Source organism: Microbulbifer maximicatervae (SeqCode) (assembly GCF_056231245.1).
The window spans coordinates 2,902,040-2,959,710 of the sequence record NZ_CP174334.1 but is presented as its reverse complement, the minus strand read 5'-3'; the positions used below and the strand labels follow the sequence as shown (position 1 = coordinate 2,959,710).

The following is a 57,671-nucleotide window of genomic DNA, read 5'->3' as shown; positions in this document are numbered from 1 at the left end:
ATAGCCGTCCATTCCATTGGGCAGATATGGATTGAAGTTGAGTTCATTGCCGTGCAGCCGCATGCCAGCAAATCCCTGGACCATACACATCCAGGTGCCCCCCATACAGGCAGTGTGTATACCGTGCTGGGTATTGTTGTGGTGGTTATCCAGATCCATTCGCGCAACTTGCTGGAAGTAGTTCAGCGCTTTATCCGGATACCCAACTTCACTGGCAATAATGCTGTGAATACAAGCGGATAAAGTGGAATCGTGCGTGGTGAGCGGTTCATAGAAGTCGAAATCCCGACGCTTCTGCTCAATTGAAAACTCTGAACTTTCCAGTAACAGGCCAAGAACGACATCCGCCTGCTTACAAACTTGGTGTCGATAGATCACCAGGGGATGATAGTGAAGTAACAGCGGGAATTGATCGGCTGGCGTTTCGGCAATATTCCAGCGGGGTTTGTTTAGAAAACTATCGTCCTGAGAATGTATACCCTGCTTTTCATCGTAGGGCAGATACATGCTTTCTGCGGCCTTGGCCCAGTTATCAATTTCCTGTTTGCCGAGTTGAATACGCTGGGTTAACTCATCGCACGCTGCAGGATCGAATGATTTTAACCACTGTAATACTTCAACAGCATATTCAAGATGGGCCTTGGCCATCAGGTTTGTGTAGAAATTATTGTCAACCAGGGCGGTGTATTCGTCTGGTCCGGTAACCTCATTGATACAGAACTGGTTGTCGCGAAGTGCGTTGAAGTGGCCAATCTCCAACCACATACGAGCGCCTTCTATCACGACTTCTGCGCCCTTGTTGCGCAGAAAATCGACATCACCGGTAACCCGGCAGTAATGTCGTACGGCGTAGGCAATATCCGCATTGATATGGTATTGCGCAGTGCCTGCCGGGTAATAGGCTGAGCACTCCTCACCGCCGATGGTGCGCCAGGGAAACAGTGCTCCCTTTTGAATCGACATCTCCCTCGCTCTTTTTCGTGCGGCATCGAGGATTGAGTAGCGGTATTCCAGTAGGCCGCGCGCTAATTCGGGTTGGGTGTAGAGGAAAAACGGTAGTACATAGATTTCTGTATCCCAGAAATAGTGGCCGTCATAGCCGTCACCGGAAAGTCCTTTGGCTGCAATATTGGTATTGCCATCCCGACCTAGGGATTGGAACAAGTGGTACTGGTTGAAACGTATTCCCTGCTGCAGGGCATCATTTCCACTGACCTGAATATCGGACTCAAGCCAGAAATTGTCCATTTGTATACGCTGGGTTTCGATATGGTCCGCAAAACTTTTAGCCGCACAGCGCTCCAGGTAATGATGCAATTCGCCTGCTGATATCGGCTCAGCATTTTGCTGTGCAAAGTAAGCGACGTACTTGGTTAGGCGAATAGGGGTGTTGCGGCGGGCAGCAAAGCGATAGTCAACCGAGACGCAGTCTTCACTGCGGAGGTTATTGGACGTGTAATCGCTGTCACTCTCACAAAGGTGCAGGGCTGCGCATCGTATAGAGAAGCCACTGCTCTTAACGGATAGAGGCAGGGCTAAATAACCATCTTCAGCTGTATTTTCCAGCCATTCGATATCTCCCCGGTCAATAGGGGAGGCTAGGCGTGGGTCCTCACTGCGTTCTGCTTGGGCAAGGTCACCATCAAGGCAGGATTGCAGGTGTACCTCTCCGTCAAAATTGATGGGTGTGAGTTCCAGTTGCAGAGCTAACAGGTTTTTCTCACTGAGGGAAACCAGGCGCTGCACTTTGAGTTCAATGGTTTTTCCTTTTGGGGAGCGCCAAGTGAGTTTTCTCTCGCTGATCCCCGCGGCCATGTCCAGGCGACGCTCGTAGTTGAGCAGCTCGCCTTGGGCGAGACTAAAGCGTTCTCCATCCAAGCTGATATAAATGGTCTTGCCGTCGGGAACCGTCAACATCCTCTGGTTGTTGCGCGCGTAGCCATAAGCAGACTCACCATAGGTGATAGGTTCGCTGGCGTAGACTCCATTCAGGTAACAACCATCCGTGAAGGGTTCTGGATCGAAACCCTCCTCAAAGGTACCGCGTAAGCCGATATAGCCATTACCGAGGGAGAATAGGGTGGCATTGAGGCTGTAATCTTCGGGCTGGAAGGTGTCCTCCACCAAGTCCCAGGGGTGGATCTTGTGTTTGATTTGTTGTTTTTGCTTCATACCACTTTCACTGGATTGGAGATTGGGTCCTAGGGCCGGGCCTGCTGGGCCTTCGGCAACTGGCATTCAGTCTATCCGTAGTTGATGTCTTTTTGCAATCGATTGCAAGTCTGGGGTTAAGCCTGACTGATACTAGAAGATAGACCTGATTTTCATCTCCGAAAAGTCTGTAAGCTACTGAAAAATAATGGTTATTTTCTTTTCCTGGGTCAATTGCCAGTTGTTTTGTGACTGATCGGCATAAGGCATTCCCAAATTTTTATTGGTTTTTATGCAAACGATTGCAAATTTTTGTCTGACTGATACATACTGGGTATCTTCAGGCATTGGGGAGAAGTCGCCTTTCTCCACAAAGTCTGGGTAAAAAATGTACAATAACAGGTTGGTACGGCTGACTGCCTAAACCACAGAGCCAGATAGAATCCACTATGAAGAATCAGCGCATACTCCTATCTCTATTCACTATCTACTTTGTCTTTGCCATTTTGTTGAACAGCGTGGGTACTGTGATCCTGCAGGTAATCAATACCTATGGGGTGAGTAAATCTGCTGCGAGTGTGCTGGAGGGGTTCAAGGATATCCCCATCGGTATAGTGTCTTTCCTGATTGCTTCCCAGCTTCCCCGATTGGGGTTTAAGCGGGCGATGCTGGCGGGGTTGGCAATCGTCACCCTGGCTTGTACAGCTATGCCCCTGTTACCCGGGTTTTGGACGGCGAAGTTACTGTTCTTGTCCGTGGGTGTTGCGTTCGCATTGGTAAAGGTTGCCGCATACTCCACCGTGGGATTGTTAGCGCAGGGCCGCAGCGCACATGCGAGCCTTCTAAACACCCTGGAGGGGGTGTTTATGGTGGGAGTTCTCAGTGGCTACTGGCTGTTTAGCGCTTTTATTGATTCATCGAACCAAGGGTCGACTGCCTGGCTCAATGTGTATTGGGTGCTGGCGGTGGTCTGTGTGATTGCATTTGTATTGCTCTGGTGCACAGAGCTTGATGAATCCGGGGCGCGAATCGAAGAGGCTAGCCCGAAACAGGACTTTATCGCGATGATAAAGTTGATGGCCAAACCTCTGGTATACATCTACGTGATCTCCGTATTTTTCTATGTATTGATTGAGCAGGGGATAGGAAGTTGGTTGCCGACCTTTAATAATGAAATTCTTAAGCTGCCGGCTGCAATGAGTGTTCAGGCTGCAAGTATCTTTGCCGCAGGGCTGGCGTTGGGGCGACTTGGTGCCGGTGTGATGATGCGCAAAGTACACTGGTACCCGATGCTGAATGTGTGCTTAGTTGCGATGGGATTACTGGTGGTCGTTAGCCTGCCCCTGGCGAGTAATATTGTGGCGAATCCCGATGTAAACTGGCTCAGTGCTCCAGTGGCGGCTTTTGTTTTACCGCTGATTGGCTTGTTTATGGCACCTGTGTATCCAGCTATCAATTCTGTGATGCTCAGTTCCTTGCCCACCCACCAGCACTCTGCAATGACAGGTTTACTGGTGATTTTTTCTGCGCTGGGCGGTACAACTGGCTCACTGATTACCGGGTCGGTTTTCGAGGCCTTTGATGGCCAGGTGGCTTTCTACTTATCCTTGGTACCCATCACAGTGATTCTGATTACCCTGTTCTTTTTCCGTCGCGCCGTAGAGCGGGGGGATGAGACGCTTGAGGCCTCAGCCCCCCTGGCTGGGTAGCAGGGTGGTTTTACAAACTTGGGCGACGGGCCTAAGATGGCATTTTTCCCGCGAACAAGGTGAAGTACGCCATGCCCAAGGGGTCCTCCTCTCCCGTTTCCATGTCCGATATTGCTCGGTTGGCGGGAGTTTCTGAATCTACTGTTTCGCGAGCGCTGAACGATAATCCATTGATTAACGAAAAGACTCGCGAGCGTATTCAAAAAATCGCGAGCTCCATGAATTACAAAATCAATGAGAGCGCGCGAAACTTACGCCTGCAACGCAGCCATACAATTTCGGTTGTGATTAATACGGGGCGCAGTGGCGGCCAGACATTTTCTGATCCATTTATGATCGATATGATCGGTTCAATTGCTGATCGCCTTGCGGTGCATAAATACGATTTACTGTTTTCCAGCAGTATCGCCAGCCGCTCGGATTGGCATTCTTATCTGATGAGTTCCAGGCGGGCTGATGGCGTTATTGTGATTGGCCAGGGGGTGGATGATACCCCACTTCGTGATCTGCAGCAGCAGGGGGACCCTCTTGTTGTCTGGGGAGGGACCTCAACGCAGGGGGCCGAATATTGCATCGTTAGTAGTGACAATCAAATGGGCGGGCGTCAGGCCACAGAGCACTTAATGAGCTTGGGGCGGCGGCGAATACTCTTTCTCGGCGACACAGCTCACCCGGAGGTCAATGGGCGCTTTGAAGGTTACTGTGCCGCGCTCAATGAAGCTGATCTGTCTGGCACTACCAGGCAGTTGACCGCCGGTTTCTCCAGTGAAAGTGGTTATCAATCCATTATCGATCTGGTTGCGCAGGAAGGGCTTAGTTTTGATGGCATTTTCGCCGCCAGTGACAGTATCGCTATGGGGGCGATAAAAGCGCTACAGGCCCGTGGCTATAAGGTGCCGGAAGATGTCGGTATCGTTGGCTTTGACGATATTCCAATCGCCCCGTTTTTTACCCCCCCTCTGACAACCGTTCGTCAGAACATCCACCGAGGTGGTGAATTGATGGTGGAGAAAATGATGGAACTCCTCTCTGGAAAATCGGCGATGCCAGATGTACTACCTACCGAGCTGGTAGTGCGGGGTTCTTGTGGTGCCAATCCGGATTACCAGCCTGTAGAAGAGTTCTTTCAAGACACTTCAGGTGAGTGTTAGTCGCAGGCCCTCACCATTTTGTTTGCCAGCAGGGGCGTAGTTAGTGTCCCTGCCGTTTCCCGAGTTTGAGCCACACTTGTAAAATCGAACTCTGTGGCTGGACTCGAAACATGGCAGATGAGAAAACTAAACTGACCAGAATTCAGGTACTGGGACTGTTTGCCCTAAGCTTGGCAATTTTTCTGATCGGAAATGACCTCACTGCGTTTTCCGTAGCAATTCCAGCTATCGAAAAAGACTTCAACTCCAATATCACCACCACCCAATGGATTATCAACGGCTATACATTGGCTTTTGGGGTGCTGCTGATCTCGGGTGGGCGTTTGGCGGATATGTTTGGCCGGCGCAAAATCTTTTTCATCGGCATGGCCGCCTTTGCATTTTTCTCCCTCCTCGGTGGCATAGCTACCAATATTCCAATGCTGTTGGCGGCGCGGGGATTGATGGGGATCGGTAGTGCCCTTATGTGGCCGGCAATCCTGGGGCTGATCTACGGGATGTTGCCGGAGGATCGCTCGGGCTTTGCCGGGGGCTTGGTGATGGGCATGTGTGCCGCTGCGAATGCAATTGGTCCGGTATTGGGGGGCATTCTTACAGACTTACTGAGCTGGCGCTGGATTTTCTTTATTAACTTACCGGTGGCTGCATTGGCATTTTGGGTCTGCTGGAAGGTTATCCCGGATGACACACCGGAAAATGTCACTGAGCGTATTGATTACGGTGGTGTAATCACCCTGACCACATCGCTATTTTGCCTTCTGCTGGCGCTGGATTTAGTCGTGGATATCGGCTTTAAGAGCCCGGTGATTATTGTCTTGGCACTAGCCACCTTACTGTTTATGGGGGCGTTTATCCTGGTTGAGCGCCATGTGGGCAGAGATGCGTTAATTCCCGTAGATGTAGTAACGAATCACGGTTTCTTTGCCGCAGGTATAGCTACCTTGTTGCTGTCTGTGGTGTTCTTTGCCGCCCTTGTATACGTTCCCCAATACTTGAGTAAGGTCCATAATCACTCGGCGATGTATTCGGGAATGGGGCTACTTCCTATGATGGTCTCATTTGGTTTGGTGTCTTTTATTGCCGGTGGGCTCTACGAAACGCTCGGTGCAAAAACGATTGTCTCAGCGGGCACCATTGCCATGTGTATCGGTATGTTTATGCTTTCTCATTTGCATAAAGAAACAACTTTTTTGCAAATGGTACCGGGACAGGTGGTTCTTGGGGCGGGTATTGGCCTGTTTTATTCTGCTATCACTACTGCCGCAATTACGGTTGTAGCGCCGGAGCGAGCGAGCTTGGCGGGAGCAATTCTCTATATGTTTCAGATTGGTGGGGGAGCAATAGGCTTGGGTATGAATACCACAATTGTGGCAATGGCTCCTGATATCTCTACGGGGATTGATCGCGCTTTTACGGTTAATGCCTATCTGGCGATGGTGGGGCTGGTAGTGTGCCTTTTGTTTGTTTCAGGGAAGCCAGTAGATAAGGCTCCCCTGTCTGAGAAATGATTTATTGCTCGCTTAAATTTCTATTGCCTAATTCTGCAAAATTTACGTTCGTGATGATGCCATCAGTATTGTAACTGAGAATCAATACTTTTTGATAAGAGGCCGGTTGGAAAATAGCCTTATTGGTTTGGCTATACATATACACTTTGGCTTTCTCGGATTTATTGCTAATCAGTGGGTACTGATATTCGCCGGAGGGTTTGCCCAATAAATCCAGAGCTTCGAGAATACTGGTTTGGCCTTCGCTGATAAGTGGTACTTTTGACTCATCAAAATCGGTGGAATCTTCAGCGAGAGAGCTGACAAAATCCTGCCCAACCAATTTATCGTTATAAAAGTAGAAACCCTGGTTACGGGTACCGCTAATATTTTCGCTAACCGCCTTTTTGCCAGTAGTGGGGTAAGCATAAGCGAGTGTTAAAATTTGTTGGTTGTTTTTTACAAACATGCCTTTTTCATAAGGCTTACCGAGCTTCTCTTTAATGGATTGCTCAGTATCTACACCTAACGCTATCTCTTTTTCTCCCAGGGGTTTTGTGCCGATGCCGGTACATCCGGATAGCACAAATAGGGAAAAAATAACCGTTACCAGTCCTTTCACTACAACCTCCTGCACTGTATCTTCCAGGTTCCCTGTGGCCTGAAATATTCGGCGCATCCTACAATTCGCATGTTTTAATTGCCAGTGATTTATAAAGATGATCGATGACCCGAGATTACACTGCTGTAGCATGAATTGAGTGGGTATAGAGAAGTGCACGAATTTAGGCATATCGTGCGCTTTTAGAAAATACAGCGTAGTGAATGACAGCAGAAGAAGAACTCAGTTCCTGATACTGCCCCATCATTCCATTATTTTTTTAAATAAAATTGATAGGCATTTTTTACCAGGACATTTTCTGCTTGTGCTTCATCGAGGGTGTCGCGAATTAACAAAATATCTTCAGGTTTGAAGGGGCGCGGTGCCCTGGTAGAGGGAAGATCGGAGCCAAACATTAGGCAATTAGGGTTGGCCTGGTAGAGGTCGACAATTGCCGCTGCGGGGTCGAAATCCAGGCGGCCAAAGCCGCTCGCTTTTACCTTTACCCCTTTTTCTGCCAGTTTGAGCAAGATGGGAAAACCCTGCTTGGTGATTCCCATGTGATCAATGGAGGCGGCTGGTAACGCGATCAATTTATTATAGAGAGGGGTCAATGCAGAGGCTTCAACGTATAGTTCGACATGCCAGCCTGCCAAGTCAAAAACTCGCCGGGCAAGGGTATCGATAAAACCGATCTGTTCCGAGCCGCCCCGTACCAAATTAAAGCGCAGGGCTCTGACTCCATGTTTGTGGAGTGACAAAATGGTGTTGTCGGGAGTGTCGGCGGATAGTTGTGTGACCCCAACATAGTTTTTGCCCAGCTTTTCCAGGGCATCAATAAGGTAGGTTTGATTCAGCTTCTGGAATGAGCCGGAAACTACAGCGCCCCCCACTAGCTGGTAGTTTTGTAACTTGAGTTGATAGTCGTCCACGGTAAATTTTGGCGGCAAATAGCCGTGATTTGGGAATAGGGGGAACTTGGGACTTATGATGTGGAAGTGACTATCAAATAGTCTCTGTTTTTGCTGTTCCATAGTCAGGTGCACCGTGCTCGCTTAGATTTCCTGGATGACTCTCACTCGATCTGCAAGAGCGCGCTGTGAAACGGGAATGTCCGGGGCGAATAGCTCCCAAGAGTGAATCACGCCAGGTCGAACGTGGAGCTCCGTGCTAACACCGGCATCGGTGAGTAATTGGGCGTATTGCATATCCTCATCGCGAAAAATATCTAGTTCGCCAACATCGATAAATGCTGGCGGTAGACCCTTGGCATCTTGCAGGCGGGCAGGGGCAGCATGAGGACTGACCGCAGGGCTGCCCACTTGATTACCCAGGTAAGCGGTCCAGCCGGTGAGATTATCTTCATAGGTCCAGATAATAAATGGCAATAACTCGGGATCGGGAGTAACCGTCCTGTCGTCCAGCATTGGGTATAACAATATCTGCCGTGCCAGGGACGGGCCTTTTTTGTCGCGAGCGACAATTGTCAGGGCTGCAGCGAGCCCCCCTCCGGCACTATCTCCCATGATGCCAATTCGCGTGGGGTCAATGGAGAGTTCCTGTGAGTGCTGTACCAGCCAAATGAATGCCCGATAGCAATCATCAATCGGTATAGGGTAGGGGAACTCCGGAGCCTTTCGGTAATTTACTGATAAAAATGGCACGCCGCTGGCAGCTACATATTTGGCGATGACCAAGTCGTACCGTGAGATATCGTGGCAGATGAGCCCACCGCCATGAATGTAGAGAATGGCGGAGCCTGGTTTGCTATTCTCCTTTTGGTACCAGCGTAACTGGATCTCCTCTTGGTCTGAACTCTTTAGGGTAAAGTCCCGAAAAGAAACATCTGATGGAAAACTGCGACCCTGAAATAGTGCTTGAGTGACCACGGCTCCATTCTTACGGCGAGTATCCACATCCCCAATAGGCGCTTCTGCCAAGGTATCCAGCAAGTCGCCAAACTTGCTAAGGGCGCTTGAAAAGTCCGGGTCCAGGGAAAAACTCATTGACGAGATCCTTATCGGAGTTCCTATCATCTAGTGGTCCATTGCTAGTGGACCTTTGCTAAATGTGGACCTTCGGCAGCGAAATGCCAGTACTTTTAGCTGGGTTCTGCGACACCGCTTTCAGCCACCAAGGTCTGAATAGATGTTGTCGAAGCTGACTGCACCTCTGATTTGTTCTCGCTGTACCGCTCGGTCAGATAGTTACCCTGGCCACGCAACAAAATGGTGGTTTTTACCAGCTCTTCCAGAACGTCAATCACCCGGTCCCGGAATGGGGAATCCTTGAGGTGCCCATGTTCATCGAATTCCTGCCAGGCCTTGGCAATAGAGGATTGGTTGGGAATCGTAAACATGCGCATCCAGCGGCCGAGAACCCTCAAATTGTTGACGGTATTGAATGACTGTGAGCCACCGGAAATCTGCATGACCGCCAGGGTTTTTCCCTGGGTTGCCCGGCTTGCAGATTGGTCCAGTGGTAGCCAGTCGATCTGATTCTTGAAAACAGCCGAGACATTTCCGTGTATCTCCGGGCTAATCCACACTTGACCCTGGCTCCAGGCAGACCACTCGCGCAGTTGCTGCACCTTGGGGTGATCCTGGCTGGTGCCGTCGTAAAGAGGGAGGTCGACAGGGTCAAACAAGCGAACCTCAGCACCAAAATGCTGCAATATTTCAACAACCTGGTTGGCCAATAGACGCGAAAAGGAGTTGGGTCTCAGGGATCCGTACAACACCAGAATCCTGGTAGGGTCACCACTGGGAGGGGAGTCCACCAGGCGATTAAGAATATTGATGGGGGTGTGGTTCGGTAGCATCATGAGTTACCTCAAAATTTCTATATTTCTATAATAATAGAAATATGAGGCAAAGCAAAGGTACATCAGCCTCAGTCGGGCCTTTCTGAATCCGCTTGGAACCGGCTAGTCGAATTACGGGTGCACAGGGACTCAAAATACTGGGCCAGCATCGAGGCTTAGGCTTCCTGTAGTTTCTCCAACACTGGAGGAGATAGCGCAAACGGAAAGAGAGTCCAGCAGAGGTTGCTCCCAATTGTTAGGGGGAGTGGGTACGTTTAAATGCCTCCCTGATTGACTACTTCAATATTGAATCCCTCTGATTGGCTAGGTTCTTCAAAGTACTTATTAACTTGTTTGAAGGTCTCAGGAGTATCAAAGGCGGCTCGTTCGGGGTGTGATTTTTGCCTTTGGGCAATTTGCTGTAAACATAAATTATCATCGGCTTTAAGATAGATTAATTGATGGGGAAAGAGGTTATCCAGAAATATCTCTTTGAACCAAGATCTTTGTTTTCTTGTATTGCCGGGAAAATCCAGTACTACCGAGATGCCACTCCTTAAGATATTCTGAGTATGTGACTTGATCATTGGTTTTAATCTTGCAGAATACTCTATGTAAGTGGAGAGTGAGCAGATCTCATGGGGATATAAATTAGACAGCCACTCATCTTCGGAAATAAGAATAGCTCCTGTAGTTTGTGCTATCTCCGCAGCTTTTGTACTTTTTCCTGCGCCCATCTTTCCACAAAATAAAAAGAGCATTCCGTTTTCTTTCACAGTTCTTCCCATTAATCCGATTAGAGAAAATTTCGGCTATGGGAAAATCATGCCTGAAACTTTGCGCTTGGTAAATAGTAGCAAAGGGAGCTCTTGAAGTGGCGATTTAGCCAAGTGTCAGGGAAATACCAGACTTGCGGTGGCCGAATATGCTTGAGGCCATCTAGATGGCTAGTATTTAAGACGTGGGAATCTTTACTGCCTTAGATACTTATATTCAGCCCAAAGGTGAGCCTGATATAGGTATTTCGTCTCTATACAACAAGATACCGATTAACTGCGGCATTTGACAAACACCATTGAGTTTAACCAGCTTTGATCGGCATCAAAATCTTTTATCAGGGGGGCTTCAGTAACGCCTGTAAATTTTCTTAACCCATGAGAAATCATATAGCTTGGTATATAGGATGGCGGCTTTGCAGCTGTCAAATAGTTACAAACTTCCAGCTTCCTTGCGCCGCCCTGATCAAGAGAGTTAATGCTGGCGAATAGTTTTTTTCGATCTCCCTCTGGCATCGAATTAAATTTTTTATTGAAAATCACTCTTAATACATTGTGCCCGGTTTTGTCGCTAACCCTCTGTGTGTCGAAATAAGCAAAGGCACTGGCAACCATTAACAACTCAGCTGCCTCATCAAATTTGGATTGTTCGGTACATGTTTTGGCGGCAGCAGTAATATCTGTCGGTGTATGGGTAGATAGTACTGATGTGGCACTGATACATCCGAGAGGCGAAGTGGCTTGACTATCCTTACTGACATAGTTGTTGGCTTGCGCGCCCAAAACAAATGCGGCGAGTAGAAGAGCAAGAATTGGAGGCAGGATTTTGCTCATGATTCGAATTTCCTTTCCTTAGTGCCTCCTTAATCATAGACGTCGAAGTGCCAGTATTATCTCAACCACCTGAGAAATTTATTAGCCAGTTAGTGTAGATTTTAGTGAGATTTGTTTAAAAATCTGAATTGGAGATGTCCAGGGCTAATCTCCTGCCAATGGGGGAAGAAGTGTGCTTTCATGCCGTTGAAGTACAGGAGGCTTCAGTTAAAGCGTGCCGCTTGCAATTCTCTGGTGCTAAGCGGCACCTAGTAGCCATCAGCTCTTACAGAGTCGGATTTGTCGCAATTGCTATTAAGTTAGTTGAGAAATTACTCTGTGTTGGGTTGCGATTCTTGAGAAGCTTGGAATAGTGATTTTATCAGATTCTTGGTGATTTCTTTTTGGTGTTCAGCTCTCAGGTTCTTCATGTACGCAGACTCGTCGGGAACAACTATTTCAGGCAGTATTTCTTTCACTGCTGATTCGCCATTCCATTCTACGGTCGCTCTGCTGTCGAAGCTGGTTCTGAACTTTATATATTTATCCTTATCGACAAATACATAGCTATTTGAGAAGTATTCAGCATCGTTTCTGTTGGTAAGTGTGAAAGATGACTTTTTTCCAGAATATAGCTTTTCACCGATTTTAAAGCTGAAATTTTCAATAGTCTCTGGTGATCTTGACTTGTAATGCCCTTGCTCTATAGCAAAGTCAACTTCATCTATGATATCGCCCATTTCAATGGAGATGATTTCATCTGTATTTTCCCATGTGATGCTATCGATAGGGTATACATAGACATTGATAATATCGGTAGGATACCGCTTATTATCGTACTTTAGGGCAATTCCCAGCATGGGTTCATCGAAGGTGCTGCTTTCGGTGAGTACAAAGTTATCTGTTTCTTCTGGGGTGATCAGGTCTTGCTGATAATTGCTTGCATTTTGCGGTCGCATAGATCCACATGAGGCGATAAGAATACTACTCAGTATGATAAGTGCCTTGCTTTTCATTCTCTCTCCTTGATAAGGCTGCTTTCCTGGGACGGAAATTATAAGTTTCTATTTGTTCTATGAATGTAATATTTCAATAAGCCTACCACTCCTTGGGTGCTCAATTCATTGTTTGGTAAGTATAAATATCTAAGTTGTATTCTTCTTATATCTGAATCCGGCTTAGCTTTAAATCAACTCTACGCTTTAAGGAGAAGATTTCTTGTCGTCTATTTTTTTATCGATGTTAGCTGATGAGTGTGATGCTGACTCTTTTAAGGTTTGTCCCAATTATATTTTGAAACTATCAATAATCTGAAAAGATGAATTAGATGCCCAAACTCTGCTCCTAAACCAGAAGATTTAACGTGCGTGATATTACTTCCAAGGTTGTGATTGAACCCTAAATACTGGAGGGACATTTGGTCTGTCATTTATGTTGGCCCTGTTACAAATGGGCAGATATTTACATAACTGCCTTAAGCTCGTAACTGATTGGTCATGCTCTGTAGCTACTATTTGCGCCCCCCGCTAGCGGGTAGTTTTATGAATGTTTAATTCGGAGATGGATGTTTGTCAGTACTGAAAAGTGCGCAAATTATGAAAATGTAAAGTAGGGTAAATGACTAAAATTGACCAGTCAGTACTGTTGTAATTTAGCGGTTCACGACAGGCGTGTACGCTTGTTCCAATTAGTCAATTCAACTGAGGGGAAATACTTACTGGGATTTTTATTTTAGCGGTAACTATCAAGATACTTATCAGGAAAAGAATAATGCATAAAACAATTGGTTTGGTATCAAGTTTGCTTTTGAGTTTTTCGATGTCTGTTGTCGGCGAAATTGATGCTAGCGATGATAAAGTGAAGCGCCTGGATTTACAGGGGCAGATTGATACAAAGGCTCCCTTATCAAAGACCTTGTGGGCGGGAGCGCATAATGCCTATGCATCCTATCAGTGGGATCAGGGTGTATATACCGATGTAAACCAGTGGTACGCGCCGGAGAAATTATTCAGTCGGGGAATACGTCTGGTCGAATATGATACTTACCCTGCTTCCAGTTTCAGCTCAACACCGCACCTGTGTCATATGGGCCTGGAAGAGGCCACTATGTGTATTTATATGTTTGGTACAGCTGCAACGCTGGGGGATGGGCTGGATGAGATTAAGGATTTTCTTGAAGATAATAACGATGAAGTCATATTCCTAAAGTTTGAGGCTTACGATTCTGATTACCACCAGAACTTCCGCAATAAGATTGGTGAGAAAATTGAAAGCAGGTTGGGGGATCTGGTATTTAAGCCTACCGACTGGGGCTATACAGAAGATGATTGCGCCTCCCTACCGGCGCAAACACTGACTAAGCAGGATGTGTTGGATGCGGGACGCAACGTTATCCTATTTATTCAGGTGCCCAGAGAGTATCCGCACACTGGTGATAACAATCTGTGTGATTACCATGACGAGTCAAACACATCGAAATTCAGACGCAATGTCTGGATCGGTGTGGATGAGATGGATGCATCTGGAAACCTCACTTCCAATGAGCCACTTGCACAAAATTCCAGCCAGTTAACAGCAGATATCGACGGTAATGCCAGCGCAACCAGCCACTACAACAATGGGAATTTAAGTGTCGCCTTGGATGCAACAACCGAATATAGCAAGGATGACATCAAGTATTCCGGCAGTGAGATCCTGGAGAAAGCAGTATCTGGGTATAACATGCTTGAGTTGGCGCTGGTGGAGGCCAATGCGACCACTATAGGTGCTTCTAAAGCTCCCCAGATTGAAGATTTTACGTGGTCTTGGCGGAATGACTCTCCCAGTGGCAGCAATAGTTGCGCCTGGTTAAGTAATGACGGAGAAATTCGCGACTATAGCTGTAGTACGGAGCGAGTGTTTGCCTGTGTGGACGACGAGCGAAACTGGCACATTAGCAGTACATCGGGAACCTGGAGTGAAGGTTACTCCGTCTGTGAAGCCGATGGCTATCGCTATGGAATGCCTTATAACGCTTTGGAAAATGCCGCTCTCTATGCCAAGAGGAATTCGGAAGGTGTAACTACCTCGGTGTGGGTGAATTACTACGAACCATTTGATGGGTTCTGGATCGCCAACCAAGACAGCTACTCGGATTTTGGTTATATCAAAAAAGATGTTGTGGGTGGTACCGGAGGTGATGCGTTTGATTCAATCGACCTGGTAAAACGTAAGCTACTCGGCAGCGGTACTATGAATCTGAAATCTGTCCAGATTCGTTCCGGTGGTCGAATTGACGGTTTTAAAGCTTGCTATGAATTTAAGCAATCCCTAAGCCATGCCACAGCCAGTGATCATGAATACTGTATTGAATACGGTGATGGAGACGGTGGCTCGATGGGGAGTGTGCTGAGTTTTAACTCCGCCAGCAGCGAGTATCTGGATGACGTTAAGATTTGTGTCGACGATGAAAAACATGAAACGGGCAGTGTTTACTACCTTAAATTGACGTCGAGCAATGGCTCATCTATTTCCGGGGGGACTCAGCAGGGGACTTGTACAACTTATTCTTCCACTTCATCCCAGCAAATTTTTGCTTTCCACGGGCGCCACGGTGATGAAATCAATGCTTTGGGCGTGCACAAGTTGTCCAACAGCTTGGTAAATCCAGGGTACTACGCAACCGAGTGGCTGGACCTGGATGATCCCTCCTCAGGTGGCATTGATTATGAGAGCTTTAACGAACACAAGTCAGCGGGAAATATAAGCAATAGCTGTGCTGTCAGTGATGTTGCTGGTATTGAGGCAAGGGTTGTTGATACGAAGTTGGATTATTCCTTAACCGGCGAAAGCATGCATATAGGCGATATCGGCACTAATTACCGCTTCTTTTGTGCAACAGAGGATTGTAGTGACTACGAAGTAAAGTATTTCTTCTCTAACGCAGCCTGCCTACCTTAACGACTCACAATATCCCGGCGGTGAATATGCTGCCGGGATTCCTCTTACTACTCGCTCACTAAAGGAAGCTCTCTCGGCTGAATACGGGGATTTCGCCTATAGTCGAACTCAAGCAATGTGCGGTATCAATCGGCAGAGCGAAGCCCATGAAATATGACGAGATACATGAGGATCATGCTGATCCCCTGATCAACCAATTACATCGAGCAATAAAATATGCCGTTAAATTTCTCGCCATTCTTATGGTGTTGGTCATATTCTGGACCATTGCGGATGTCGTCTATGTACTTTATGAAAGGCTAATGGAGACGCCATTCCTATTGCTGGATATGGAAGATATCCTCGAGACTTTTGGGGCCTTTCTCGCAGTTCTTATTGCCATTGAAATTTTCACTAATATCCGACTCTACCTGGGTACAAATGTGATACCGGTGCAATTGGTATTGGCTACAGCCTTAATGGCTGTAGCTCGGAAGGTTATTGTGCTCGACTTAAAATTTGTTAACGCGGAGCAAATAGTCGGTATTGCCCTGGTGACTATCGCCCTGGGAGTTTCCTACTGGCTGGTGAGGGAAAAAAGTAATAAACCTGGTTAGTACTTGTGAGTTTTTGTCCTTGATAATGCTCACTTTATGATTTTATTTTTTGTATTTATACAGTTGGCTAAAATAGAATCATATCGTTAACTGCATTAATAGCTACTTACAATAGTTAGCCCGAACTAAGAGAGCCGGGTATTTGGCTGAGTGCCAAATCCACGATAAACCTTATTAATGAATAGGTCTTTCTGCTTCAACCGAACGAGGTGGTTGCAGGTTGTTACTGCGAAAGGTAACTGTACTAATCCTTGCTTCTGGCCAATGGGAACTAGTGCCATTAGTGGGTTTCGTTTATAGCTTTTGGTACTTTTTCCTTTTCTATTTCTGGCGATGGCCTTTGCCAGGTATTCACCTTGCTGAGAGGCGAGGTAGCCCAGTTTGGCCTCACCAATATCTGCAATGTCTCCGAGTGCATACAAGCTAGGTTCGTCAATAACTTGAAGTCTGTTATCGACTTTCACAAATCCCCGCTCATTAAGGATATGCGCTAAGTGCGGTTTAAGGTAATCATTGTTGGGTAGCACACCAGTCGCTTCAAAAACCAGGTCTGCATCGCTGGCTTGGCCGCTGTTGAGATCGATATAGCAGCCATTCTGATATTGGTAGCGGCTGTTAAACTGAATTTCTACACCTAAATTCTCTAATTGTCTCTGGGCTTTGATTTGTGCTTTAGGCTTGAAGTTGTCCAATAAGACCTCTTTATTGTGTGCCAGAATTACTTGAGTTCTCGGCATAGCGTGTGCGATCTCTCCTGCCAATTCGACACCAACGACCCCTCCACCTATCACCATGACTTTCCTTGCTTGTTTCAGTCGCTGATGCTCGTTCAACAGTTCTTGGTTTCTGGATTGAATATCCATTGCGCAAAGGGATTTGGCCATTGGCATACTCGGATATCGGGTGCCGGAAGCGAGTATGGCACTGTTGAAATGTAACTCTGTTCCATCTGCCAAACGCGCTGATTTCGCAGACATTTCCATTACATCCCCCTGAATGAAGCGGCCATAGAAAAAGTCCCTGTAGTACTTGCGCGCTTGATTCCCGGTGCTGGATGGATCGGTTACATTGCGCAAGGTGGCAAAAGTGACTTCGAAATAATCTTTTTTGTCTACCAGAATGGTATGGACGCCATTTCTTTCCAGTGCTTGTGCGACAGACACACCGGCGAAACCACCGCCTACTATCAATACTTCCGCTTCAATTACCATATTTTTCAACCATTAGAGGGTGTACAGGTCATTTGAATCCATTTTATGGTGTAGCGAATATGCTGTTAATGTGTGATTATGAGACTCTGATGTGCATATTTGCACATGCTGAGCATGGGGGGCTTGAGGTAAATAATGGATAAATGGACTGAGTTAAGGACCGCTTACAAGCTGGCCAAGCTTGGCACTCTGAGTGCAACGGCCCAGGAGATTGGTATCCACAGGTCCACCGTGATGCGCCATATTAATGTATTGGAGGAGAGCCTTGGGGTTGTACTATTTCAGCGCAATGACAAAGGCTATATTCCAACGGAGGCGGGGCTGGAGGTTATGCGACTGGGAGCGGTCACGGACAGCCATTTTTCTCAGTTGTCCTCGCGGTTGCAAAGCAAAGAGCAGAATTTGCAAGGCAACCTCACCATCACCTCTGTCGGCGAATTGGTAGACCTGTTGATGCCGCTCATTAGGCAGTACCAGGCCCAGCACCCAGGTATGCTTGTCAATTTAATCGGGGACCTGCGCAATTTTAACCTGGAGTACGGTGAAGCTGATATTGCAATTCGTGTCGGTGAGAAACCAACGACACCCGATAATATCGTGCTGCCATTTTTCACTACAGAGTTCGTTTTCTATGCTCACAAATCCTATATTGAAGAGTATGGGCTTCCCGATAAAAGTAATCTTCAAGAGCACAGGTTTTTGGCTCTAGGTGATCGCCCGTTACACTTTGACTGGAATGAATGGATTTATAATCATATTCCCGATCAAAATATTGTGCTGACTGCTTCCAGTCAGCAAATTCTTAACCCGGCAGTGCTTTCAGGCTGCGGTATTGGCGCCATGCCGAGAATCCTGGCTAAAAAATTTGAAGATATTATTGAGATTCCTACGCCTGAAAGCTGGCAAGTCTCAACTTGGATACTTGTTCATCGCGATATGTTTAACATGCCAAAAATCCGTGAGTTTCTTAGCATCTTAAAGCTCTGGCGAAAATGAACAATACCAAGCGCCAGCCCAGAGAAAATCATAATAGCGGCCATTAACTTTTCTGAACCAATCGATTCGCCAGTTAATAACCAACTGAAAAAGAGTCCAAAAACGGGGCAGAGTAAACCTAAAGGCGCAACAGTAGACAGCGGGTACTTAACGATTAACCGGTTCCAGAACCAGTATCCCAGCAGAGTGGTTGGGTAGGCCTGAAACAATATGGAGAAAATCAACTTTCCATTAAGGCTGTTTTGAATTTCATAAAATATTTCCGCGCCATTTTTAATATAGGTAGCAGCGAACAGTGGTAACGGTGCAAAAAATAGCCCCCAGACAATAAAGCTAAACACTTGCTGTGTGCCACTGGCCTTTACAATGAGCCCACTGATGCTCCAGCTGGTAGCCGCTATTAGGATAAGTGCAATACTGATAAGGGGCACAGTGCCATCTTCAACCATCAAACTTAGCAACAGCCCTCCCAAGGCAAGTAGAGCCCCAAGAGCTTTCTGCGGGATAATCTTTTCTTTCAGGAATACCCAGCCGAATAGTAAGCTAATCGCAACATTTACTTGCAAAAGAAGTGAGGCCATTCCCGCAGAGAGTCCGCTAGAAATTGCCCAGGTGGCCATCCCCCAAACCCCACAGCCAAAAGTCAGGCTGTAGGCCAGAACGTACTTCCAGCTGACTGTCGGCCTGGAAACGAAAAGCACTGCCGGAAAGGCTGCCAAAGAAAAGCGTAAAGCCACCAGAAGGAGTGGGTCCAGATCTTCCGTTCCCATCTGAATAACAATGAAGTTGAATCCCCACATTGCCATTAGTAGCACACCAAGTAATAAATCCGAGTACCGCATCAGCCCCTCCAATTTGTCTCGGGGCTAACTATCCAAGAAATGAAAAAAGGTATACAGATGCAATTTTTGTATAAAATAGGTATACAGTTTGGGCGGAGACGGAATCGGAGAGGGGATAGGTGCGGTATAAAGAGCTTGCCGAACGCTGTATAGAGGATATTCAGTCAGGGAGAATACCAAGCGGTCATAAACTACCGTCCCTCAGGCGGTTCGCTGCACAAAACGAAGTGAGCCTGACAACAGCCCAAAGCACCTACTACTTGTTGGAGGAACTCGGCTGGGCGAAGGTTCGACCGCAATCTGGATTCTTTGCCTCAGTTCCTCCCAGCAGTAACCCGCCTCCCATAATGCCCGCATTCACCTGCCGAACAACAGATCCAGTAAATCACGATTGCTATTTCCGTGGGTTGGGAACAGGGCCATTGGGTGTTGCGTCTTTATCCCCAGAGCTATTGCCGTTAGATTCCCTGGAGCGCAGTATGCGGCGGGCAACCCGAGAGGCTGGCGCCAGGATGCATGGCTATCCGGTTTCCTCTGGGGAGCCGCTTTTGCGCAGTGCGCTTAGTGCACACTTTGCCAGCTATGATTTGCATTTCTCTGCCAATGAATTAGTAGTGACGAATGGTTGTATGGATGCCGTCCGCACGGCGATTGCCATTACGACTAAGCCCGGTGATGCGGTTGCGATCAGTTCTCCTTGTTACAACGGTCTTCTTAATCTGTTGGCGTTGATGGGACGAAAAGTCGTTGAGATACCGACTGTTGAAAACGGCTTAGACCTCGCACAGCTAGAGCGCTATATGCAGCAGGGATTGGTCCAAGCGGGTCTTTTTAGCAGCAGTCATATGAATCCTACGGGTGTGTCCCTGAGCTCGGAGCAGAAAGAGAACCTGGCCGCACTGGCTGGTAAATATCGGGTTCCAATTGTCGAGGATGATGTGTATTTGGAACTCGGATTTCAAAGAAGTCTGCCCATGCCCGTGCGCTACTGGGACCGGAGCGGGTATGTGCTTTGGTGTGGCTCTATCTCCAAGACACTGAGCGCAGGCTATCGACTGGGGTGGTGCTTACCAGGAAGGTATCGAAAACAATATGAACGCTATCGATTTACCGAAAGTTTCGGTGTGAACTTGCCCGTCCAATTAGCGGTAGCTGATTTCATCGGTACCAACCAATACTCCCGTCATCTGCAGGGGCTCAGGCAAAAACTTTCCTTCCAGGTCGCATCCTATCGCAACTACTTAAGTTCATCCTTGCCCGATGAATCGCGTATCAGTGACCCCCATGGAGGAATGGTGATTTGGTTGCAGATCCCAGGGTTGGACAGCTGGAGTCTTTGCCGTATGGCTTCCGAAGAAAATATAGCCTTGTTGGGCGGTGCAGATTTCAGCACGCTTGATCTCTACGGTGATTGTGTGCGGGTGAATTGTGGTTGGCCGCTTGAAAGTAAAGATGGAGGGAAGACTGAGGCCGGATTTCAGCTGGAACGTTTTATCGAGTTAACTCACTCATGCCGATAATTAATATTATTCAGATATTCACAACCTTGGAAGAAGGTACCTGAACTTTCATATCGTTACACTGCTTTTGATAGTTTTTTTTCCTCTGCTAGAATCCGCGTCCCTTTTAGGATGATTGTTCACGGAGGACATCTAATGAAAACTCTTGCCACTTTTACAGCAGCGATTGCTATTGCCGGTGCGGTTCCCGCTCAAGCAGAACAGACTTTTGAACTGCCTAAGTTTAGTCAGTGTTCTGTAGCAGCTTCTGCAAGCAATACTAATGATCGCGAGGTTTATCGCATCTTTTCAGACTTCTATTATGAAATAGAAGACTCTCGAGAGTATGCAGTTAAGGCTGTGCAATACTGGGCTGAAAGCTTTGCAGAAGACTGTGCCGGGGAGACAACTCAAGTCAGCCTGGATATGGTTCAGTGTGATAATTTTATTGGCGGTGCGCCGGTTTGCAGAATAGAAAGTGATGAAGGTGATTACGTCATTGTGAAAGACTATGTTGATTCAACCAACGTAGTACTCTCTCAGCATGATCAACAGAATTGGCCAGGAATACATTCTTCGAATGATCAGGAAACCCTGTGGATGGCCAGACCTGAACTCTGCTATAGCGAGCTTCTGGAAGGCGGCGGTGACTCTCAAGCATATTACTTGGACACCTACAGCTATCGCTACTTTGGTGATTACCGCTATGTATTGGCAAGGGGCAGCCGAGACTTGGTGCAAACTCTTGAAAGCCAATACAGTCAGTGTGAATACGACACTTCGGGAATCGAAGCCTATAAAATGCAGTGTTCTGAGACTTCCCAGGGGACGAAGGTGTGCGCAACTGCACATACTGGCGCCGGCTATTTCGTATTCGTGAGTGACGATCATCACGGCATGCACGTTATTTTCAACCGCTGGGACTGATTACACTATTAGTCCACTTATACAGCGCCTCCCTGTAAGGGGAGGCTCCTGATTGCGAACCCTAATTAGCTTGCTCTATACAGTGCGCAGAGCTTATTGCCAGCAGGGTCTCGTAAGTAGGCGAGGTAGATTGGGCCTACGGCGCTATCCCGTACGCCTGGGGGCTCTTCGCAGCTGGTACCACCGTTGGCAATACCTGCAGCATGCCAGGCATCAACCTCTTCAGAACTGTTTACTGTAAAGCCAATAGTGCTGCCGTTGCCATGGCTTGCGGGCTCCCCATTGATGGGTTTGGTGATGGCAAAAATACCGTTGTCATTAAAATAGAAGCAGCGGCCACGATCATCAATAGTGCCGGGTTTGTAACCCAATATTCCGAAAGTGGAATCGTAAAATACCTTTGATTCCTCGATATCGTTGGCCCCGACCATAATATGACTAAACATTGATGTCACCTTAAATTAATTTTAGGGTAGTTGTGCGTGAAAGATTGTATACCAATACTATTAAACATCAATGAATAATCATTCACTCATTGCCTGATAGAATTGTTCGTATATCCGTTACCTCCAGGCTGTACCTCTCAGGGTGTGTGGACTGGTGCAGCTTTCTATCTATTGCGGTTTATATATGAGATGCCTCACAGATATATTAAATATTGTGCGATTCAATGATCATTAATATTTATTTTAAATTCTGTTGTTGATAATAATGTGGTGGCTAATTCGGGTGATATCGGATTTCTTATCGATATTTTTTTGTTTGACTGACTGGTGTTTGTTTTTTGTTCTGCTTGATAGATTGTATTTTCTGGTTTGGTTTATTTTTATTGTGGTATATAGGTTGATAGTGTGAATTTTAAGGGGTTAAAATTCTGGAGGTTTGATTTGATAAAAAATAATAAATGGTTTTCGCTTAAAGGTTTACTTTGGGTGTAAATTGCGCCAATTATTTCATTAAAAAATTTAATTTTATGGTCAGGTTAAGCTGTCGGCCGTATTTTTTAGGGATAAAAAATGAAGCGTCGAGATCTATTAAAGGCTGCAGGTGTAATGTCTGCATCACCGCTTATGGGAGTGGCATCAGCTAAGGCTGGAACAAGTAATGCTTTGGATGGCTCTAGTTTCCCAGAGTCAATAATGGTTGGTGATCTATCAGATTCCTCCGGAGTGCTCAGTGTAATACAGGGAATCTTACCCGATGATGTTATTGGCCATCTTCTTATGGCTGAGGGTATTCCACTGGCGTCCAACCATCTTACACCTAATGGAAAGGGAGCTTTGACCCGGCTCGACTTTACTGGGCGGAGCAATAACAGTGAAGTTCCCTATACCCGAAAAATGATACGTACCGCGTCTGCGATAATGCAGGAGCAGGATTTAACAGGCTTTGATAAATTCAATTTGTTAGGTGGGACAATATACTCAAGCCCGAATCTGGGATTTATGAACTACTGCAATACGGCCCCCAACTATATGGGAGATAACCGTTTTGCAATGAGTTATGAAGGGGGTATGCCCTATGAGTTTGATGCTACAACTCTAGAGATGGTAACCCCTATTGGAGAAGTGAATGAATGGAAGTCGAGCTTACCTCCGCTGCTTGAAAATCTAACCCCAGAAAAGTGGCTATTTCCCCAGGTTCGGACCACCGGTCACCCTTTCTTTGATCTGGAAACAGGTAACTGTATCACCATCAACTATGGTGGAAATATTGGTGATTCTGGTAGCTCAGGATTTATTCGATTAATTCGCTGGGATCGAGAGGGTGCATTTGAAAGTTGGAAAATTCGGGATCGCCAGGGTAACAACGCCTATATTGCTGCAAGCTCACACTCTCTTGGAGTAACGCGAAATCATATCATTGTCTTTGAAACTGCAGCGAGAGTTGAATCTACCCGAATTATTGGAACACGAATTGTTCTGCCTCAAGAACACCGGACCCGGTGTTGGGTTATTCGGAAGGCCGATATGGTGCCGGGTGCTGATACTATTATCGCAGATTACCTGGAGCTCGGCTTTGATACTTCGGACATTGTCTGCAACTACGATGACAATGCGGGTGAGATTACCCTGTATGGCCAATATATGGGGGCAATGGATAAATCTGAGCAGTTATTCCGCTTTGAAATCCTGCAGAAGGGAGGTTTGGTACCCAAGTGGTTGTCCGGATACCCTGCAGCACCGCTGGATGTTGGAGGTTTGGTACGTGCCCGGATTCGAGTTAACTCAAATTCAGCTATTGAGATAAAAGAAGATTACCGGGTTATTCGGGATGATGCGCTTTCCTGGGATATGAATGATCCGGCTTACCGTGGGCACTTCCAGTTCCCTGAAACCTTTGAGCACCTTTATTGGGCTGCTGTGGGTTACAGGCCTGACCATATATCTATGCGGGTTTCCTGGGCATATCGCGATTATCCTGAGCGCCACTACGGCTATTGGAATATGCCTGAAGAAAGTCGTCCCTCTGCCTTGATTCATATGGACTGCGTCAATATGAAAATTGCGGATGCCTTTCAGTTCCCAGAAGATTGCGTAATGCGTACACCGCAATTTATGGCCCGCCCGGGCTCCACGGCCCAGAACGACGGTTATGTGATTGCAGCAGTTGTACGCAAATATCCAACGACATCCGATTCCAATGGTAAAGAGTTTTGGATTTTTGATGCGGCACGTCTCAGCGGTGGGTCAATTTGTATCCTAGCTAACCGATCACTGGAATTTGCAACCACGAATCATGCACTGTGGGTGCCATCCATTGGTCGTCGCCCTTTATCGGCCTACCGGTCAAATTACGCTGATTTTCTTCGCAGTAAGGCGCCTGATCACAGCAGTAATGTTCGGGACATCATCGATGGGGAGCTACTTCCCCGTTTTGGTTGATTTATCCAGTCTAAGTTAATGAAATAAAGGGAATTTAGGTATGTGTGCAGAAATAATAACCAAATCCAAACATTTATTGAGGTGGTGTAAAAAAGCTCTTTGTGTAGCAGGCGTTTTCATGGCTGCTACAAGTGTTGCAGAACAGCTACCGCCGCCAATTGAAGTGCCTGAGGTATTAAAAAACTACCAGGATACTCAGGATTGTTTCCCTGGTGTTATCCATGATCCGACCAGTATTGATGAGGTTCAGCAGATAGTACGTGATGCAGCGGATCAAGGCCGTAAAGTGATGACCGGGAGTCGCAGATTCAATAGTCAGATTGATGCGGCCTGTGCAGGAAATGGAGAGGTGCAAATCACTCTGGAAAATATGGATCAGGTCGTTAGCCTGGACAAAGATAACCTGTTGGTTACTGTTCAGGCCGGTATGAGATTCCGGGATTTGACCGCCTATCTTCGAGAGTATGAACTAAGTGTGCCGATGGTGACAGAGCTGGCCATATTCACGATAGGCGGTATGCTGGGAAGCGGTACTCACGGTTCAACTTTTACACAAAAAAGCAGCATGATCTCTGATTATGTCACCGAATTGAAGTTGGTTGATGGCAATGGGGACTTACGGGTAATCAGTGGTGAGATGCTCAATGCCGCCAGGGTAAACCTAGGTGTTTTAGGCGTAGTTGTTGAGGTGACCATAGAGGTTGAACCTGGCTATAAGGTACAAGCAAAAGTAAAGGGGTATCACAGCGATGATGAGCTGGAGGAGGTTGTTCTTGATTTGGCTCGAAATAATCATTCAGCAAATGTTGCCTGGTTCCCGGGATTAGGGCGCTATACCGTAACAACTTACAACAAGGTACCTTTGTCGACTAAGGGTAATGCCTACAATGCCCAGGCAGATGTATCGGACTTCTCCGAATATTTATTTGGACTGATATTTGATAGCCTTCATGAAGCCGATAGTGCCGCATTGCAGTGTTTTGCAGCTTCTCTTCGCCATACTGCTCGCTCCAGTTCCTATTTCAGGGATGTTGATTCAGGCTTGAAGAAGTTTATTAAGCCCACTGGACACGCGGACTTGATGCAACATTTCGTATGTAAAGAGCCAGACAAATGTGTCTGGGATAACCTTCCAATTGCACTTCAGGAAGTCGCGATTCCATTTGAAGAATTGCCCAACTGGATTGCGGATGTCCGCCAGATTATTGCAAATAGTGAAAAAACCTGTTTTCCGCTGAATGGTATTTATTTCCGTTTTGGCAAGGCTTCCGATAGCTATTTAGGGATGACAGCAGGCCGTGACACAGCGTTTGTAGGGATTGAATATACCCTTCGTCAACGAGGTGAAGCTGTGCCAAAGAACTACTTTGTCAATTTGGAAATTGAGCAAATGTCCCTCCGGAAGTATGGAGCCAGGCCTCACTGGGGTAAGAATTCAGTCGCTATTTTTGAGGACATGGCTGAGCGATTCCCCAAGTGGTCTCAGTTTATGGATGTTAAAGAAGAGTTGGACCCAAACAATATATTTTCCAATCCCTTTTGGAATCGGGTAAGTGGAGCTGATCCTTTGGAAAACTATTTAACTCCTGGCTGCAATCCCGATGGTCAGTGCTATTGTCAAACAGATGAACACTGTGAGGAGGGTGCTAGCTGTCAGGCGGGGGTTTGGTATTCAGACGCAAGGATTTGTAAAGCTGACTAGAGCACTTTGGGGGGGATATTTCCACCCCCTACTTTTAATTGGTAGTGAATAGCAATAAGAGGCTTTTAACTGCTGAGCGGGAAAGAATACTCGAGGGACTAAGCCTACAATCGGTATTCATGCCTTATCGGTGTTCTTTCCCTGCCCTTTATTATTAAGTTACAGGTTGCTGGTCACAGCAATTAGTAATGCGCTCTCTCACAAGTTGGCAGAAGCGTGCAGGACCTTCCAGAGGCAGCATATGATTTGCTGAGCTTACCTCTTGTGGATGAGTATCTTGAATCAATGTACCTGCCGCAAGCGATACAGTTCTAAATAGCTGGCGAGTATTGCTGCCGTAGGCCACGGAAACTGGAATAGATATGCCTGAAAGACTACTTGGGTTCAGTGCGGGTTGTTCAGTTTGATTAAGCTGTAGAGGTAGGGTGTAGGCATTATCCAGCTGCTGTACACGATATTTAAGGGGTTGCTGAGAGAAGTAGCCTGCTTGATTCCCAGAGCCGTCGATTAGTAGCTTAACGGCAGTATCCAGCTCACCTTCAGCTGTTGTTTTGAAAATTTCTGCAAACATAGATTCAGCATCTTGGCGATACTCTTCCATGTTATTGCTTTCAATGTATCCCGGATATCCAGGCTCATAAAGGTACAGACTTTTGATTAATTTAGGTGCCTTTATGGCAGCATTTAAGCTTACATCGGCACCATAGGACCATCCTACTAGGTGGGCAGGGCCTATATCTAGTGCCTCAACCAGCCCTACCAGGTCTGCTGCATGGGTATCAATTCCAAAGGGGCCTTCTGAAGGATTACCCGGGTTACCGAAATGCCTTTGGGTGAATGAAATCGCTCTAAATTCATTTGATAGAATTTTGCAGTGTTCTTGCCACATACGAGCATCGGCCAGTGCGCCATGTACAAAAACAATGGGTTCTCCCTGTCCCTCCTGGAAATAAGAGATAGAGTGGTTGTTTACAGTGATAGAGTCTTTTGGATTTCCGTCCATGGGGCTAGCTTCCTGGGAGCCACTTTTTAGCGCTTATCATAGTCTATAGGAGCTTTATGCTTAACATTTTCTAGTTCAGTTGTTAGGAGAGAGAGACAGCTGCCCTAATGGCTCTCTTATGAGAGTAAACCGATAGGTCTCCTAAAGGTAATCAACGAGTTTTTCGGGTATAGTTGATTTGTTTTGACGTAGCAGGTGGATGTATATGGAATCGTTGATAAAGGACCGTCTGAAATCACTGGAAGTAGAGCGAGATATTGAAATTATCTATGCCTGTGAGTCAGGAAGCCGCGCATGGGGATTTGAATCCCCTGATAGTGACTGGGATGTAAGGTTTATCTACAAGCGTAATATTCAGCAATATCTCACTATAGGTACTCCCAGAGATGTTGTTGAGGTTCCATTTGATAAGAAACTTGGCGATGAACTGGACTTGGTCGGCTGGGATATCAAGAAGACTTTAACTTTAATGAGGGCAAGTAACCCCACTTTAATTGAGTGGCTATTTTCGCCAAAGGTCTATTTTAGAAATGAAGATGTTTTGAAGTCATTGCAGGATTTGGCTTTAAAATGTTGGCAGCCGCGAGCATTAGCTCATCACTATGTCAGCATGGGATTTAATAATTATTCCAGGTTTATTCGCGAGGATGATCGAGGCTTTAAAGAGATTAAGGTCAAGAAGTTACTTTATGTTCTGCGTTCACTGCTTAATGCTCTGTATATAAAAGAGTTTACAAAAATTCCTCCTGTGGACTTTAGTCATATGTATAACGAGTTGTTGCCTTCCTCAGGAAGTGAGTGGCTTCTGGATATTCTTTCCAGTTTGATTGTGAAAAAGAAGGAGCTTGAAGAGGGCGATTTGATAGCCGTTGATGGCAAACTGGATGGCTGGATACAGGAAAATATGGATAGATCTGGTGCCAATTCTATAGAGGAAAGGCCAAAATTGGATCTTCCAGAGTTTGACAGGCTTTTTCGTAAAGTGGTTGGTGTATAGTCTTTTAAATCAGGCGGATAGGGCGTCACTTAACACGCGAGTAGACAGCCCAAAAAGCGCTGAGTGACTTGTAGTACTTTCCAGTGAATAAACTCAAAGCTGTATAGACGCCCGCAAGAATGCAGGCGTCAAAAAAGGCTCAGCTTTGGTTTTCCAACAACTGATCCAGGGGCAACTCAGTGCGGTAACGTACCTGCTTTAAAGAGAAGCTGCTTTTAATATGATCGATGCCTGGGAGTTCAGTGAGTTTTTTATCCAGGAATTCCTGGTAAGCCTGCAAATTGGGTACAACAACTCGCAGCAGGTAGTCGAAATCACCGGTCATCAGGTAGCACTCCATCACTTCCGGCCATTGGCCGATAACTGATTCGAAGTCCTGTAACTCTTTTTTCACTTGGTGGTTAAGAGTAACCTGGATAAATACACTTACCGGCAACCCAACCTTTTCCGGTTCAAGCAGGGTAACTGCGCGTTTTATAAACCCTTGCTCGTTTAGGTTTTTAACCCGCCGTGAACAGGGGGAGGGTGAGAGGCAGACTTTTTCTGCAAGCTCAATATTTGGAATGGTGGCATCCTGTTGAAGGATTTCCAGAATTTTTTTGTCGATGGCATCCAGTAAATAGGCCATGGTTATATTCCGTATCTCATCTCTCTGAACGTACGCCGGTATCGCCGGCTGCTAATCATCAACCTGCCAGTGAACCTTTGCTTCCCAGCGTTCTCCGGTAAATTGTGTGCATTGCGTACATGGTTTTTTTTGGTTTGTTATGGCAGTAGCTTCCTATACTGCGCATCTTTTGTGAGACCTTCTCGTTTTTTATTAATTTCCCGCTAATGGGTACGTTGCCCAACCGGTTGATACTGGTTAGCTGTAAACGGGCGGAAACTGATATCCCCTGATCAGTTCCAGGCTATACCTCTCAAAAAGCTGAACCTTTGGCGCTTATTTAGTCACACAGGGTGTGAAGGCCATAGGCGAGCACCATAAGAGGGCATGTCCTTTCCGTTGTATCCCCCAAAATACTTCATTTTGAGTGATTTGTTGCCAGTAGCTGGTCATCTTTAGCGAGTTATGGCGGCATTATGCCTGAGTTGGGCCAATTTTGGTATGACCTGCTCTGCCGGGCAGTGTTAATTTTAGCGCTATTAAACAGCTCTGGTCTGTTCTGCTGTAACTCGGGAGATGCCGCGAATATTTTCGCGACATGTTACTGGCGTCGAGAACTGGAGTGATGAAAGCAATAAAGCAATAAAGATAAAATAGGTGGTACCCATGGCAATGGTCGAAGGCGATCAGGAATTGGGCTTTGATAGCGAGTATTCGCTGAAAGCGGCTTTTACCCGTGAATCTGGCCGTGTATTCCTGACTGGAATTGACGCCCTGGTTCGTTTGCCCTTAATGCAAAAGCGCATGGATGAGCTGGCGGGCCTCAATACAGCTGGCTTTGTTTCCGGTTATCGCGGTTCCCCATTGGGCGGTTACGACCAGGCCCTGTGGCGGCACAAGAAGCTATTGGCCGAGCGGGAAATCCATTTTGAACCGGGCATTAATGAAGACCTGGGGGCGACCAATATTTGGGGTACCCAGTTGCTGGATCACTATCGCCACCAGGCAACGAAAGATGGCGTCTTTTCTATTTGGTATGGCAAGGGCCACGGTGTAGATCGCACCGCAGATGTTTTCCGCCAAGCCAATATTCAGGGTACCTCAAAACTAGGTGGTGTTTTGGCGTTGTGTGGGGATGACCACACAGCAGAATCCTCCATGTTTTCCCACAATACCGACCAGATTTTTGAGTCGGTAATGATGCCGCTGATATTTCCGTCCTCCATTGATGAGTACCTGACCCTGGGCCTCGCGGGCATTGCCTTATCCCGTTTTTCGGGCTTGTGGGTGGGCTTTAAGGCAATTACTGAAACTGTAGAGGCCGGTGCTTCCTTGATTGTGCCGGAGTTGCCCCAGTTTACAATTCCAGCTGACTTCCCAATCCCGCCACACGGCCTGAACTACGATCCCCACCTGAATTGGCCTGCGGAGCGCCTTGAATATGAGCGCCGTATGCTGGAGGAGCGTTTGCCTGCAGCCAAGGCATTCGCCTATGCCAACCGCCTGGATAAAACCACCCACAGTGCGGAGCGAAAACGCTTCGGCATTGTAACGGTGGGTAAGGCCCACGGTGATTTGCTTGAGGCCTTGAAACTGCTCAACTTATCAGAGTCAGATCTGAACTCAGCCGGCATCTCCATCTATAAAGTGGCGATGTCCTGGCCGCTGGAGCCTAGGGGCATCAGCGAGTTCGCCAAGGGCATGGAGCGCTTGCTAGTAGTCGAGGAGAAGCGTCCCCTGGTGGAGGATCAGCTGAAAAACCTGCTCTACGGTTGGGAAGATAGTTATCGTCCGAAGGTAGTCGGTAAGAAAGACCTGGATGGCAAGGATCTGTTGCCGGCAGTGTGGGGCTTTGGCCCGGATCAGGTGGCCAAGGCCATTGCCCGCTGGCTGGCGGATACTGAACTGGCGGCACAGCTGATTCCCCTGGCAGAAAAACTGGGGGGCAATGTCGCTGCAAAGGCTCAGGGCTTGTTGGCTCGTGAACCCATTTTCTGTGCAGGTTGTCCTCATAACACTTCTACCAAATTGCCAGAAGGCAGTTTGGGGAGTGCCGGTATTGGCTGTCATATTATGGCTTTGGGTAAAGGTCTGCGCACCGATACCTATTCCCATATGGGAGGCGAGGGCGCCCAATGGGTAGGACTGCACCGTTTCTCCAGCGCCGAGCATATTTTCCAGAATATGGGCGATGGAACCTACAACCACTCCGGGCTATTGGCCATTCGCCAGGCCGTGGCGAGCCAGGTGAATATCACCTACAAAATTCTTCTGAACGATGCGGTGGCCATGACCGGTGGCCAACCCGCCGATGGCGAAGTTAATGCTCCCTCCCTGGCTGCACAGTTGCTGGCCGAGGGGGTTGGTACGGTTATTCTTTTGACCGAGAACCCCGACCACTGGCGTGAACACCGCAGCCAACTGCCCACTGCCGTAGAAGCTCTTCCCCGCTCTGAGCTGGACGCCGTGCAGCGTCGCCTGCGGGAAACTGCCGGTGTGACGGCGATTATTTATGAGCAGGTCTGTGCGGCCGAGAAACGCCGCCGCCGCAAGAAAAAACAGATGGTCGATCCATCCCAGCGACTGTTGATCAACCACCGGGTCTGCGAAGGCTGTGGCGATTGCAGTGTTCAGTCCAGCTGTATTGCCGTGGAGCCGCTGGAAACCCCGTTGGGGCGTAAGCGTCAGATCAATCAGTCCAGCTGCAACAAGGATATGCGCTGTGCCGATGGTTTCTGCCCGAGCTTTGTCACTGTGGAAGGGGGAGAACTGAAAAAGCCCCCGGTGCAGTCCCTGGCGGATGCCTTGGACGTGGCTATTGCCGGATTACCTTCTGCGCCGGTCGCGACTCTGGCCCAGCCACTCAGTATTTTGGTGGCCGGCATTGGTGGCAGTGGTGTACTTACCGTGGCGGCACTGCTGGGTATGGCGGCGCACCTGGAAGAGAAGGGCAGTACAACTTTGTACTTTACCGGACTCTCACAAAAAAATGGCGCCGTAGTGGCTCATGTGAAAGTGGGAGAAAACCCCGAGGCGATTACCACCGCTCGTATTCGCGATGGCGCGGCGCAGTTGTTACTGGGCTGCGATATGGTCACCGCCGCTGGCCAGCGAACCAAATTTGCCACCGGCGAAATGCGTGCCCTGGTAAATACTGCTGAAGTACCGGTAGCGGCCTTTGTTCGCGACAACGAGCTGGCATTCCCCGCCGATGCGACCCAACAGAGTATTGAGTCTCTGTGTGCGGAATATTTTGCCTTTGATGCGAATAAATATGCCCAGGCACTGTTTGGCGATACCGTAGCCAGTAACTTGATGATTATGGGTTTTGCCTGCCAGAAAGGACTGCTGCCAATCGGTGAAGCGGCCTTGGAACGGGCCATTGAGCTAAATGGTGTGGCAGTAGAGAACAACCTGCGCGCTTTCCGCGCGGGCCGTTTGCTGGCGGAAAACCCTAAAGCGATCGAGCAATTGGCAGTGCCGGCCAAGCCGGTGAAATTGGTGGAGCCTGAGGAGTCGGTGGAGCAGTTGCTGGAGCGATTGGCAGCAGAGCTTCGCGATTATCAAAGCCCGGCCTATGCGGCAGAGTTCCTTCGCCATATAGAGGCGCTGCGCAAAGCAGAATCCTCACTGCCAGCTGCTCGGGGCGATCTTACCCGTATGGGTGCGCGCAGCCTTTATAAAGCGATGGCTTATAAAGATGAGTACGAAGTGGCGCGCCTCTACACCGGTGAAGATTTCAAGCGACAGCTACGTGAGACATTCAGCGGCGACTACACCCTGAAATTCCATATGGCGCCGCCGCTTCTTGCTCGCCCCGATAGCAGTGGTCGCGTGCGCAAAATGCAGTTTGGCCCCTGGATGGGCAAGCTGATGCCGCTGTTGGCTAAGGGTAAAGTTCTTCGCGGTACTGCACTGGATGTCTTTGGTTACACCCAGGAGCGCCGCGCTGAACGGCGCTGGGCCCAACAGGTGGCTAAAGCAGTTGATAGCGTGGCCGCGCATCTGTCCGGCGAAAACCTGTCAGAGGCACAAGAGCTGCTCGAAATCCCCCTTCAAGTGCGTGGCTATGGCCATGTGCGCGAGGAAAAATTCGCGGCGGTCAGCGATCGTTGGGATGAGCTTTCTGCAGTATTTGTGGACGGGGAGCAAGAGCCGACTTCTCTGGCGGCGTCCTAGACGCCGCAGCTCTTTTAATCGGTGTCAGCCCGGACGAAACGGGATAAGGCGGTTTAGCAACCAGCCGCTGACGCCGGTAATCGCCACCGGTGCCTGTACTGCAGAGAAGCACAGGCACTCTTGATCTTCTGTGACCGTCGGGCGGTGCACGTCGCCGGGTTCCCGCAACAGAAAGTCCCCTGGACTATAAACACCATCGCTATCAGAGAAGCTGCCGTACAAAACCAGGGTGAGTTCGTAGCCCCGGTGATCGTGCTCTGCAACTTTGCCGCCACAACTCAGGCGATGAAAGCTCACTTCATATTGATCCTGCCCGGTTTTTAGTCGACACATTTTTAGGGCGGGCGCTATAGTTTTCCATTTGATCGGGGGATTTTTTTCCAGCAGCTTGTGCACGACTGGCGGTGCATCCGCCAGCATGGGCTCTGTGGATTTGGATCTTTCGGGAGATACTTGTTGCTCCGATTCAGCTGCCTGATCAATACGTCCCATCAGGCGTTGGAAAGCCTCATCGTTTACGGCCTGTGGTGCACAGGACTCCAGAATGGAGCCACCCAGGGTGTTCATGGTTTGATATTGAGCGCGACACTCGGCACACATTTGTATATGGGCGGAAACGACCAGGCTGGCGCCTTTGGGCAGGCTGCCGGAAGCGTATTCAAGGAGTAAATTTTTATCGGGGTGGTGGCGAATCATACTAAACCTACTTGGCCAACCTCGCTTGTAACTTCTTTAGGGCCAGTCGCACGCGGGACTTTACCGTGCCCAATGGTAATTCCAGCTCCTTGGATATCTCACTGTGGGATTTTCCCTCCATATACGCCTTTTCCAAGACGTGGCTCTGTTCTGCTGGCAGGCTGTGTAGGCCTTCCGCAACTTCCTTTTCGTTGCGTCTTCTCTGTAGAAATATCAACGGTTGGTGTTCGGGGGTTTCATCCCAAACATCCATGGCTTCAATAATCTCGGCGTTTTGATGACGCCCGTTGCGGCGCAACATGTCGATACGAGTGTTGCGCATAATGGTGAATATCCAGGTGCTGGCAGAAGCCTTACTGGCATCGAAGCTGGGGGCCTTGCGCCAGACTTTAAACAGGGTTTCCTGAACTAGCTCATCGGCGGCTTCAGCGCTAATTGCCTGAGTGGTGCGGCTGTGATGGAAACCCTTAATTAGTGGGGCAAAGTGGTGAAAGAGCTGCTCAAAGGACTGGCGATCACGCTCCGCACCGACTCGCGTCAGCAGGGCACTCCAGTCCTGGTCCTCTCTTTGTGGCAGTTTCACCGGGCGTATTTCACTTTTTGCTTGGGGGCTATGCGCCATGTTAACGGTCTTTCTGTCGTTGTCGATACTCACGCAATCAAGCATGTGTGGAAATTAGTGTTGAGACCTGTTGTGGTACATCCGTGTACCACACTCTGCAACAGACTCTCAGGGGGAGACTTCCAAGTTGTCTGATAACTACTTACGCAGAGGGGGCATAACTGGATCTCCCTGGCCTACCTTTTATTAAGCGGTGATCCAACCGATGGGGTGTGGCGTATTTATCTGCAGCTTGAACAGTAAGGAATCCGATGATGAGCGCGTTGATTGAGGAGCTAGAGGAGTACTACAAAGACTTCCTGATGCAGGAAACTGGCAGCCTTGGATCACTATATAGCGACGATGTCATTTTTTGTGACCCGTTGCATCGGATAGAGGGATTGCCTGCTTTAAAGAGTTACTTTGCGGGAATGAGCAGGGGGCTTACCCAGTGCCGCTTCCAATTTGATGATCTGCCGGTGGTGGGCGAGGGCAGCGCCTGCCTTTCGTGGACCATGCACTACCGACACCAATCACTCAAAGGTGGACGCCCATTACAACTTCGTGGCTGTAGCCTGTTGCGTTACACCGATAAGATTCACTACCACGAGGACTTTTACGATATGGGTGCCATGGTCTATGAGCAGGTGCCGGTATTGGGCTCCTGCATTGGTTTTATCAAGTCGCGAATGGAGCGCAACTAAGTGTCCCAGGGGATTCGCGATAAAACCATCTGGATCACAGGTGCTAGTTCGGGTATTGGACGCGCGCTCACATTGCGCCTGGTGGAGCAGAATAATTTTGTGATTGCCAGCGGTCGCAGGCTGGATGCGCTGACGGAGTTACAGAACATAGCCCCCAGTCGCCTCAGGGTATTGGACTGTGACCTTAGTGATGATGCGGTAATGCCGGGAGTTGCTCGGCGATTAGCGGACTTCACAGATCACCTGGATATGGTGATTGCTTGCGCTGGTACCTGTGAATATGACGACGACCTTCAATTGGATATCACCATGTACCGGCGGGTTTTTGATGGCAACTTCTTTGCCTTGGTGAATACCTTGAAATGCGCGCAGCCACTGTTAGCCGCAAGCCGGACTCCGGTTTTTGCCGCGCTCGGTAGTCTCTCGTCAGTGGTGCCTTTTCCCCGCGCCGAAGCGTATGGCAGCTCCAAAGCGGCGGTGGCCTATTTTTTAGAGTCGGTGCGCGCCGATACCAGCCTCACTCCACTTCGAGTAGTTCAAATTCGCCCGGGGTTTGTCGATACCCGCCTTACCCAGCGCAATGATTTTGATATGCCCTTTTTAATGACTCCAGAGCAAGCTGCCGAGCGCATTGAACGCGGGCTCTGTGGCGTTGGGAGCACAGTTGATTTCCCCAAACGGCTCAGCTGGCCTCTGCGGTTTCTGGGTTTTTTCAGCTCAATCTGGTTCCGTTTTTGCGTACCCAAAATGACAAGAATCCGCACTCTAAGGAAGAATTGATGCGAATCGCTATTGTTGGCAGCGGCATTGCCGGTCTTACTGCCGCTTATCTATTGAATCGAAAGTACGATGTCACCCTGTTTGAAGCACAGGCGCGCCTGGGAGGGCATACCGCTACGGTTGATATTGACGAGGGGGAACGCCGGTTAGCAGTGGATACCGGCTTTATTGTTTACAACGACTGGACCTATCCGAATTTTATTCGCTTGCTTAAAGAGCTGGGAGTTCAATCCCAACCCACCTCCATGGGCTTTAGTGTGCGCTGCGATCAGGAGGGGTTTGAATATGCGGGTAACAATCTCAACAGCCTGTTTGCACAGCGCTCGAACATCGTCAGCGCTGGGCACTGGCGTATGCTCTGGGACATTGTGCGCTTTAATCGTAATGCCCTCCGCGACTGGCAGGAGGGGAGGCTGGGCGAGACATTGACCCTGGGTGAGTATCTACCTGCGAACGGTTACTCCGCGGAATTCGCCAATCGCTATTTGGTACCTATGGGCTCGGCTATCTGGTCTGCCAGTGTGGCGCAAATGCTGGAGTTTTCTGTCAGTTTCTTTGTCCGCTTCTTTGTCAATCACGGCTTGCTCAACTTGGTGCGTCGCCCGCAGTGGCGAGTGATCAAGGGCGGGTCGCGTGAATATATTGATCCGTTAATACAATCTTTCGCAGATAAAATTCGCTTATCTACGCCCATTGAGGCGGTGCAGCGCTGCAGGGAAGGTGTGAATGTTCGCACCGCAGCAGGGGAAAATTTGGAGTTTGATGCCGTTGTTTTCGCTTGCCACTCCGATCAGGCCCTTCAATGTTTGACCGACCCCAGCGGCAGTGAGCAAAAAATCCTGGGGGCTATACCCTATGCAAAAAATGCCGTGGTCCTGCATACAGACAGCACCTTACTACCCCGTCACCGTCGCAGTTGGTCGAGTTGGAATTACCAATTGCGCAGTGAACAGGATGCACTGCCTGTTTTGACATACAACATGAATATACTTCAGGGATTGAATACAGAGAAAACGTATTGTGTCACTCTGAATGCCGAAGAGCGTATCGATCCCAAGTCTGTGCTCGGTCGTTTTGAATACTCCCATCCCCAGTTCTCTGTGGCCGGAACACGAGCGCAACAGCAGTGGGATAGTATTAATGGCGTTAACCGCACCTGGTTCTGTGGCGCTTATTGGGCAAATGGATTTCATGAAGATGGCGTAACGAGTGCGCTGCGAGTGGCTCGGGGGTTGGGTGTTGACTGGTAAGGAGGCCGGTATCATGGAAAGTGCGATTTATACCGGTTGGGTGGAACACCGGCGCTTCGCGCCCAGAGCTCATCAGTTTCGCTACCAGGTTTTTATGATGTACGTCGATCTGGCAGAGGTGGAAGCCATTTGTCAGCTCTCACCTCTTTGGTCCTCCCAGCGGCGAGCACCTGCGAGATTTTGTCGCAGTGATTTTTTTGGCGATGAATCCCTCAGTCTTGATGAGGCAGTTCGACAGCGGGTGGAGGAGGAAGCGGGAGAGCAGCCTGCGGGACCTATTCGTTTGCTGGCCAATTGGCGTTACTTTGGCTACAACATGAATCCACTCAGTGTTTACTATTGTTTCGATGCTGAGGGCCAGAATGTGGATTGGCTGCTCCTGGATGTACACAACACACCCTGGAAAGAGCGTCACAGCTATGTTTTGGATTGCCGTAATAATACCAAGTTGCAAAAAGCGACCTTCGCAAAAACATTTCATGTCTCGCCTTTTATGCCCATGGCCCAAGGGTATCGATGGAGGGGGACAAAACCTGGAGAAAAGCTGACAGCTTACCTGCAAAATTTTGATGCGAGTGCCGAGGATACAGAAGATGGCACTCGCCCAATGTTTGATGCAACCCTGAGTTTACAGCGCTGTGAAATTAGCGGCCGATCGCTTAATTCAATATTGATCCAGTACCCTTTGATGACCGTAAAAGTTATAGCCGCCATTTATTGGCAGGCACTGAAATTATGGGTCAAGCGTATCCCGGTATTTTCGCACCCTCGCGATGACGCCGAGGTTCAGGCAGGAGATAAACAACTATGAGAGCAGTTCAGGAAGTTGATCAGGCTTCGTCGTCAAAATCAGAAGTATCGGCACAGTCCTGGCTCGTTCGCCTGGCGCGCAAGCTGGTGTTGGAAAAACTCAAGGGTATTGATCGTGGCCACTTGCTAATCGAAGAGGGGGAGCAGTGTTACCACTTTGGCCAGAGACCAGAAGAAGCAGAGATCTCGGCACATATTTGCGTACATGATCCATCCAGTTATATACAGGTGCTATTAAACGGAACCATTGGTTCTGGAGAAGCCTTTATGCAGGGCGCCTGGACCTCAACCAATACCGTGGACCTGATTCGCCTGATGGTGGACAACATGGAATTGGTGGAAGGCATCGATAGTCGTTGGAGCTATTTACCTCGATTAGGCCTGCGCTGGTTACATCAATTAAATGCGAATAATCGCAATGGCTCACGCAAGAATATTTCTGCACACTATGACCTGGGCAATGAATTTTTCCGGTTATTTTTAGACAGGACCATGCTGTATTCATCTGCGGTCTACCCGTCTGAAAATGCAACTCTGTTTGAAGCCTCTAATCACAAACTGGAACTGATCTGCCGAAAGCTAAAGTTAAAACCCTCCGATCACCTCCTTGAGATTGGTACTGGGTGGGGTGGTATGGCCATTCATGCTGCCAAGTACTATGGCTGTAAAGTAACAACCACTACTATCTCCCAAGAGCAATATGACTATGCCCGCCAATGGGTGAAGCACGAAGGGTTAGAGGAGCAGGTGACCCTGCTATTACAAGACTATCGGGACCTGAAAGGTAAGTACGATAAAATTGTATCGATTGAAATGGTGGAGGCGGTAGGTCACGAATTTCACAAGACCTTCTTCGCCGGTTGTAGCGAATTACTCAAAGAAGATGGCCTGATGGTGATGCAGGCAATCACCATTCGCGACCAGCGCTACCACGAGTATCGTAAAGAGGTCGACTTCATTCAGCGATATATTTTCCCCGGTGGCTGCCTGCCATCTAATCAGGTTATCGCGGACCATATTGCCAATTCAACAGATATGCAGATTGTTGGACTTGAAGACATCACCGCCCATTACGCCCGCACATTAAGTGACTGGCGCAAAGCATTTCTTGAGCGAATTTCCAAAGTGCGCGAGTTAGGTTTTGATGAGCGCTTTATCCGTATGTGGGAATTCTATTTATGCTATTGCGAAGGGGGATTTTTGCAACGAGTGATTGGTACCGCCCAATTTGTGTTCGCCAAACCTCGGTTTTTGGGCAGTTTCTAAACTCTCTCAAGTTAATCTTGTGAAGTGTTTGCCTTTCAGAATGGCTCAGGATCAAGGCGTGATTTCAGGAGACTGTTTAAACTTTTTAAGAGTTTGCAACCCAAGGATATTACGGAATCAACCAGAGGCTCTCCTGCATGTGGCGTTTTGTCGCTAATGCCTTACTTTTCGATATCGCCTGGCCACTGTGCGTCATAGTGGCCAAGGTGTGGTTGGTGGTTCCCTTTACTCTGTTGAACCTTTTTATACATCTGCGCTATATCGCCAATTTGCCCAGGGAACCGCTTTGGTTAGCGGGGGTGTTTATCTTTGGTGTGTCTATAGACTCTATCTTGTTTCATTTGGGGGTGATGCGAAATGATAGTGGCTCCTCCTGGCCTCCCTTATGGCTGATCTGCCTGTGGTTGAACTTTGCCATGACCTTGCGATACAGTTTGGTTTTCTTACAGAAAAATCTATGGTTGGCGGTAATCCTGGGTGGTTTTTTCGGACCATTTAGTTACTTTACCGGTGCATTCCTAAATGGCACTGTGGAATTGCACAGGCCCCTGTGGCAATCCCTGGGAACATTAAGTGTAATTTGGGCCTGCATCCTGCCGTTGTTTGCCTATTTGGCAAGAGAGATTTGTCAAAAAGAGGTGAGCAATGCTTGAATTTATTGCGATGTCGGCTATTGCCGGAACTAACTGTCACTATGAAGGGCCTTTCCTGGTAAAAGGTCTGGCCTATGATCCGGATAATCAACAGTTACAGTACTGTGAATATTATACTTCGCAAGATAATGGCGAAATAACTGTTTTCTACTATGCACCCCAGGGTGATTTAATAGCAGAGAAAACCCTTCGAGAGCGAAATGGCCCCGCAGCTGGTCGCAGTGCCTTACCTAGTGTCACTCAAATAGATCGGAGGCACGGTGAAGTCCGTGAAGTCCTTTGGGATGACGGCCAGTGGATGATGCGCTATAGAGCCAACGAGGGCGAAGCCTGGAAAGTAAGTTTGCGAGAGGCACGAAGTGTTGATGTAGTTGATGCAGGCTTTGATACTTATGTGCGTGACCACTGGGACTTATTGTCCTCAGGAAAAACTCTTAAATTCAATTTTGCTTCGCCACTGCATGGTCGATCGATAAAGCTGCGCGCTAAGGCAGTATCCTGTAATCAAGCGGCAGGCGAAAATACTTGTATACGAGTAGATATTGCCCAACCTCTTATCCGCCTTTTCGTAGAGGACTTAAATCTCACTTACGATACGGAGAGTCGGCGATTAAAGAGTTTTAAGGGCATAGTAAATATCCTCGATCCACAAGCGAAATCTCAAGAATTAGAAGTGTTTTACCAATATTCAATTCTGCCTATAGGAACCCAGCCTGCAGATCCATAGAAAAAAGGCGCCCTCCACTAATAGCTACAACACTATTTACGCCTGTTGAATTTGTTGCCCAGCGGGTCATTCATTTTTAGGCGCCGGACTGGCGCCAAGTTCTACCAGCAGCTAAACCTAAAGAAGAAAAGCGTGACAAGCTCACTATCCTGTGGCGAAAGCGATATGGGGTGTTTGATGAAGACTGCTATTTCTGCAACTGCTGGAATTATGATGTCGCTGCTTTACGGCTGTGCGAATCAGCCAGAGCAGGTTCCCGGTGCCGGTGGAATCGTTATCGATACCTGGGGCGTTAACATGAATCAGTATCAAGCGGACCTTGCAGAGTGCAAGGGAATCGCTTACTCCACGTACAGTGACCAAGGGCGCAGAACAGCTGCCGGTGCTGCAGGTGGTGCTGTAGTAGGTGGTGCGCTTGGTGCAATAGTCGGTGACAGCGGGCGTGCTGCGGTAGCCGGAGCCGGTGCCGGCGCGCTTGTTGGGGGCTTGTCAGGGGCGGGTAGTGCGAGCTCTGAGGCAACCTACATTATCAAGAATTGCCTGGTTGGTCGCGGATATCGAGTGTTGAATTGATCTTCTGCGTAAAACTGCGGTCCAATTTCTCATCAGTCCTCTGCTATTCAGCAACCTCACAGGACTTGACACTGGCCGGGGGAAGTACCCCCGGCCTTTTTTCTGTTTTACAGCTTTAATTTCAATCTTTTACTTTCTCCCGGTTAACACTTTTAATTTCTGTGCTAGATAGTAGGGCCACTAGTTTCTAGAAAATAAAATTGTAAGTGTGCAATAAAGTCTACAGCTGAATGGCGTCTAAACTTTTAAGGTCATTTGTGATTTCCTTTTCTTCAAGGAGCCCGCCATGTCTACTGCATCAACTATTAATGCCTATGCAGTCTTGGAGGCCGGCGGTCCATTTAAGACCTACCAAATTGCAGCTGGAGAGTTGGGTGCAACAGAGGTTGAACTGGAAATCATGTACTGCGGCATCTGTCATAGTGACTTGAGCATGATTGAAAATGAATGGGGTATTGGACAGTACCCTATGGTTGCCGGTCACGAAGTCATCGGCCGTGTCACCGCGATGGGGGAGCAAGTAGCTCATCTTAAAAAGGGCACGGTGGTTGGGTTGGGGTGGAATTCAGGCTACTGTGAAACATGCCATACTTGCCGAATTGGTGACCTCAACTTATGTAGAGAGGCAAAGTTCACCATACTCACCAATGGAGGCTTTGCGGATAAAGCCAGGGCGGATATGAGTAGCCTGGTTGTTATCCCTGATGGTGTGGATTATGCATCGGCCGGCCCCCTTTTATGTGCGGGTATTACCGTATTCAATCCATTGGTCCAATTTGATATCAAACCCACTGACAAAGTGGCTGTGATTGGTATTGGTGGCTTGGGCCACCTTGCCTTGAAGTTTTTCCATGCCTGGGGCTGTGAAGTTACCGCGTTTACATCCAGCGAGGAAAAACGCAAAGAAGCCTTAGCTCTCGGTGCTCATAAAACACTGAACTCCCGTGATCCCGCAGAGATTCAAGCTGCGGCAATGAGCTTTGATTTTATTCTGTCGACTGTGAATGTCAGTCTTGATTGGGATCTGTATATCCAGGCTCTGAAACCTAAAGGGCGCTTACACTTTGTTGGAGCTGTAACTAACCCAATCCAATTTACTCTATTTCCCTTGTTATTTGGGCAGCGCTCAATTTCAGCATCTCCAGTCGGCAGCCCTGGTACCATCGAAACTATGCTTGAGTTTGTGGCGCATCATAAGATCAAACCTGAGATAGAGATTTTCCCAATGAGCCAGATAGAAGCGGCATTTGAGCATTTGAAATCTGGTAAGGCTAAGTACCGGATTGTTTTGTCGCAGGAAGGGTAGGGATATTTAACTGGATCAGCTTCTGGGTGAGGAGAGCGCAAAGTCACACTACAAAGGAGCTTAAATTAAAAAGTATGGGGTTGGGATTTAGGCAGAAGCAATTCATTAGAAATCGATAAGGTCAGTTAGTTTTTTTCATAGTGAAGAACATACGGCCATCCATTCCTTTTCTCTCCATAAGTCCTAGAATATGATCCTCATCGACTTTTCGCATCATATCATGCATAGGTATCGTGTCATAAATCATAGTGGCACTTGATTTCCCTCTGTGTTCCAAGATGCGCAGGCGGGCTTGGGCTTTTGTGGTTATATGTAGTTGTTGGGTACGGAAGAACAAAGGGGCATCGTAAGCGTTGATAGATTTGAAGTCTGAATCCCAGCATAGTAAAGGATAGACCGTTTCAGAATCAATAAACTCTTTGCCGTACCAGCGTTTTCCTGCATCCATTTCATGCTGTAAAGGATGTTGTGTGTTAAATCCTTGCGCTTCCCATCGGCCGATAAGAGAGTTTATTGATATAGGTGAGAGATTATCGTAAAACTCAAGCAGTTCTTGTGGATCTACCTGATCCAGTTTTTTAAGTTTTTCTAATGTGGTTAAGAAGTGCATGAGCTTGATTTAGTAGGGTATGTTTCTGGAGCATGTAATTGGGAAATAGCTTTCCAACATAACTAATACTGAGTATAGAAGTAGGAATATTAATAATCAATTATTCTTGCTGTGCTTGGCCGCTGATTTCAATGATGGTTACCCCCTCCGGCAGAGAGCCTAGAAACACTGGTCTTCGGTACAATATTCTTTGAGGAATTGGGTAAAACTAATACCTTCCTGGAACTGCACCTAATTACGAGCCATGATCTTTACCACTGTGAATCAGGTAAATGGCCGTGTCTATGTAGAGTTCATTGTGACCTTGCAGGGTGATAATTAGGGGGCTCATGTATATTTCAGAAGCCAAGAATAGAAAATATCAAAGAACTATTCAGGTGCTAGGGAAGTCAAATTCTTACACCTTTCAGGAAGCAGTGAGGGTATCTGGTCTTATAGCCTGTCTGGGAGGGGTGGATCAGGTGCCCAATACTGCTGAATGTAATACAAGTTGACCATTTGTATTTTTGTACTGCTCAACTGGAATCAGCCAGTGCTCGTGAAATTTCTGCTAGAGACTCTGGTATCTTCCAAATTTTTACAGAGGTTGGGCATTTTTTATCTTGAGCGGGTGGGAGAAATTTTCTTGCACCAATAGTATCCACCTGGGCATTATATAGAACTATAGGAGCACCAGGCTCATAAAGCAGCTGAGTCCATTGTTGGTTTCTATACCTTATATTTTCTGTTGCATGATCATTGAAGCTATGAGCTGCAGGCAGGTCCATACATAGGGTTGCACCCTTAGTCCCCCTTGCGGAGGATTAATTTTAATGTGTACATTTATCATCCAGTCGTTGTAGCTGGGCAGTTTAATCATCAACAAAAGATGACAAATGTCATATATATTTGATAACAGAAATGACTTACCCAATTTCCGCTATTGCCTGATATTACATATAAATATTATTTCTGCACCGGTGTTACGGTGTTTATGGAGGCTTACATTGATCAAGAAAGTTTCTTTAATCATTGGCACGATAGTATTCCTTCTGGTGTTAGCCTGTACTGTTTGGGTCCTTACAACACCCCCGCTTCCCAAAGATATCCAGAAACAGCTAAATTTGAGTCTTGAGAAACCACTACCTGAACTGATCTCCGGTCAGAGCGGATATGTTCGCTCAGGGAGCCTTAAAATTTGGTATCAACTTAAAAGCCCAGAGGGGATACCTGTTCGTGGCACAGTGTTACTGATAAACGGTATGGGCTCTTCTTCTTTGTACTGGCCATCTGAAGTCTATGAGCCACTCTTAGCTGCTGGCTATCAAGTACTACTCACCGATCATCGTGGCTGCGGTGCCTCGAGTTGGGTTACCAACTGGGCTAAGGAGACCGCTTACGACCTTTCCGACATGATGCGCGATAACCTTGCGGTTATGGACTCCCTGGGGATTAAGCAAGTTCATGTTATGGGCGCCTCAATGGGAGGGATGATTGCGCAAGAAATGGCCCTGCAATTCCCCAATCGCTTGAAAAGCCTTACTTCAATCATGTCCTCAGGTTTTCTCGACGACCCCGAGTTACCCCAGGGAAAAACCTTCAGATACAATATGCTTCGGCTATTTCTTCGCTATGGACTCAGTGGCTCCGATGAGGGTATGGCTAAGTTGATGGTAAGTACTTATCACAGTCTTCAGGGGCAGGGAGGCTTTGATGTTGAACATATTGCACACACCACTCTCTACGAACTACGTCATAGGCAAGGATTTGATCATAATCTGCCAATTCAGCAATTTACAGCAATCTCTCTTTCTGGCTCGCGATTAGAGCGATTGGAGGGCTTAGAGGTCCCCACTATGGTTATCCACGGTGATAGAGATCCCCTGTTAAGTATTGCTCAAGCCAAAAAGTATGCAGCTCGCATTCCTGGTGCTAAAACGTTGTGGGTAGAAGGTATGGGCCATGCCATGGCACCTGTATATGTGAAACAATGGATGGAGCATGGAGTACAATTTTTGGAAGCTAATAACTAATGCCGGGATATCACTATTTACACTAAATGGGCTTACAAAAAGAAAAGGCCTCAGGATTACTGAGGCCTTTTTGTTATATGCTGGTAGTCGAAGTTTCTAACAGTTAATATTTTTGGCTGGCGGTCCTTAACTTAACGCCAAACACCCCATTGGCCGGTTGTACCCGGCTCCTCGCCCCTTGTCCACCATCCGGCAGTCCATGTTTCACCATTGTGGCTAACGATATCACCTGCGGTGTAGATTTCGTTGCTATCCCAAGCTTGAATACTGGGATCTGTGGGATCTGTGGGATCTGTGGGATCTGTGGGATCTGTGGGATCTGTGGGATCTGTGGGATCTGTGGGATCTGTGGTAGTTGATGGTTCAACAGTAAATGAGTAGATCTCGTCATCAACAGCAGAGTCACCGCTTACGGTTAACTTGAAACTTAATTCATGCTGTTCATTTGTTAAGCTTGACGTGTCGATTACCAGTGCACCACTGGGCCCGGTTGCGGTTTCAACAGGGCTTCCACTTACCTGTGACCATTCCGTATTATTGATATTTCCGGCGCTTTCTCCCGATGAAAGTACCACTAAATCCCCGTGTTCTACTCTAGCTATATCAAGCGGTTTTAAAACCTTAGGTGTGATAGCAGCTATTAATTCACTACCGTTGCTTGTAATAGTGAATTGACCGGAGGCACGTGAGTCTTTGGAGTTGAAGTAGTTACCATGTAAATCACCCTGGAAGTACATGTAATGATTCATTTCTTCATGCCAGCGACCAATAAAAACATTTCCATTGTGGTTTGATTGGTACCAGCCGGTGACTTGAGAAGCTAAAAGCCTGTCCCAGTCATTCTTATTATCCTCGGTAATTGCCAGCGAAAATGATGAGTGTTCCTCACCATTTTTATTGAATACCGTATAATTGACGGTGTCCCCCACATTAACCGAATCTATACTAATGTCTTCTGGAATAAAGGTGTTGCCTTGAATCAGGTGCGGCTGTGTGGTGCCGGGATCAGGTTCGCTAGGCGGTTCAACATCACTATTTACAATAGTGATATCACTACAGTTGTAGAAGCCTTCACCAACTGGGTCTACTCGCTGCCAACGTACAAATAAAATTGCATTACCTACCCTGTCTTCTGGAATGGTGACATTCATTCGATATTGACCATTGACGACAGGTACGTCCCCTTCTTCCTGGATAAGCTCAAGGTCATCCCATGCCAGTGGTTGTGACAGGTCTGCATCCGCTTTCGTAAGGTAAAACTCCCAAAAAGATGGATTGTGTGGCGCTGTTGCCTGGAATACGTACTCGAATGTTCCAGCATTAACTTCTACACGGGTCCAGGCATCAGTTGCTGCGCCCATCCCTTTTTTCTGCGAATCATTTGCATAGCAAAGAGTTCCATCAGGAATGGCACTTTTTACAGCGGCAGAATTATTGTAGTCAGGGATGTTAATAGAGAATTCGTTGTGTTGTTGGAAAGGATAAGATCCAGAAATGGATTTTGCCAGGGCACAGCCTGGATTGGATGGTGTTCCAGACCAGATATTGCCTTGATCATAGCAAATTTTTTGCCTGGCTTTTGGAAATTCAGACCAGCCGTGAGCGTGTACTTGTAAGCTGAAAGGTATCAGCAACATTGTCGCAAGCGCGCTTTTTTTTCTTAAAAGCATAAGGTTACTCCTGGTTTACATTATTCTCGTCGATTTATTTAGAACGACTGGAATATTAAGTTCAATTTCCTGGTGAATACTGTGAAATAAGTTGGTGTTTGAGAGTGCCGGCCATTCTTTCCTTGTCACCAGGATCAAAAAATTCAGTTAGTAAATAATTACCCGTTAAAAATTGCTAATAAGACAGACCTTTCACGTGGACATGGGTTCCATGCCATACATGAATTAACATGTTTTAATAAAATTTACGTTTCCATTAATCAATAGTTGCTTGAGTAGTGGGTCAAAAAATGAAGTTATTTTTGGTGTTTTGTGACAATGTGATGGCTGTCAAAGAAAATAAAGCATGAAGGGCGGTATAAAAGCTTGAAATTTATGTGCTAAATATAGAGGGCTCTACGGATTAATGAAAAGGAAAAATACACACTAGCCTCATTAGATTGCCTAAATTGTATTGGAGCAGGAAGGTTTTCTGGGGGGCTGAAAAACCGCATTGTTTGAGGAGGTTTGTCTCATAGCAGCATAGACTATTGCAAAGTAAATTTATTGCACTTTCGATGGTCTAGTCTCTATCTATTCTTTAAGTGAATGTTAATTTATTTGGGTGGAGCTGATAGGGGTTAGACGAGAATAGGGGGAGTGACAATGACAAACCAATAATTGAGAAGCTTCGGCCTTCAAATATGTAGCGGGCAAAAATTGAACTGTAATTATTTTTTCAATCTATTTGCTTGTTGTATCAGATAAATCGGTCAATAAGTTAATGCTGTAGGCATCAATAGATTCAGGTGCTGGAGCTGATTTGTATATCCTTGTACTTATTTTTATAGATATTAGGTCTCAGGTGGAGCTTATCAGCTTTAAGCGATTATCAATTAGCTTGTATACCTTTAAGTTGTTATTAAATGCCCCGAGAAACCATGAGCCACAGGCAATCCAATATTCAGCATCATGTTCTTTTAGAATAAAAATATCTTGGACATCCGATGTCCTCCAGAACAGCTTTCCTTTTAGGAGATAGTAGTTTTTGAGTTCTACAATTTCTATATTTTTGCTTCTTGCCCAAGATCTTATCTCTCTCCTAAAATATCTGGATTTTGGCGGAAGTACCACATACGGAAGTCCTCCAAGTATTAAGAATAAAAGTAAAGGTAGACTCCCTCCCAATTCAGGACCGAACGTATGGACTAGACTATCCAGGCCAACTGCTACTATTAGAATTAGAATCAATCTCATTTAACAATCCTAGCGGTTTCAAGCCCTATGGAGAGAGCGGCAGAAAGTGAAATATTCACTGTAGGCACATTTTTGTATCTTTCTTTAATTACCAGATCTAAAAAGCACTTAAATAAAAACTATTTATCTGCATCATCGAATAAATGCTCTCACCATTTTGGTTTGGATGCTTCAGTCATTTTCTGACTGCCATTAATCCTTAAAGCCGTTTTGATAAAAGAGTTTTTCACTCTTTAAATCGCAGTCCATCGGCTAAAAGTGCAACCATACGTCCTACTTGCCCAGATGAGTCTTCAGATGAGGACATCCCCAATCTCGCAATTCCTCCAAGTAGTTCATCTGCAGTTATATCTGAACGAACATCTCCCGATTCTATTGCTGCACCTAACACCATAGCGAGGGCAGGCCTTAAGTGCTGGTCAAAATAGCTTGGAAGGGTTTCAAAGGCTGGATCGCCTGAGTGCAATACTTCGGATAGCCCTCGCTTAGTGGCAAAAAAGGTCGCAAATATTTGCATACAGCTGGCCAGGGCTTCAAAGGGGGGGAGGTGTTTAGCTTGTTCTATCACTTCCTCAGAGCAGCTATCGATCTCCCTGCGGAAAACTGCCGCGATCAGGTCTGCCCGCTTCGGGTAGTGCCGATAAAGAGTGCCTACACCGACACCGGCCTTACCCGCAATCTCCCGCACTGGGGCATCTACGCCGGAGGTGGCGAATACTTCCTTGGCTGCCTGGAGCAGGGCGTCATGGTTGCGCTTGCCGTCGGCTCGCTTACGTTGGCTCGAATTAGTGTCATCAGGTTTTGGCATATCTACCCCTTGCTAAACGGAACATTGCTCCGCATATTTAATCGGAACGTTGTTCCGATTTTGCCATAGCCATGTGCTGTAGCCAATGGCTCATGAGCTGTATCTATGAGGAGACTGACGATGCACGGTAGACCAATTGCATTGATAACTGGTGCTAATAGGGGAATAGGATTACAAGTCGCGAGGGACCTGAGTGCTAGAGGCGTTTCTGTCTTAGTTGGGGCTCGTGATTTGAAGCTGGGGCAAAAAGCCGCTGATTCCATAGGCGAAAGCGCTTGGCCTATTCAGCTAGATGTTACTGATGAGAGCAGTATCCGAGTTGCAGCTAACACTATAAGAAAAGACTTTGGCCGTCTCGATATATTGGTTAATAACGCGGCGATTAGCCATGCAGGGGAGTCTGGAGTAACTCTGGCGGAAATCGGCAAAAAGACTCAGGTTAGCGCTGTAACTTTGGCTGAATTACGTGAGATATTTGAAACTAATGTTTTCGCGGTTGTAGCGGTTACTCAGGCAATGCTACCTCTTCTAAAACTCTCTCCTTCTGCCAAAGTGGTTAATGTTTCTAGCGGTGCTGGCTCGTTGATGAGCCATTCAAATCCTAAGAATCCGGCACGAAAAATGTTTGGTGCCTACTCCATGTCAAAAACTGCGCTAAATGCTGTGACTATGGCTTTCTCAATTGATCTTGAAAAATCAAACATAAAGGTAAATGCCGTATGCCCTGGGTTTACTTGCACTGGCTTAAATAATTACGAGGGTGAGCAAACTGTAGCAGAGGGTGCGAGGGAAATTGTGCGTGTCGCCCTTCTGGGCCGAGAAGGGGATTCTGGTACTTTTACTAGCTTTAATGGTTCTATGCCATGGTAATTCGGTACTGATTGCAAATACCAGTGGCCACTTTACTGAGTTCTATTAACCCCATCAATCAAGTGGGAAATTAAAGTTGAAGGAGAACAATTTATGACAATATCAGATCACACATCAGTAAAAAAACAAGGCCCTTTTGTTATACATCATGCTGTATTACTGCCTGACTCGGTCAGGGGGCAAGAGCTAAAGGTTCGTGTAATCGCACCGGTGAATGGTGAAAACTTACCAATCGTTATCTTCGCCCATGGATACAAATCACCACCTTATGGATACGCTCCAATAACTGAATTTCTCGCCTCTTTGGGTTTTGTAGTTCTGCAACCAGTTTTCCTGGATTCTGAGGTGCCAGATGATGACCCTAGAGTGCCTGAAATCTGGCAGTATCGAGTATCTGACATGAAGAGAGTTCTGGATGAGCTGGACAGTATCGAGAAAGCTGTTTCCATGTTGCGCGGCCGTCTAGATAAAGAAAAGGTAGTTGCTATTGGGCATTCCTATGGAGCACAAACTGTAGGTATGTTACTAGGGGCTCGGGTATTAAATGAAGACAATATCCCTGGCCCCGATTTATCAGATAAGCGGGTGAGAGCGGGTGTTTTACTTTGTGCAACTGGAACGGGCGGAGAGAACCTATCCCCTTTTGCGGCCAAGTTCTTCCCATTTATGAATCCAAGTTTTACGGAAATGACTGCTTCATGCTTAGTTGTTGCAGCGGATCAGGATAATTCCCCACTGAGTACCCGTGGGCCAGACTGGTTTACTGATGCTTTTACTTTGGGAACTGGTGCAGAGTACTTGCTGACCCTTGTGGGGGCAAAGCATTTACTGGGTGGAATTAATGGGTATGGCGTTATAAGTGAAGAAGAAAACAATCCTGCCCATGTATCAATTGTGCAGGCCGTAATTTCTGCGTACTTAAGTAAGCAGTTCTATGAGAAAAACTCCGTTTGGGACGTGTTACTAAGCACGCTAAAAAACCAAGATCCATCTATTGGTTTTGTTGAAGAAAAGTCAGCCAACACTTTTATGGCTTTATAGTCTGGAAACCTGTTGATTCTTTTCATTCAATTAATCAGTTTTTCTGGGCAGAAAGCGAAGCCTCCACTTCGCCTTTAATCACGTTAACCTTCAGTGAATGATCTGGTAGTGTGATGAGTATACTTATCCAGGCTTTAATTGCATTGTAGTGAATACTATATTGAGTCGCTATATCGATAGAATATCTGATTCACACCCAGGAAAAGATATAACGATTGTAAGGCGTATTATTTAGAAAGCCAGGACTATAAATGGCAGGAATATTGGTTGTGTGTAATTTATACAATTTTACGGGGTTTGATTCCTTATTCTATTCTGTGTCAATATTTCTGACATGTATCGTTGTGGCTTTGTTGGGTGCCCTACATTGCTAATACGACTTGGAATTTTAAGAAGAAGGTTGTGTTGTGGATAATGCCATTTATTGTAACTCTATATATTACCCGGGACTTAATCCATGAGAGTTGCGATGCTGGTTGTATTATTGCTAGTTAGTGTTGCTTATCTAAGTAGGCCGGAGAAAGCGAGTGAGTTACTTGCTGAGTACTGTGAAGATTCTCATCCAGATAAATCATTAGCCTATTGCAGACAGCAAATAACAACGCCTCAAATTAGATGTGGTGTACTGAAGGGAACTTTAGAAAAAGATGGTACTTGTGTTAGGTGGGGACCGCCAAAAGGGAGTAGGCGCGGGCTTGATAATGATATCAACTTGTAAACTTTCGCTGACTTAGTGAGCCTAAAATAATCCCTAGATCTTCTGGCCACAGTTCTAAATTGGGGTAATTAGCTAAGTTAGCTGATATTCACAGTCTTGGCTGGCGATATCTTCAATCTATAAGTACTTAAGATCTAGCAGGGTTCCTATCTCAGCAAAAATTGCAGTATTCAGTTCTCTAATTTATGAGGCTGTCCCGAGAGCACTTTCACATTTGAAGTCAAAGCTCCTCTCCAAAATCGGTTGTAGTTTCTTATCCGGAATATACCCCCTTAGCCAGCTGAGAGGCTCTCCGCTGGAGGCTATAAGGAAACTAAATGGAGTTCCGGGAGTTTCGCCCAGTACTTTTTGAAGCTGTGTGCTTGCTTGAAGCATGGGGAATTCCGGGCGTAGCTTTCGATATTCATTCAGTAGGGCTTTTCGGGAGCCATTGATACCCAGGGCGATGGGTTGAAACTGTTGGGGGCACTCGCTGGTCAGCCGGTTGAGTACTCGAACCTGGCGAAAGCACCAGGGGCAGTCAGGTTCAACCAGTACTATCAAGCTGGGTTTCCCTTTGAATTGCTGCAAGTTGATACGCTCGGGGCCGGCGAGGCTGCGCAGTTCAAAATCGTAAAGGGAAATGGCAGCTTCTGTTGCGCCAGCAGGCGCAAACAGAAGTGTGATTAGTGCGAGCCAGGTTCGCATTATAGGTTCCAGTCGAAGCCCAGGTAATATTCACGCCCTCGTAGCGGGCCGTAGATATAGGCTACGTCGTAGGCACCACTGGCATCCCAGAATAGAGGGCTCTCACCTTCCTCAACCTGGGTGTAATCTGTCAGGTTATTTCCGCCCAGATACAGGCTCAGATTTTCTGTGACGTCAAAGGTTAATTTAAGATCTACTGTCCAATAGGCGTCTGCGCTTGTGCTTTTTAAAGTGGAGTCGCCCAACTGGTTGAAACCTTCGTAGCCAAATTCATCCAGATCCCGGGAGCCTACCCAGGTAGCGCTGGCATATAGCATCCAGTAATCGGCTTTGTAATCCAGATTGAATAGTGCACGCTGCTCTACTGGAGCAATGGCAAAAGATTCCCGGAAAACATCGTCGTAGTCATAGGTCTCCAGTGTGCCACCGATGGACAAATTTTCGGTGAGCGCATAGCCGAGAGTGATATCGGCAGCACCTACGGAGGCGCTTTCCTGCATCTGGGTAAGCAGTGGTACTCCATCCTCGGTTTCGCTCAGTGCTGCGAGGTTATCTACTTCGGTAAATGCCAGAGACAGGGTGCTGTTGAGGCGTTCTCCCTCGAAGCTCAATGCATAAGTTGCGGATAGAGATTTTTCAAGGTTTTCGATCTCGATGGCAAAGCCATCACCGGCATCAAGAATGCCGTGATCTGTTTCGAAAAAGGATAGGGGGGCTCGGTATCCTCGTCCCAGCGCTACCCGGGAGGTCCACTGGTCGTCGTGCAGATAGCGGAGGTCTATACGCGGGGCGACCACCGTTTCATCGATCTCTGTACCGGGTTTTTGCTCGGCGACAAAGTCGGCTTTGGCGTTGTCTACGCGTATGGCCAGTGCCACTTCAAGATCCGGTGAAAGGGTCCAGGTGTCCTGTATGTAGAGGCCGGTGGTCTGGTAGTCGAAACTGTCTTCGATGTAATTATCACTTTCCTCCCCTGAGACAGAGTCGGAGCGCATGGATTCATCGCGAAGATCGACACCAAAGGTGAGCATGTGCTGATCGTTAAGGATCAAATTGTTGCGCAGGTCGAAGTAGTTGAGTGTGTCTGTAGCGGTGTAATCGAATCCTTCGTAGAAGGAGTCCTGCTTGTGCTCAGACCAGGCGACAGTAAACAGCGTGTTATAGGATTCGCTGAATTCGTGGAGCCAACTTGAGGAAATTTCACTGCGAGTGGTGGAGATCCATTCGGTAGTTTCCCAGGGTTTGCCAATGTATTGCTGCCGCACATCGTCGTCGACAAACAAGTGGTCAGATTCCACACCATCGTAGACTTGTAGGACGGAACCAATGCTGTATCCCTGAGGGCCGCCAAAAATACTGGAGTCAGTATAGGCTGTGCGCAGTACCACGTTGTCCCGCTCACCCAGGTCATGGGAGAGGCGAACTACATAACTGGTGTTCTCTTGCAGCGGTGCTTCGCTAACTCCGTTGTCATCATTGTCCATCTGGTGGTGCTTATCATCCTGAATGACCAGCGATGTACGGGTGCGTTCATCATCGCTTACATAGCCGCCCATCATGCCTAGAAAATAGCTGTCGTTGTCCTCCATAGAGGCATTGATGTTGAGGCCGGTTTCCTCGATTTCCTTGGAGATGACATTGATGGTTCCGCCGATTGCTTCGGGTGCGAGCAGCGATGCTCCCGCACCTCGGGCCACTTCGATACGAGAGACACCCGTTGTGGCCAGAGCATCCACTGCGTAATAGCCAGCCATCATGGTGTGAAGAGGAACGCCGTCGGTGAGGATGGTAGAGTGCTCACCGCGCATACCGTTCAGCATTATTCGTTTGACCCCGCACATGGAGCACTCATTGGAAACCCGAACACCGGGGGACTTTTCAATGGCGTCAGTGAGGTTAACCGCCTGCAGGGATTTGATCAGACTTTCATCAACAACCTCAGTTTTCTGGATTGCATCCAGCAAGGCTCCGCGCTCATAGAGGCGCTGGCGCACGCCGACTACTACGGTTTCCTCCATTACCGTGGGCTGATCTGAAGGAGTTTCATTGGCGAGGGAGGCGGGTACTGCGGCTGCGAGTGCGGTAGCTAGCAGGGTTTTGCGAAACATGAGAGGACTTCCAGCAAGTAAACTGCCGAACATAATAATGATTCGCATTTGCGTGGCAAGTGAGCAAAGGTGGTAGTTTTAGCGGCTTTGGATTTAGCGGGCGAGGATGTAAGGGCGCTAATTTAGCGGGGGACACTCAAGGAGCCTATGGATTTCTTTTGGGTTGGCTTAGTGAGTTGCTCTTTGTGAAAGAGTTGGAAAACCTTGGCCGATAGATTGAGGTTGAGGCCCATTGTGGGCCCTCATATAAAGGGAAGTTGATTCTCAGCGTTTTCTGTTACTGAGTTTCTGCTCCCTTTGAATACGTCTATAAATTTCTTCGCGGTGAACTGCTAGGGATTTGGGGGCATGGATCCCGATCTTTACCTGGTTGCCCTTAACCTCCAGTACTTTGAGTGAGATATCTGTTCCAATTCTTAGGTTTTCACCAGTCCGACGCTTCAAGATCAACATATTTTTTCCTACTGAATTTCAAGCTATTTTTTTGGCTCCGAAACCGGAAGGCTTAGAAAGTTGTGATTGCAGGAAAGGCAGGGGGGAGCGCGAGAACGGTAAGCATAAAAGAAGAAAAGGCGGGCACTACGCTCCCAGAGCTTGGGAAATCGCTCCAAACTACTGGATCTTCTCGACTTTATTGAACACGAGCGGGTTTCTAGCGTACTATGCATATAGCCAGTGCGTCCTGAGTATTTTTTTTTATTTATTTTTTTTTTATAAATAAAAAATACGTGCTATCCAGGAGATGGAGGTCGGCCCTCCGTTATCGCTTTGCAGGAAGTGGTAACAAACCGCCTCAAGGTGATCGGAGTAAAGAGCTTTGGTTAGAAGCGCTTGAGGAAAAGGCGTACGAGATACGTCAGGTATGTTGTGTAGAGACGAATGCAAATGAACCACTGATGAGGTGTCGAAAGCGTATTACCAAGATGATGTCAAAACCCGTGCACTGGCTAAGTGCGGGGATAAGCATGGAGGTTACCTGTTTACCGACCGAGTGGCATCCGGCATAGAGGTGGCGTGAACACACAACAGGCTTTTGGGTGGAACAGGAGAACCTGTCGTCCAGGTGTTAAGGAAGAGCGTCAAGTAGAGGCCCTACAAGATGTTGAGTACCAAGACTGGTCACAGGGGCGGAACAACCCGTAGTAGTGGAGAAGCGGCTGTAATGGACGTGGAGCGAAGGGGTTGTCGTATTCGGCGACTAACCGTGTAATCAACCCAGATGGGGAGGAATTAACGATTAGCGCAAAGCCATTCAATATTCCAAAGCGAGCGGTTTGGGAAGCGTGGAAGCAGATCAAGGCTAATGGCGGCGGAGCGGGGATTGATGAGATAACGATAGAGCAATACGAATCGAGTCTCGTCAAAAACCTTTACAAGCTATGGAATCGGATGTCATCTGGCAGCTATTTTCCATCAGCCGTCAAACGAGTGGATATTCCGAAACTCGATGGCAGCCTGCGACCATTGGGTATCCCCACAATCGAAGATCGCATTGCACAAATGGTGGCTAAGCAACTGCTGGAGCCAGAATTGGAGAAGGTGTTTCACCCTGACTCCTACGGCTATCGGCCAGGCAAATCTGCTATAGACGCAGTGCGTCGAGCTCGACAACGATGCTGGGATAGAATCTGGGTAGTTGATTTAGATATCAAAGGTTTCTTTGACAATATTAATCACGAACTTCTGCTGAGGGCATTAGATAAACATAATAATCATCGGTGGGTACAGACTCTATGTACAGCGCTGGTTAACGGCTCCAGTACAACATCGGGACGGACAGCTTGAAGAGCGAACACAAGGTACCCCACAAGGGGGTGTAATCAGCCCGCTACTGGCAAACTTGTTTTTGCACTACACGCTGGACGCCTGGATGGTGAGAACGCACAGAGATATTCCTTTTGAGCGTTACGCGGATGATGCTGTTTACCATTGTCGTAATCCTCGAGAGGCGGATCGCTTACTGGCGGCTCTAAAAGCACGCCTGGCTACCTGCGGGCTTGAGGCTCATCCAGAGAAAACGCGCAAGGTCTATTGCAAGAACAGTAATCGTAAAGACTCCCACCCAGTTATCCACTTTGACTTTCTGGGGTTTCGATTTGGTCCCAGAAAAGCAAGGAATCGCCAAGGACAGATCTTCACCGCATTTAGTCCTTCAATGAGCCCTAAAGCTTTCAAGAGGATCAAGGATAAGGTTAGGCAGTGGCGTGTGATTAACTGGGTGGATCGATCACTATCTGAAATGGCAAAGGTACTTAATCCCGCAATACAGGGTTGGCTGAACTATTACGGTCACTTTGGGCGGAGATATGGTGTTTATCGGCTACAGAAGTATCTTGATCAAACGCTGATGCGTTGGGCTAGGAAGAAGTTTAAGCATCTAAAGCGAAGCTGTTTCAAGAGTTGGGCCTTTATTGGAAAGGTTCGTCAACAAATGCGCGGCTTGTTTGCACACTGGAGAATGGGAAGATTGAAAATGTGCTGAATACGAAGAGCCGTATGAATTGAGAGGTTCACGTACGGTTCTGTGAGAGGTCGAAGGGGAAGTTCCTTTGGTCTACTCGACCTTTGATAGTGTGATTATCAACTTGGTTAGCTGGCCCCTGGTGTTGGTAGCACCTTGGGTCAGCGCCTTTTACTTACTTTTACGTCACGCTACCGTTCTCCTTTGAGAAATGAGTCTTGGATTTGTTTGAATCAACGACCCTTAAAAAACTGCTGGGTAAGACTCTAATTCCGATAAATATTCGTCAATTTTACGCAGCTTTGACACTAAAACAAACTTAATAAAATCCAATAAGATCATTTTAGTGCCTATATTTTTTGTTTCTTTGAAGGGGCTGCAATTGGCTGTTGTATTTCAGGGGGGGTAACGCTGCTTGCCACTCTCTATATCGCGAGTTTTAAAAATAATATTACTATTCAGGCTAAGGTAAGTTCGAGATGAAAATACCTCTAGAGGTTCTAGTCTCTCCAAATTTGGGAATGTAGTGTTAAAGGGAGTAAATTATACGTATTAAAGCTACAATTCGGTTGCTACTTTAATAATTGCCATTTTGGTAAAATTGTATCTCTTAAGGAGGGGTAAGATAATTATTAACCTATAATATTATTCAATCTCTTGCCCACAAATATGGGTGTCAATATCTAGTGCTAGATTAAGCCCACTTAGCCTGCTCAATGTTTCTAAATCCAAGTGTATACCCGCATTGGCACTTATATATTGATGCTTGCAAACTGAAATATATGCCTTTGTTTTTTTTGTAAGCTCCCGGATAGAATCAGCTTCCTTTTCTAGTTCTTTTAATAATTCCAGTAGTTTCTCTTCTAGTCCATAAGCTTCGTTCATATTTGGTTCATAGGAAATCCGTGTGAAGTTATATTTTAATTTTTTATTTCTTTGCAAGTCACCTTTTGACCAGCCGGATAAGTTATCATAAGGAAGTATACTTGATAGATCTTCATAGCTGAGTGTTTCGGTTGCTGCTGTTAAATAGACACGATGCCCAGATTCTACCCATATCCATTTGATGTTTGGAATGCTTGATTTGGCAACATTTACTACGAGAAAAAAACGTTCATTCTTAATGTGGAAATACACAGCCACAGTGTCTTCATAGTGATTTAAATTCACTCGCGCTACTTTGGGATAGCCATTTTCAAGTTCGATTTCC

51 protein-coding genes (2 of these 51 running past the window's edge) are annotated in these 57,671 nt (G+C 47.2%); 26 read left to right on the top strand and 25 right to left on the bottom strand.

Annotated features, from left to right (window positions below; genetic code table 11):
- Together ACJJIS_RS12740 and ACJJIS_RS12735 are read right to left on the bottom strand one after the other, a co-directional pair.
- Positions 1–2,238 carry the 5' portion of a glycoside hydrolase family 65 protein gene (locus tag ACJJIS_RS12740; RefSeq protein WP_445358616.1) on the bottom strand. 180 nt of this gene lie to the left of the window's left edge, so only the first 2,238 of its 2,418 coding nucleotides appear in the window; it begins with the start codon at positions 2,236–2,238; its stop codon lies off the left edge, out of view.
- Between the two features lie 108 nt (positions 2,239–2,346).
- Complete coding sequence (locus ACJJIS_RS12735; protein ID WP_445358615.1) at positions 2,347–2,499, bottom strand: hypothetical protein; 153 nt, start codon at positions 2,497–2,499, stop codon at positions 2,347–2,349.
- A gap of 101 nt (positions 2,500–2,600) precedes the next feature.
- On the opposite strand from ACJJIS_RS12735, the gene ACJJIS_RS12730 reads away from it, so the two are divergent.
- The 3 genes from ACJJIS_RS12730 (at position 2,601) to ACJJIS_RS12720 (ending at position 6,519) form a co-directional block, all read left to right on the top strand.
- Positions 2,601–3,860 carry an MFS transporter gene (locus tag ACJJIS_RS12730; RefSeq protein ID WP_445358614.1) on the top strand — a complete coding sequence of 420 codons (1,260 nt, stop codon included), beginning with the start codon at positions 2,601–2,603 and terminating at the stop codon, positions 3,858–3,860.
- A gap of 71 nt (positions 3,861–3,931) precedes the next feature.
- On the top strand, positions 3,932–5,011 hold the full coding sequence (locus ACJJIS_RS12725; protein ID WP_475708275.1) for a LacI family DNA-binding transcriptional regulator: 1,080 nt from the start codon (positions 3,932–3,934) through the stop codon (positions 5,009–5,011).
- 110 nt (positions 5,012–5,121) lie between these two features.
- Positions 5,122–6,519 carry an MFS transporter gene (locus tag ACJJIS_RS12720; RefSeq protein ID WP_475708274.1) on the top strand — a complete coding sequence of 466 codons (1,398 nt, stop codon included), beginning with the start codon at positions 5,122–5,124 and terminating at the stop codon, positions 6,517–6,519.
- Between the two features lies 1 nt (position 6,520).
- Here ACJJIS_RS12720 and ACJJIS_RS12715 read toward each other — a convergent pair whose 3' ends face one another.
- The 7 genes from ACJJIS_RS12715 to ACJJIS_RS12685 all read right to left on the bottom strand — a co-directional run bounded on the left by ACJJIS_RS12715 (position 6,521) and on the right by ACJJIS_RS12685 (position 12,507).
- Entirely contained in the window at positions 6,521–7,177 is a 657-nt protein-coding gene (locus tag ACJJIS_RS12715) for a hypothetical protein (RefSeq protein WP_444917599.1), read from the bottom strand.
- A gap of 194 nt (positions 7,178–7,371) precedes the next feature.
- On the bottom strand, positions 7,372–8,133 hold the full coding sequence (locus ACJJIS_RS12710; protein WP_475708273.1) for an amidohydrolase family protein: 762 nt from the start codon (positions 8,131–8,133) through the stop codon (positions 7,372–7,374).
- Positions 8,134–8,154: 21 nt separating this feature from the next.
- Complete coding sequence (locus ACJJIS_RS12705; protein WP_475708272.1) at positions 8,155–9,105, bottom strand: alpha/beta hydrolase; 951 nt, start codon at positions 9,103–9,105, stop codon at positions 8,155–8,157.
- Between the two features lie 95 nt (positions 9,106–9,200).
- Positions 9,201–9,923, bottom strand: coding sequence for an arsenical resistance protein ArsH (arsH, locus tag ACJJIS_RS12700; RefSeq protein WP_475708271.1), 723 nt, complete (start codon positions 9,921–9,923; stop codon positions 9,201–9,203).
- 254 nt (positions 9,924–10,177) lie between these two features.
- Positions 10,178–10,678, bottom strand: coding sequence for a P-loop nucleotide/nucleoside kinase family protein (locus ACJJIS_RS12695; protein ID WP_475708270.1), 501 nt, complete (start codon positions 10,676–10,678; stop codon positions 10,178–10,180).
- A gap of 273 nt (positions 10,679–10,951) precedes the next feature.
- Positions 10,952–11,512, bottom strand: a complete 561-nt coding sequence (locus ACJJIS_RS12690; RefSeq protein ID WP_444905652.1) for a hypothetical protein — start codon at positions 11,510–11,512, stop codon at positions 10,952–10,954.
- A 311-nt stretch (positions 11,513–11,823) separates the two neighbouring features.
- Positions 11,824–12,507 (bottom strand): hypothetical protein, encoded by a 684-nt coding sequence (locus ACJJIS_RS12685; RefSeq protein ID WP_475708269.1) that lies wholly within the window; start codon positions 12,505–12,507, stop codon positions 11,824–11,826.
- Positions 12,508–13,261: 754 nt separating this feature from the next.
- Between ACJJIS_RS12685 and ACJJIS_RS12680 the strand changes: the two genes are divergently transcribed.
- Positions 13,262–15,430 (top strand): jacalin-like lectin, encoded by a 2,169-nt coding sequence (locus ACJJIS_RS12680; RefSeq protein WP_445359889.1) that lies wholly within the window; start codon positions 13,262–13,264, stop codon positions 15,428–15,430.
- Between the two features lie 146 nt (positions 15,431–15,576).
- Positions 15,577–16,026: a phosphate-starvation-inducible PsiE family protein gene (locus ACJJIS_RS12675; protein ID WP_413665304.1), complete on the top strand. Its 450-nt coding sequence runs from the start codon at positions 15,577–15,579 to the stop codon at positions 16,024–16,026.
- Between the two features lie 125 nt (positions 16,027–16,151).
- Here ACJJIS_RS12675 and ACJJIS_RS12670 read toward each other — a convergent pair whose 3' ends face one another.
- Positions 16,152–17,237: an NAD(P)/FAD-dependent oxidoreductase gene (locus tag ACJJIS_RS12670; protein ID WP_475708268.1), complete on the bottom strand. Its 1,086-nt coding sequence runs from the start codon at positions 17,235–17,237 to the stop codon at positions 16,152–16,154.
- Between the two features lie 135 nt (positions 17,238–17,372).
- On the opposite strand from ACJJIS_RS12670, the gene ACJJIS_RS12665 reads away from it, so the two are divergent.
- Entirely contained in the window at positions 17,373–18,233 is an 861-nt protein-coding gene (locus ACJJIS_RS12665; protein WP_444932833.1) for a LysR family transcriptional regulator, read from the top strand.
- Here the strand turns inward: ACJJIS_RS12665 and ACJJIS_RS12660 are convergent.
- A complete protein-coding gene (locus tag ACJJIS_RS12660) occupies positions 18,164–19,075 on the bottom strand; it encodes an EamA family transporter (protein WP_475708267.1) in 912 nt (303 codons plus the stop codon). The two genes, ACJJIS_RS12665 and ACJJIS_RS12660, sit on opposite strands and share 70 nt — an antisense overlap.
- Positions 19,076–19,194: 119 nt before the next feature.
- Between ACJJIS_RS12660 and ACJJIS_RS12655 the strand changes: the two genes are divergently transcribed.
- Both ACJJIS_RS12655 and ACJJIS_RS12650 read left to right on the top strand, forming a co-directional pair.
- On the top strand, positions 19,195–20,595 hold the full coding sequence (locus ACJJIS_RS12655) for an aminotransferase-like domain-containing protein (RefSeq protein WP_475708266.1): 1,401 nt from the start codon (positions 19,195–19,197) through the stop codon (positions 20,593–20,595).
- 135 nt (positions 20,596–20,730) lie between these two features.
- Positions 20,731–21,501 (top strand): hypothetical protein, encoded by a 771-nt coding sequence (locus ACJJIS_RS12650; protein WP_444932836.1) that lies wholly within the window; start codon positions 20,731–20,733, stop codon positions 21,499–21,501.
- Between the two features lie 65 nt (positions 21,502–21,566).
- On the opposite strand, the gene ACJJIS_RS12645 is transcribed toward ACJJIS_RS12650, so the two are convergent.
- Positions 21,567–21,947 carry a VOC family protein gene (locus ACJJIS_RS12645; protein ID WP_413665310.1) on the bottom strand — a complete coding sequence of 127 codons (381 nt, stop codon included), beginning with the start codon at positions 21,945–21,947 and terminating at the stop codon, positions 21,567–21,569.
- Positions 21,948–22,517: 570 nt separating this feature from the next.
- Between ACJJIS_RS12645 and ACJJIS_RS12640 the strand changes: the two genes are divergently transcribed.
- Together ACJJIS_RS12640 and ACJJIS_RS12635 are read left to right on the top strand one after the other, a co-directional pair.
- Positions 22,518–24,386 carry a carotenoid oxygenase family protein gene (locus ACJJIS_RS12640; RefSeq protein ID WP_475708265.1) on the top strand — a complete coding sequence of 623 codons (1,869 nt, stop codon included), beginning with the start codon at positions 22,518–22,520 and terminating at the stop codon, positions 24,384–24,386.
- Between the two features lie 118 nt (positions 24,387–24,504).
- Positions 24,505–26,088: a D-arabinono-1,4-lactone oxidase gene (locus ACJJIS_RS12635; RefSeq protein WP_475708264.1), complete on the top strand. Its 1,584-nt coding sequence runs from the start codon at positions 24,505–24,507 to the stop codon at positions 26,086–26,088.
- A 154-nt stretch (positions 26,089–26,242) separates the two neighbouring features.
- On the opposite strand, the gene ACJJIS_RS12630 is transcribed toward ACJJIS_RS12635, so the two are convergent.
- A complete protein-coding gene (locus ACJJIS_RS12630) occupies positions 26,243–27,091 on the bottom strand; it encodes an alpha/beta fold hydrolase (RefSeq protein ID WP_475708263.1) in 849 nt (282 codons plus the stop codon).
- Positions 27,092–27,296: 205 nt separating this feature from the next.
- Between ACJJIS_RS12630 and ACJJIS_RS12625 the strand changes: the two genes are divergently transcribed.
- Positions 27,297–28,088: a nucleotidyltransferase domain-containing protein gene (locus tag ACJJIS_RS12625; protein ID WP_475708262.1), complete on the top strand. Its 792-nt coding sequence runs from the start codon at positions 27,297–27,299 to the stop codon at positions 28,086–28,088.
- 139 nt (positions 28,089–28,227) lie between these two features.
- Here ACJJIS_RS12625 and ACJJIS_RS12620 read toward each other — a convergent pair whose 3' ends face one another.
- Positions 28,228–28,716 (bottom strand): Lrp/AsnC family transcriptional regulator, encoded by a 489-nt coding sequence (locus tag ACJJIS_RS12620; RefSeq protein WP_413665315.1) that lies wholly within the window; start codon positions 28,714–28,716, stop codon positions 28,228–28,230.
- 645 nt (positions 28,717–29,361) lie between these two features.
- Between ACJJIS_RS12620 and ACJJIS_RS12615 the strand changes: the two genes are divergently transcribed.
- On the top strand, positions 29,362–32,874 hold the full coding sequence (locus ACJJIS_RS12615) for an indolepyruvate ferredoxin oxidoreductase family protein (protein WP_475708261.1): 3,513 nt from the start codon (positions 29,362–29,364) through the stop codon (positions 32,872–32,874).
- Between the two features lie 24 nt (positions 32,875–32,898).
- On the opposite strand, the gene ACJJIS_RS12610 is transcribed toward ACJJIS_RS12615, so the two are convergent.
- Together ACJJIS_RS12610 and ACJJIS_RS12605 are read right to left on the bottom strand one after the other, a co-directional pair.
- On the bottom strand, positions 32,899–33,570 hold the full coding sequence (locus ACJJIS_RS12610; RefSeq protein WP_475708260.1) for a ChrR family anti-sigma-E factor: 672 nt from the start codon (positions 33,568–33,570) through the stop codon (positions 32,899–32,901).
- A gap of 7 nt (positions 33,571–33,577) precedes the next feature.
- Positions 33,578–34,192, bottom strand: coding sequence for a sigma-70 family RNA polymerase sigma factor (locus tag ACJJIS_RS12605; protein WP_413665318.1), 615 nt, complete (start codon positions 34,190–34,192; stop codon positions 33,578–33,580).
- 254 nt (positions 34,193–34,446) lie between these two features.
- On the opposite strand from ACJJIS_RS12605, the gene ACJJIS_RS12600 reads away from it, so the two are divergent.
- The 9 genes from ACJJIS_RS12600 to ahr all read left to right on the top strand — a co-directional run bounded on the left by ACJJIS_RS12600 (position 34,447) and on the right by ahr (position 42,240).
- Positions 34,447–34,875 carry a nuclear transport factor 2 family protein gene (locus tag ACJJIS_RS12600; protein WP_413665319.1) on the top strand — a complete coding sequence of 143 codons (429 nt, stop codon included), beginning with the start codon at positions 34,447–34,449 and terminating at the stop codon, positions 34,873–34,875.
- Entirely contained in the window at positions 34,876–35,655 is a 780-nt protein-coding gene (locus ACJJIS_RS12595; RefSeq protein WP_444912749.1) for an SDR family NAD(P)-dependent oxidoreductase, read from the top strand.
- On the top strand, positions 35,655–36,905 hold the full coding sequence (locus ACJJIS_RS12590) for an NAD(P)/FAD-dependent oxidoreductase (protein ID WP_475708259.1): 1,251 nt from the start codon (positions 35,655–35,657) through the stop codon (positions 36,903–36,905). Before ACJJIS_RS12595 ends, ACJJIS_RS12590 begins: the two co-directional genes overlap by 1 nt.
- 13 nt (positions 36,906–36,918) lie before the next feature.
- The gene (locus tag ACJJIS_RS12585; RefSeq protein ID WP_445358589.1) at positions 36,919–37,716 is read left to right on the top strand and encodes a DUF1365 domain-containing protein; all 798 of its coding nucleotides are present in this window, start codon (positions 36,919–36,921) and stop codon (positions 37,714–37,716) included.
- A complete protein-coding gene (locus ACJJIS_RS12580) occupies positions 37,713–38,981 on the top strand; it encodes a class I SAM-dependent methyltransferase (protein WP_444905635.1) in 1,269 nt (422 codons plus the stop codon). Before ACJJIS_RS12585 ends, ACJJIS_RS12580 begins: the two co-directional genes overlap by 4 nt.
- A 137-nt stretch (positions 38,982–39,118) precedes the next feature.
- Complete coding sequence (locus tag ACJJIS_RS12575; protein ID WP_444896832.1) at positions 39,119–39,634, top strand: DUF2878 domain-containing protein; 516 nt, start codon at positions 39,119–39,121, stop codon at positions 39,632–39,634.
- A complete protein-coding gene (locus tag ACJJIS_RS12570) occupies positions 39,627–40,361 on the top strand; it encodes a hypothetical protein (RefSeq protein WP_444896833.1) in 735 nt (244 codons plus the stop codon). Before ACJJIS_RS12575 ends, ACJJIS_RS12570 begins: the two co-directional genes overlap by 8 nt.
- A 177-nt stretch (positions 40,362–40,538) precedes the next feature.
- Entirely contained in the window at positions 40,539–40,934 is a 396-nt protein-coding gene (locus tag ACJJIS_RS12565; RefSeq protein WP_444896834.1) for a YMGG-like glycine zipper-containing protein, read from the top strand.
- 286 nt (positions 40,935–41,220) lie between these two features.
- Entirely contained in the window at positions 41,221–42,240 is a 1,020-nt protein-coding gene (gene ahr / locus ACJJIS_RS12560) for an NADPH-dependent aldehyde reductase Ahr (RefSeq protein ID WP_444905634.1), read from the top strand.
- A 121-nt stretch (positions 42,241–42,361) separates the two neighbouring features.
- On the opposite strand, the gene ACJJIS_RS12555 is transcribed toward ahr, so the two are convergent.
- Both ACJJIS_RS12555 and ACJJIS_RS12550 read right to left on the bottom strand, forming a co-directional pair.
- On the bottom strand, positions 42,362–42,850 hold the full coding sequence (locus ACJJIS_RS12555) for a DUF4334 domain-containing protein (protein WP_444957366.1): 489 nt from the start codon (positions 42,848–42,850) through the stop codon (positions 42,362–42,364).
- Between the two features lie 515 nt (positions 42,851–43,365).
- Complete coding sequence (locus ACJJIS_RS12550; RefSeq protein WP_444905632.1) at positions 43,366–43,617, bottom strand: hypothetical protein; 252 nt, start codon at positions 43,615–43,617, stop codon at positions 43,366–43,368.
- Between the two features lie 219 nt (positions 43,618–43,836).
- Between ACJJIS_RS12550 and ACJJIS_RS12545 the strand changes: the two genes are divergently transcribed.
- Positions 43,837–44,862 carry an alpha/beta fold hydrolase gene (locus ACJJIS_RS12545; RefSeq protein WP_475708258.1) on the top strand — a complete coding sequence of 342 codons (1,026 nt, stop codon included), beginning with the start codon at positions 43,837–43,839 and terminating at the stop codon, positions 44,860–44,862.
- 131 nt (positions 44,863–44,993) lie between these two features.
- Here ACJJIS_RS12545 and ACJJIS_RS12540 read toward each other — a convergent pair whose 3' ends face one another.
- The 3 genes from ACJJIS_RS12540 to ACJJIS_RS12530 form a co-directional block, all read right to left on the bottom strand.
- Positions 44,994–46,532 (bottom strand): lytic polysaccharide monooxygenase, encoded by a 1,539-nt coding sequence (locus ACJJIS_RS12540; RefSeq protein ID WP_475708257.1) that lies wholly within the window; start codon positions 46,530–46,532, stop codon positions 44,994–44,996.
- 840 nt (positions 46,533–47,372) lie between these two features.
- Complete coding sequence (locus tag ACJJIS_RS12535; protein ID WP_444905629.1) at positions 47,373–47,768, bottom strand: hypothetical protein; 396 nt, start codon at positions 47,766–47,768, stop codon at positions 47,373–47,375.
- A gap of 226 nt (positions 47,769–47,994) precedes the next feature.
- Positions 47,995–48,576 (bottom strand): TetR/AcrR family transcriptional regulator, encoded by a 582-nt coding sequence (locus ACJJIS_RS12530; RefSeq protein ID WP_444916781.1) that lies wholly within the window; start codon positions 48,574–48,576, stop codon positions 47,995–47,997.
- A 120-nt stretch (positions 48,577–48,696) separates the two neighbouring features.
- Between ACJJIS_RS12530 and ACJJIS_RS12525 the strand changes: the two genes are divergently transcribed.
- The gene (locus tag ACJJIS_RS12525; RefSeq protein ID WP_444916782.1) at positions 48,697–49,446 is read left to right on the top strand and encodes an SDR family NAD(P)-dependent oxidoreductase; all 750 of its coding nucleotides are present in this window, start codon (positions 48,697–48,699) and stop codon (positions 49,444–49,446) included.
- A 93-nt stretch (positions 49,447–49,539) separates the two neighbouring features.
- On the top strand, positions 49,540–50,487 hold the full coding sequence (locus ACJJIS_RS12520; RefSeq protein WP_475708256.1) for an alpha/beta hydrolase family protein: 948 nt from the start codon (positions 49,540–49,542) through the stop codon (positions 50,485–50,487).
- Positions 50,488–51,388: 901 nt separating this feature from the next.
- Here ACJJIS_RS12520 and ACJJIS_RS12515 read toward each other — a convergent pair.
- From ACJJIS_RS12515 to csrA, 3 genes are all read right to left on the bottom strand, one after another.
- On the bottom strand, positions 51,389–51,892 hold the full coding sequence (locus ACJJIS_RS12515) for a TlpA family protein disulfide reductase (protein ID WP_475708255.1): 504 nt from the start codon (positions 51,890–51,892) through the stop codon (positions 51,389–51,391).
- Positions 51,892–54,000, bottom strand: a complete 2,109-nt coding sequence (locus tag ACJJIS_RS12510; RefSeq protein WP_475708254.1) for a TonB-dependent receptor plug domain-containing protein — start codon at positions 53,998–54,000, stop codon at positions 51,892–51,894. Before ACJJIS_RS12510 ends, ACJJIS_RS12515 begins: the two co-directional genes overlap by 1 nt.
- Before the next feature lie 264 nt (positions 54,001–54,264).
- The gene (gene csrA, locus ACJJIS_RS12505; protein WP_108732829.1) at positions 54,265–54,453 is read right to left on the bottom strand and encodes a carbon storage regulator CsrA; all 189 of its coding nucleotides are present in this window, start codon (positions 54,451–54,453) and stop codon (positions 54,265–54,267) included.
- 729 nt (positions 54,454–55,182) lie between these two features.
- Here csrA and ACJJIS_RS12500 point away from each other — a divergent pair.
- Both ACJJIS_RS12500 and ACJJIS_RS12495 read left to right on the top strand, forming a co-directional pair.
- Positions 55,183–55,785: a reverse transcriptase domain-containing protein gene (locus ACJJIS_RS12500; RefSeq protein ID WP_475708253.1), complete on the top strand. Its 603-nt coding sequence runs from the start codon at positions 55,183–55,185 to the stop codon at positions 55,783–55,785.
- Positions 55,700–56,482: a reverse transcriptase domain-containing protein gene (locus ACJJIS_RS12495; RefSeq protein ID WP_475710356.1), complete on the top strand. Its 783-nt coding sequence runs from the start codon at positions 55,700–55,702 to the stop codon at positions 56,480–56,482. Before ACJJIS_RS12500 ends, ACJJIS_RS12495 begins: the two co-directional genes overlap by 86 nt.
- 624 nt (positions 56,483–57,106) lie before the next feature.
- On the opposite strand, the gene ACJJIS_RS12490 is transcribed toward ACJJIS_RS12495, so the two are convergent.
- On the bottom strand, positions 57,107–57,671 hold the 3' portion of the coding sequence (locus ACJJIS_RS12490) for a DUF4279 domain-containing protein (protein WP_475708252.1). Its footprint extends 89 nt past the window's final position; only the last 565 of its 654 coding nucleotides appear in the window; its start codon lies off the right edge, out of view; the stop codon is at positions 57,107–57,109.

What these genes read in the sequence shown, in the direction of transcription:
- ACJJIS_RS12735 (WP_445358615.1), bottom strand. Translation starts at nt 2,499, where the DNA reads ATGCCTGAAGATACCCAGTATGTATCAGTCAGACAAAAATTTGCAATC.
- ACJJIS_RS12730 (WP_445358614.1), top strand. Translation starts at nt 2,601, where the DNA reads ATGAAGAATCAGCGCATACTCCTATCTCTATTCACTATCTACTTTGTC.
- ACJJIS_RS12725 (WP_475708275.1), top strand. Translation starts at nt 3,932, where the DNA reads ATGCCCAAGGGGTCCTCCTCTCCCGTTTCCATGTCCGATATTGCTCGG.
- ACJJIS_RS12720 (WP_475708274.1), top strand. Translation starts at nt 5,122, where the DNA reads ATGGCAGATGAGAAAACTAAACTGACCAGAATTCAGGTACTGGGACTG.
- ACJJIS_RS12715 (WP_444917599.1), bottom strand. Translation starts at nt 7,177, where the DNA reads ATGCGCCGAATATTTCAGGCCACAGGGAACCTGGAAGATACAGTGCAG.
- ACJJIS_RS12710 (WP_475708273.1), bottom strand. Translation starts at nt 8,133, where the DNA reads ATGGAACAGCAAAAACAGAGACTATTTGATAGTCACTTCCACATCATA.
- ACJJIS_RS12705 (WP_475708272.1), bottom strand. Translation starts at nt 9,105, where the DNA reads ATGAGTTTTTCCCTGGACCCGGACTTTTCAAGCGCCCTTAGCAAGTTT.
- arsH (WP_475708271.1), bottom strand. Translation starts at nt 9,923, where the DNA reads ATGATGCTACCGAACCACACCCCCATCAATATTCTTAATCGCCTGGTG.
- ACJJIS_RS12690 (WP_444905652.1), bottom strand. Translation starts at nt 11,512, where the DNA reads ATGAGCAAAATCCTGCCTCCAATTCTTGCTCTTCTACTCGCCGCATTT.
- ACJJIS_RS12685 (WP_475708269.1), bottom strand. Translation starts at nt 12,507, where the DNA reads ATGAAAAGCAAGGCACTTATCATACTGAGTAGTATTCTTATCGCCTCA.
- ACJJIS_RS12680 (WP_445359889.1), top strand. Translation starts at nt 13,262, where the DNA reads ATGCATAAAACAATTGGTTTGGTATCAAGTTTGCTTTTGAGTTTTTCG.
- ACJJIS_RS12675 (WP_413665304.1), top strand. Translation starts at nt 15,577, where the DNA reads ATGAAATATGACGAGATACATGAGGATCATGCTGATCCCCTGATCAAC.
- ACJJIS_RS12670 (WP_475708268.1), bottom strand. Translation starts at nt 17,237, where the DNA reads ATGGTAATTGAAGCGGAAGTATTGATAGTAGGCGGTGGTTTCGCCGGT.
- ACJJIS_RS12665 (WP_444932833.1), top strand. Translation starts at nt 17,373, where the DNA reads ATGGATAAATGGACTGAGTTAAGGACCGCTTACAAGCTGGCCAAGCTT.
- ACJJIS_RS12660 (WP_475708267.1), bottom strand. Translation starts at nt 19,075, where the DNA reads ATGCGGTACTCGGATTTATTACTTGGTGTGCTACTAATGGCAATGTGG.
- ACJJIS_RS12650 (WP_444932836.1), top strand. Translation starts at nt 20,731, where the DNA reads ATGAAAACTCTTGCCACTTTTACAGCAGCGATTGCTATTGCCGGTGCG.
- ACJJIS_RS12645 (WP_413665310.1), bottom strand. Translation starts at nt 21,947, where the DNA reads ATGTTTAGTCATATTATGGTCGGGGCCAACGATATCGAGGAATCAAAG.
- ACJJIS_RS12640 (WP_475708265.1), top strand. Translation starts at nt 22,518, where the DNA reads ATGAAGCGTCGAGATCTATTAAAGGCTGCAGGTGTAATGTCTGCATCA.
- ACJJIS_RS12635 (WP_475708264.1), top strand. Translation starts at nt 24,505, where the DNA reads ATGGCTGCTACAAGTGTTGCAGAACAGCTACCGCCGCCAATTGAAGTG.
- ACJJIS_RS12630 (WP_475708263.1), bottom strand. Translation starts at nt 27,091, where the DNA reads ATGGACGGAAATCCAAAAGACTCTATCACTGTAAACAACCACTCTATC.
- ACJJIS_RS12625 (WP_475708262.1), top strand. Translation starts at nt 27,297, where the DNA reads ATGGAATCGTTGATAAAGGACCGTCTGAAATCACTGGAAGTAGAGCGA.
- ACJJIS_RS12620 (WP_413665315.1), bottom strand. Translation starts at nt 28,716, where the DNA reads ATGGCCTATTTACTGGATGCCATCGACAAAAAAATTCTGGAAATCCTT.
- ACJJIS_RS12615 (WP_475708261.1), top strand. Translation starts at nt 29,362, where the DNA reads ATGGCAATGGTCGAAGGCGATCAGGAATTGGGCTTTGATAGCGAGTAT.
- ACJJIS_RS12610 (WP_475708260.1), bottom strand. Translation starts at nt 33,570, where the DNA reads ATGATTCGCCACCACCCCGATAAAAATTTACTCCTTGAATACGCTTCC.
- ACJJIS_RS12605 (WP_413665318.1), bottom strand. Translation starts at nt 34,192, where the DNA reads ATGGCGCATAGCCCCCAAGCAAAAAGTGAAATACGCCCGGTGAAACTG.
- ACJJIS_RS12600 (WP_413665319.1), top strand. Translation starts at nt 34,447, where the DNA reads ATGAGCGCGTTGATTGAGGAGCTAGAGGAGTACTACAAAGACTTCCTG.
- ACJJIS_RS12590 (WP_475708259.1), top strand. Translation starts at nt 35,655, where the DNA reads ATGCGAATCGCTATTGTTGGCAGCGGCATTGCCGGTCTTACTGCCGCT.
- ACJJIS_RS12585 (WP_445358589.1), top strand. Translation starts at nt 36,919, where the DNA reads ATGGAAAGTGCGATTTATACCGGTTGGGTGGAACACCGGCGCTTCGCG.
- ACJJIS_RS12580 (WP_444905635.1), top strand. Translation starts at nt 37,713, where the DNA reads ATGAGAGCAGTTCAGGAAGTTGATCAGGCTTCGTCGTCAAAATCAGAA.
- ACJJIS_RS12575 (WP_444896832.1), top strand. Translation starts at nt 39,119, where the DNA reads ATGTGGCGTTTTGTCGCTAATGCCTTACTTTTCGATATCGCCTGGCCA.
- ACJJIS_RS12570 (WP_444896833.1), top strand. Translation starts at nt 39,627, where the DNA reads ATGCTTGAATTTATTGCGATGTCGGCTATTGCCGGAACTAACTGTCAC.
- ACJJIS_RS12565 (WP_444896834.1), top strand. Translation starts at nt 40,539, where the DNA reads ATGAAGACTGCTATTTCTGCAACTGCTGGAATTATGATGTCGCTGCTT.
- ahr (WP_444905634.1), top strand. Translation starts at nt 41,221, where the DNA reads ATGTCTACTGCATCAACTATTAATGCCTATGCAGTCTTGGAGGCCGGC.
- ACJJIS_RS12555 (WP_444957366.1), bottom strand. Translation starts at nt 42,850, where the DNA reads ATGCACTTCTTAACCACATTAGAAAAACTTAAAAAACTGGATCAGGTA.
- ACJJIS_RS12550 (WP_444905632.1), bottom strand. Translation starts at nt 43,617, where the DNA reads ATGGACCTGCCTGCAGCTCATAGCTTCAATGATCATGCAACAGAAAAT.
- ACJJIS_RS12540 (WP_475708257.1), bottom strand. Translation starts at nt 46,532, where the DNA reads ATGCTTTTAAGAAAAAAAAGCGCGCTTGCGACAATGTTGCTGATACCT.
- ACJJIS_RS12535 (WP_444905629.1), bottom strand. Translation starts at nt 47,768, where the DNA reads ATGAGATTGATTCTAATTCTAATAGTAGCAGTTGGCCTGGATAGTCTA.
- ACJJIS_RS12530 (WP_444916781.1), bottom strand. Translation starts at nt 48,576, where the DNA reads ATGCCAAAACCTGATGACACTAATTCGAGCCAACGTAAGCGAGCCGAC.
- ACJJIS_RS12525 (WP_444916782.1), top strand. Translation starts at nt 48,697, where the DNA reads ATGCACGGTAGACCAATTGCATTGATAACTGGTGCTAATAGGGGAATA.
- ACJJIS_RS12520 (WP_475708256.1), top strand. Translation starts at nt 49,540, where the DNA reads ATGACAATATCAGATCACACATCAGTAAAAAAACAAGGCCCTTTTGTT.
- ACJJIS_RS12515 (WP_475708255.1), bottom strand. Translation starts at nt 51,892, where the DNA reads ATGCGAACCTGGCTCGCACTAATCACACTTCTGTTTGCGCCTGCTGGC.
- ACJJIS_RS12510 (WP_475708254.1), bottom strand. Translation starts at nt 54,000, where the DNA reads ATGTTTCGCAAAACCCTGCTAGCTACCGCACTCGCAGCCGCAGTACCC.
- csrA (WP_108732829.1), bottom strand. Translation starts at nt 54,453, where the DNA reads ATGTTGATCTTGAAGCGTCGGACTGGTGAAAACCTAAGAATTGGAACA.